Below are 57,671 nucleotides of genomic sequence, written 5' to 3' on the forward strand. Positions count from 1 at the left end.
GTTTACAACCCCAAGATTTATTTTCTGCTTTATATCTTTCATTTCCCCAATAACTACTGTACCTATTTGATTGTTCAGACAATGCTTGATTATATAATTGACAGCTTGATTCAAAAAGTTGTCAATTATATGCTGTCTTCTAAGACAAATCCGAGCAAGTTTTTTGCCGTATTTAATATTTTGCTTGCTATATATCGACTGGAGTCTTGCCTTTTGTTTGTTATACCATCGGTTGACTGATTTTATATACCTGCCTTCTATTAAAAAGGCAGTCCCGATGGTATCAACTACTGCTGCAAAATTGTCAAGACCTAAATCTATTGATAAGTACCTGCTTTTATCAAGATTATAATTCTGTTCTTCTTCTTCATACACATACTCAATCTCAAACCATTTGCCATGAAACCTTGGCACTATCCTGACTTCTTTTATCTTTTTGCCTCTAATGTTTTGTGGCAGGTCAAAATACAAATACCTTACTCCAAATTCCTTGTAGAAATTTCTGCCAAGACTGAGTCTCAGTTTATTCCCTTCTACCTTGAACTGGTCTTTAGGAAAAACAATCTGGTACATCCCTTCCTTTGGCAGGTATGTCGGTATTGAAATTTTTTTATCTATTCTCCCTTCTTTTTTAGCTTTCAAAAGACTTAAAAAAGATTTAAAAGCTTCGTCCACAGAAATAAGAGTTTGCTGGGCAACCTGAGAAGGCAAAAGTCTGTAATTTTCGTTTTCCTTCACAAGATGATATATGCTTTCATATGGCAGATATTCCTGAGTTTTAAAATAGTGTTGCCTTATATGATACAAAGCATAGTTGTACAAGTTTTTAGAAAAGTGACATAACATACGCAGAAGTTTGTATGTTTGTTTGTCACATCTTATATGATTTTTCTGTGTTTTGTACATCTGAAATCACCCAAAAATATTGTATCATACTTTTAGCAATTCATCTCCCACCTTAAAGAGGTGGGAGTCTTCTTGCTAAATTTTTGATAAAAATCGAATTCTTTATCCCTGTCACATACAATTTTGCCATCCACATATTCAAGCTTTGCAACCTGAAGAGATGTTCTCCAATATCTATTGTCTTTCCAAAACTCTTCTGTACCTTCCATTCCTTCAGGATGTGTAAAGTAGAATATATAAGAGGTCTGTCAGTTAAAGCTGGTCCTAAAATCTTCCAATCTTTTAGATTGGTACTCTCTGCTACATATATGTATGAATGGTCTGCTTCATCCTTGTACCACATCCTAAAAGTTCCATCCGGCATATGAAAAACGCATGCGTCAATAACCTTATTTGAGGACAGTTCAGGCTTGCAGATAAACTCCAAGTCCCACAGATTCTTGCTTTTGTAGTACAAAATGTATCTGTCTGCATTCCAATCCTGTGGAACACCAGGTACAAAACTTACATACATATGGTATTCCCCTTCATAGAATATCACCTCAGGTGCCCAAAAGGTATTTCTGCCCCTGCCATATTGAATGTCTATAGCACCTCTATAAAGCCATGTTCTACCACCATCCTTTGACTCAGCAATCCCTATATCTGTCCCATGCATGAATGCTTTGCCCGGAAGTTTCATGTTTGCTCTTCTGTTTGTATAAAAAATCTACCAATATTTTCCAAGGTGATTATATACGATGGCGGGGTCTGCTGCGCCGTCATAGATTGGGTCTCTAAAAAGAGGCGCTGGTGGACTTTGCACATTTATCATCTCCTTTTCTTCAAACTGCGGAATAAGTCCATTTTTTATTGGAATATATTTATAGGAATCTATACCAAAAAATTTATAAGCCTTTTCTTCATTATCTATCTCCGGAGGAAGACCTTGAGAATGCCAAGTCGGAAGTGTTTCGTCCCAGTAGCCAAACTCAAAATTAGGTATTCTGTCTACGTTCTGATAATGCATAACTCTTCTAAATCTTTCTCTGTTAGTCAATTTGCCTGATGTGAATTTATTCTTTATTGTTCTTTCCATCAGTTTTTCCCCCTTGTCTTTCAGACAAGCTTTTTTATTATTTTTTTTGATGCTTTTGCTTTTGACTTCATTATACCATATTCTTTATTTGAGTTTATTGGTATTTCATTTTGCAAATATGGACTTTTTTATGATGAAAACAAAAAGGGCAGCAGAATTTTTTCTGCTGCCCTTTCGCAACCTTTAAGTTACTTAATTTTCAATGCCCTTCACATACTTTATTGCATCTGAGCAATACCCTGCTTTATCTGTTTTACCATAGCATCTGCTGCTTGCTTTGGTGTTGCTTTACCTGTTGTTATAAGCGAGAGTGCATTGCCAGCCGGTGTCCAAACAGCAGACATTTCTGGAATGTTTGGCATTGGTATTCCTACCTTTGCCTGTTCTGCAAATGCACTCATTATTTTGTCTGCTTTAACCTCGCTGCTTGCAAGAACACTATTTAACACAGGAATTCTGTGCCCAACTTTGAACAAGGTCAAAGCTGAATTTTCTACAAGATATTTTGCAAGTTTAAATGCTGCATCTTTGTTTTTAGACTTTGCTGAAACGAATGCTGCCTGAACACCAACAAATGAAGGTGTTGGTTTACCATCATCTGTCTTTGGTAGCGGTGCTACTGCAAATGGTACTTTTGCCTTTATAAAGTCCTGAACATCCCATGGACCGCTGATGTAAAAAGCAATCTTCTGGTTCTGGAAATTACCTTTTGCAATATCACCTTTGATGTCCTTTTGCATGAACTTGTATGTCAAAACAAAGTCTCTTATCAATGAAAGTCCTTTTATTGCACCATTTGTTGCAAGTCCGATATCGTTTGGATCAAGCGAACCACCCTTGTTCTTGAACACATATCCACCATTTTGAGCGATGAACGCAAAGCTGAAATAGAAGTTATTAACATCGTACATAAACCCGTGTTTCTTTGCTAATGTGATGAGCTGACTCATTGTCTTTGGAGCCTCTTTTACTTTTGATGTATTGTAAAAAAGTGCATACGTCTCCATAGCAATTGGAAGAGCATAGAGTTTACCTTCAAACGTACATGCATCAAGTGCAGTTGATACAAAGTTTTTCTTGTCAATGAGATTTGCTGGAACAGGCTCCAAAAGCTTTGCTTTCCAGAAAGCACCAAGATTGTCATGTGGAATACCAAACATAATGTCTGGACCTTTTCCACTCATTGCAGCTGTCTGGAAGCTCTGGAATGAACCCTGGTCAGTGATTACTTTTACAGTGTATCCGTTTGCTTTTCCCCACTTGTCTGCAATTGGTTGCAAAGCCTTTACCTCATCTTGAGTAAGATGTGACCATACAACAAGTTGTTTTTTGGATGTTGCAAATACTCCACTCAGCGGTATTAAAGCTACCACCGCAAAAGCAATTATTAGCGCTACTGTCAAGATTCTCTTTAGATTTTTCATAATCAAAACAACCTCCCTTAAGTTTATTTAAATGTGCAAACGTTTGATAATAACATTATATATTTCTCTCTAAAAAAGTCAAGAGAGAGAAAAAATTTTTGACTTTATCAATAAATTTAATTTCATTGTAATGCAATCATTATAACAATGGAATTTTTACGCATGAGTTTCTTTCAACAATTTGATGTGGTACTATTATTCTTCTGTATGTCTTTGTTGACTCGCTAAGATCCATCATCAGCACTTCAGCAGCAAGTCTGCCAAGGTGAAGAATGTTAATGTCAACTGTTGTAAGAGGCGGCTGACATATCTCACTTACATTTGAGTTGTTAAAAGCAATAACCGAAAGGTCCTCACCAACCTTAAGATTTAAACTTTCGGCCACTTTGAAAACCTCAACAGCAATCAAATCATCCATGCACACAATGGCAGTAGGCCTGTCCTCTTGATTTAAAATCTCATATGAACTTTCTTTGTAACTTTTTCTGTAATAGTTTACAAATTTTATATATGTGTTTCTTGGCTGTATTCCATATTTTTCAAGAGCTTTCTTGTAGCCTGAAAACCTATCGGTCGTGACCACCAAATCATTTGGTCCACCCATGAATGCAATTTTTTTGTGTCCCAGTCTTATAAGATACTCGGTTGCTTCAAAGCCTGCTTTTTGATTATCATTGTCCACCCAGTTTACACTGTTTTCATAACCAACTGGTCTTCCAATCACTACAAACTTAAAGTCAATGCTTTTTAGATACTCAATTGCAGGGTCTTTCTCCCTTGATGAAAGAAGTATAAAGCCATCCACCTTTTTACTTTCAACAAGTCTTTTCAAAAGATCTCTTTCCTTTTCAGGGTTTGAGATAGCAAGCAGGATATCATATTCAAAACTATTTACAACAGTACATATACTTGTTATTACCTGATCAAAAAAGGAATTTAAAAAAGCATTCTCGGGTTCTCGCGGCACAAATACACCAACTGTAAAAGATCTTTTTACAACCAGCCCTTTTGCATTTGCGTTTGGAATATAACCAAGCTTTTTTATCGCCTCAAGAACACGCTTGGTGGTTTCAGGACTGATTTTGTTGCTGCCTGCAAGAACCCGCGAAACAGTGGATGGTGAAACATTGGCTTCTTTTGCTATTTCTTTTATTGTTGCCATCTCCTATCAATCCTTGTGGGGTTTTTGAATATACATCTTCTCGTAGTACTCTTTTACCATCCTCTCTGCCGAAAACTTTTCAAGTGTAGATTCAATACTATTTTGCATCATCTTTACCCATTTATCTCTGTTTTTGTAGTATGTTGGTATTACTTCATTTTGCATAACATTGACTAAACTCTTAAGATCGTGGCTATCTTGCTCTCTTTCATCTTTCGACTCAAATCCATCTCCAATCTGCCATCCGTTTATTCCATGCTGACACGCCTCAGGCCACCATCCATCCAAGGTTGAGACGTTCAAAACACCGTTCATTGCAGCTTTCATTCCAGAAGTTCCGCATGCCTCTAAAGGTCTTCGCGGGTTGTTGAGCCAAATATCGCATCCGCGCGTGAGCATTTTGCCAATCTCCATGTCATAATCTTCCAAGAACACAACCTTGCCAGGATACTTTTTAGACATTGCAATAATGTTGTTGACAATCTCTTTACCGGTATCATCAAGCGGGTGACTTTTACCTGCAAAGATTATCTGAAGATCATTTTTAAACATCTTGTCAGCTGCTTCTTTGTCTCTGAAAATAAGGTCGCTTCGTTTATATGGAGCTGCTCTTCTTGCAAAGCCAATTGTTAAAATATCCTCTTTTAACTTAATACCTGTTCTTTTTTCAACAAAATCTAAAAGTTCACGTTTTATTTGAGTATGTGTTTGCCAAAGTTCTTCTGGATTGTTCCTGCTCTCTAATATTCTCCTATCTGCCCATGTTCCAACATGAACACCATTTGTAATACCAATTATTTCGCTTCTTCTGTCAACTTTTGCCCACATAGCATTTGCTGTTACTTTATGCAGGTCAGATACAGCATTTGAAATTCTTGCGAGTCTAAGTGCTGCAACTGTCATGTTAAAAGGTGCACCGCCAATATAAACAAGCTGTTCCTCAGTTAAGTTTAAATTAGCTCCCATGTACATAAGAAGCCTTAAAGGATGTGTCTCATTCCCTGCCTCAACTGGTGTATGTGTTGTAAATACAATCTTTTCTCTTGCTTTTGCCAAAGCCTGCTCAAATGAAAGTCCTTTTTCTTCCATATAATACCTTACAAGTTCAAGCCCAGCAAACACAGCATGCCCTTCATTGAAATGATACACATCAACCTTGATGCCAAGCTCTTTTAAAGCTCTCACACCGCCTATCCCTAAAACCATCTCTTGGGCAACTCTTTCTTCACCAAACCAGCCATAAAGCTGTCCTGTAATCCACCTGTCACCATTTTCCGGAAGGTCAGTGTCAAGAAGGTAAAGGTCTGCGTTGCCGAAATTATCTACCTTCCACACCTTGCAGTACACATCTCTATTTCTAATTCTCACCTTGACCTTAACACCTGTATCTTTTAAAAAGTCATATCTGTAGATTGGAAAAGCGTCAATCACTCCATACTCTTCTGTTACAATCTGCTTGTTGTACCCTTGCTTCCACAGTATTCCAACACCCACAACAGGGTATCCAAGGTCTTTTGCAGCTTTTAGGTAGTCACCTGCAAGTATTCCAAGTCCACCTGCATAGATTTTAAAATTAGAATCAAGACCAAATTCCATGCTAAAATACGCAACTGTTGGAAGTTTCTTCATTGTACTGACTCCTCCTCGCAAAGTAATTTTTTAATACAAAATCAGAATTAACCCTTGACAGCACCTGCTGCAAGACCGCTTTGAATCTGTTTTTGAAGCGCCATGTATATAATCACAATTGGCAGTGACGCCAATATTGACGCAGCTGAGAACATTGGCCAGTTAGCCGAAAATTGGTTGTTTATGAAGTTTCTTAGACCAATTGGCACAGTTGCATTCTCGGGTGATTGCAGAACTAAGCTTGAAAGCAAAAACTCGTTGAACACACCATTAAAGCTCCAAATGAACATCACAGCAAGCATCGGAGCGGTAAGAGGCAGGATAATCTTTCTGAAAATCAGAAAATGTCCTGCACCGTCAATTATTGCTGCCTCATCAATCTCATATGGTATCTGGTCCATGTTTCCTTTCAAAAGCCAGATGTTGAAAGCTGAACCACCTGCAAGTACCAAAATTAGCGCAACCAGGTTGTCAAGAAGATTAAATTTTGCCAGAAGACCGTATATTGCCGGCATTGCCATAAAAGTCGGGAACATCTGCAAAATCAAAAGGGCTTTTAGTCCATTTTTCCTACCAACAAAGTTTATTCGTGAAAATGCATATGCTGCTGGGGCTGTCATGAAAATCTGCAAAAACGCAACACCAAAACATACAATCAAGCTATTTTTGACCCACATCACAAAGTCAGGTAGTGTTTGTGATGGACTGCTCTTTCTTCTAAAAAGTTCTATATAGTTTTCAAATGTAATCTCTTTTGGGAAAAATGACGATTGGAAAAACGCCCCACCTTTTGATAGTGATGCAACTATGATAAACCATGTTGGAAGCAGTGAAAGTATTATTGCAATCCAAATAATCACTCTTGATATCCAAAGAGCAATAGCATCCTGCTTTGTCATATACTCTCTTCCAACCATTATCTTTCACCACCCTCAAACGCTCTTGTAATTTTCATATTGATAAGCGAAATTGTCCCCACAATAAAGAAGATTATGATCGACATTGCAGATGCTAAATCATACCTGTAAAACTGCATTGTAAGCTTATATGTTGTTGAGACAAGAAGGTCTGTGTGCCCAGCAAACTGAGTGTCAAGTCTTGCAGGTCCGCCGCCTGTAACAAGGTACACAACGTTAAAGTTGTTGAAAGCATATGCAAACGATGAAATCAAAATTGGAAGTGCTGTTGGTACAATCATTGGTATTGTAATTTTAAATAGTTTTGTGAACCAGCCAGCTCCGTCTATCTCAGCAACTTCATAAAGCTCTGGCGGAATTGACTGAAGAGCACCAAGTGCTGCATTCATCATAAATGGATACGAAAGCCACAGGTTGACAATAAAAATACTTATCTTTGCCCAGAACGGATCTGTCATCCATGGTATGGGGTTTATATGAAAAGTTTTCAAGAGCATGTTTATTGCCCCATACTCCTCGTTCAAAAGTCCCTGCCATGCCAGAGAAGCAATTGTCCCGGGAATAGCCCACGGTATTATTAAAATTGACCTGTAGATATTTGTCTCTTTCATAAACTTGTTGTTGAGAAGCACAGCAAGCAAAAGACCAACCGCAAAATTGATAAGAACTGTAATAAGTGCAAATGTAAATGTCCATGCAAATGTTGGCGCAAATACTTCCTTAAAAGGTCCTGTTATGATATCAACAAAGTTCTTAATCCCTACAAACTTGTAGTCTTCCAAATGGTTAAGATTAAAGTTTGTAAATGCATAATATACTGTCATGGCAATAGGGAAGAAAGACAGCACTGCCATGGATATCAAAGCCGGTGCAAGATAAACATATCCTATTGGCTCGCGCTTTTTCATAATCTTTTTCCTCCTTTAAAATAAAAGTGTGCAATCGTTTGCTCTTGAGAATATTATATAATTGTCTTTTGTGCATGTCAATACTTTTTTTAACCTTTTTCATAATAGTTTATTTAACAATCACAATCTCAAAACTCTCGGGGCTTAGCTCAACTTCAACATAGCATGAATGATTTTTAATTTTCTGTTGTGTTGTGAAAAATTCGATTTCCCTGTCAACAATAAACTCTGACCACAGTTTCACTCTTTGCAAAATTTTGCGTGGATTGAAAAGAACGTACACAATTTCGTTCTCACCTTTTCTTTCAAAGCAAAGCACATCATCAATTGAAATCTCCTTAACATTGTCGCTATTTAAGGCTGAAGATTTTCTTTTGAATTCTATCAATCTTTTGTACAGCTGAAAAATCTCCTTATCCTGCTTTTCTTGTTCCCATATCATCCCCCTTCTTGAGTCAGGATCATGACCACCTTCCATTCCAATCTCATCACCATAGTAAATCATAGGAATTCCCTGATAGGTGAGGTTGTACACTGCAGCAAGCATTGCAAGTTTTCTGTTGTGATTTAGCCTTGTCAAAACTCTTTCTGTATCGTGACTGCCAATAAGGTTTAGCTGGCATGAAAAAAGTATAGGATTAAATTTTAGCCTGTAATCTGCTAAAATCCTTGATGCATCCTCTGCATTATATTTACCCAACAAATACCTTGCAAAAACCTCCCATGAAAAGTAGTTCATCACCCCGTCAAACATATCTCCCATCAAAAAGTTTTCGCTTCTGTGCATAACCTCACCAATTAAAAGAATGTCTTTTTTTATGGCTTTTAGCTCTCTTCTTATCCTTCTTATAAAGTTTTTGTCAAGCTCGTTTGCAACGTCAAACCTGAAGCCGTCAACATCAAACTCCAAAAGCCAGTACTTTAAAACCTCCAAAAAGAAGTCCTGAACATCTTTGTTTGAAGTATTTATCCTCGGCATGCTGCTAACATTTACTGCAAAAGTCTCATAATTCCCTTTTTGAGCATCAACAGGTAAAGACCTTATGTTGTACCAGCTATAATACTTAGAATTTTTGCCTTTGTTTATGACATCCTGAAAAGCAAAAAATCCAACACCTGTGTGGTTAAAAACCATGTCAAGTATTATTCTGATACCATTTTTGTGAAGGCTTTTTACTAAATCTTTGAATTCTTCTTTTGTACCCAAAAGCGGGTCAACGTCAAAATAGTCATCCACGTTGTAGCGGTGGCTGGATACCGATTTGAAAATTGGTGTAAGATAAATGGCATTTATTCCAAGAGATTTAAAATAGTCTATCTTTTCTCTTATACCTGCAAAGTCACCACCAAGAAAAACTTCAGAACCCGCAACATCCCAACTGCAGTAATCCCAATCAAACAATTTTCGGCAAGGCACCTCTTTTTTGCCTCTTTTGAACCTGTCGGGAAATATCTCGTAGACAACCAAACCCTCTGCAAAAGAAGGTTTTTCAAAAATATCTGCCTCATTTGCATAAGGGAACTGAAAAGCATCAAAATATAGGTTTTCTTCGGTATCTGCAAGTCCAAACTGGTTAAATATCTTAAAACTTCCATCTAAAAGCTCAATCAAAAACTTGTATGCAAACCTTGGCGTTTTGTTTTGTACCTGTGCTGTATATATTTCAAAATTCCCAACTTTCATGTAAAAATTCATTTTAACCTTCTGGGCTTCCAAATCATACCTGTCCGAAAATATCAAAGTGACGCTCCTTGAAAAACCTCTTTGCACCCACAGTCTCACATAAAACCTATCCTTGCTTATAGCAAAAATGTCATGAACCTGATTGTGAATAACCTGCAAACCGTGCACTCTCCTTTTGAAATATTTTTTGAAATACAATATTGAAATTTATTTTATCACTTTTCTATCTGTAATGCAAATGTTTGCACAAGATTTTTATAAATAACATTTTCAAGCTTTTCAAAAGGTCAAATTTGGGTATTTTCAAATCAATCAAATAATTGTAAAATAAAATAGAACAAAAAATCAACACAACACAATATGGTGACAATACATTTTAAAGAAAGGTGGAGAAAATGCAAGATATACAGATTGTCAAATCACAAATATGCAGGATTGGAAGAATCATGTACGAGAGAGGTTATATAAGCGGACCTGATGGAAACATCTCTGTAAGAGTCGATAAGGATAAAATCATTACAACACCGTCAGGTGTGTCGAAAGGTTTTTTGAACGAAGATATGCTGGTTTTAATTGATATGGAAGGAAAAATTCTTGAAAAAACAAATTACAAGCCATCGTCTGAAATAAAGATGCACCTCAGAGTTTACAAAGAAAGAGAAGACATAGGCGCCTGTGTTCATGCTCATTCACCTTATGCAACAATATTTGCAGTTTTAAGAAAACCTCTTGACAAGCCAATTTTAGCAGAATCAGTTTTCATCTTTGGCGGGTATATCCCTGTTGCACCCTTTGCAACACCTTCAACAGTTGAGGTACCAGAATCTATAGCTCCTTTTGTAAAAGACTATGATGCTGTGCTTCTCTCAAATCATGGCGTTTTGACATACGATAAGGACTTGGAGATGGCATTTTACAAACTCGAGATTGTTGAGTTCTGGGCAAAGATTTTATTTCTATCAAGCCAGATAGGCACACCGCAAGTTTTGAGCCCTGAGGAAATTCAAAAGGTTTTGGATTTGAGAAAGGAGTCCAAAAATGATTGATTTAGAAAAACTTAAAAACCCGGATAGCTTTTACAGGTGCGCACCTTTCTGGAGCTGGAATGACAATTTAAAAGAGGAAGAGCTTTTGCGCCAGATAACTGAAATGCACAAAAAAGGTTATGGTGGCTTTTTCATGCACTCAAGGGTTGGGCTTGTGACAGAATATCTTTCGAAAGAGTGGTTTTATCTTGTCAAAAAATGTATAGAGCATGCAAAAAAGTTAAATATGCTTGCATGGATTTACGATGAGGACAAATGGCCGTCTGGTTTTGCAGGTGGTGCTGTTGCTCTTAAAAATCCTTCATACAGGCACAAGTTTTTAGTACTTTTGAAAGAGGACCAAGTAGAACAAGATGATGAAGTGCTTTCAAGCTTAGTCCACAGAAATACAAAGTACATTGTTGCAAAGCGCACAATGAGGCTTGGCGACAAGTGGTTCAACGGAAGCTGTTATGTTGATCTTCTTTCAAAAGAGGTTACAAAGGAGTTTATAAATCTCACACATGAAGAATACAAAAAAGTTTGCCAAGAATATTTTGGCAATGCAATGCCGGGAATATTCACCGATGAGCCAACATATTTAAGAGTCCACTACAAAGATATCCCTACTTTGCCATGGACAGAAAAGCTGCCAGATAGGTTTTTGCAGAAAAAAGGATATGACATAAAAGATCACTTTGAAGAGCTTTTCTTCAATGTTGGCAATTACCACAAGGTCAGGTTTGACTTTTTTGACATTGCACTTGAGATGTTCATAGAAAACTTTACCATTCCGTATGCAAAGTGGTGTGAAGAAAATGGTATTATGATGACAGGTCATTACATGGCGGAAGATACAATGCGCGGTCAGACTGAATGGATAGGCGCTGCAATGCCCCATTACGAGTATATGCAGCTTCCTGGAATTGACAAGCTTGCAAGACATTTAGAGCAGACAGTTACAATCAAACAGGTATCATCGGTCTGTGAGCAGCTTGACAAAAAAGGAGTGCTGTGCGAAACCTTTGGGACAACAGGTCAGCATGTGAGTTTTCTTCACAGAAAATGGATATCAGATTGGCAGGCAGTGCTTGGTGTAACATATATAAACCCACATCTTAGCCTGTATTCCATGAGAGGTGAGAGAAAAAGAGACTATCCACCAAACCTTTTTTACCAGCAGCCATGGTGGGAAGATGAAAAGTTCTTTGCAGACTATCTCGCAAGAATCTCTTATATAGCAGGGCTTGGCAAAAGAGATGTTGATGTACTTGTCATCCACCCAATATCCTCTGCGTGGGCAGAATATTCCAGGTTTGACGATAGCGTAGACAAGCTGGACAGTTTGCTTGACAAAACGGTAAAAGAACTCATAGCAAACAATATTGATTTTCACTTTGGCGATGAAATAATACTATCAAAGTATGCACAAATCGAAAATGGCAAAATCAGAGTTGGTAGTTATAACTACAAAGTGGTTGTCTTGCCTCCTCTTACAAACTTAAGAAAAACAACAATGCAGCTTTTGCAGAATTTTATAAATTCTGGCGGCAAGGTAGTTTCACTAAAAGATTTTATGTTCTCAAGATTTGAACTTTGCATGATAGATGGCAGCAAGTGCGATATCCCCTTAAAAGAAAATTTTATAAATGTTTCAAATATAGATGACCTTGTTAGCATCTTAAAAGAAGAAGTTTCAACTTATATCGAAGTGATTGATAAAAAGACAGGTCAAAACGCTAAAAAGATTATACTTCAGGGCAGAAAACTGGATGACGGAAGTAGAATAATCTTTTTGGCAAACACAGACCTCAAAAGAGAAGTAGAAATCACAATAAAAATCCCTACCGACAACAACGTTTTCGCAGCAGACCTTGTAGATTTTGGCATCTTCAATATACCAACATTGAAAAGGGAAAATGGCTTTGCTGTGCTTGATGCAACAATGCATCCTGCATCAAGCTTTTGTCTTTTGGTGTCCGACAAGCAGTTTTCGCATAATACAAAAAACGTCATCTCAGGCGTTGTATTTGATAATAGTTTTGAATACAGAACAGGTAGCTGTGAGTTTGACATAGAGCTTAAAGACTATAATACACTGATACTTGATAGAATAAAATATGAAGTTGATGGAAAGGTAGTATTTGAAGATTGTTATGTTTCCCAGGTTTGGCACAAACATTTTTATAATCTTCCAGAGGGAACACCTTTCAAAGCCACGTATTATTTTGAGGTGGAAAAAGTGCCATCACAGCTTTTTGTAGCAATAGAATGTGCAGAGAACCTTGATATGATTCTTGTAAACGGTCAACCTGTCAAATTTGAAAGAAAAACCGAAAGTTTTTCGCTTGCTCATAACTTTTTGGATGTGAACATCAGCAAGATTGATATTACACCTTTTATCAAACAAGGGAAAAACGAGATTGTGATAAGTGGCAGAAAGTCAAACAACATTACAGCACCTGGCTGCCATGAAAGAGTAAAAGACCCTAAAAATCACAGACCAACTGAGGTTGAAGCCATCTATCTTATCGGGAATTTTTCTCTTATTTGTGTGGATGAAACAAGATTTGTTATAACTGAGCCCAAAAAACCATGTCATTATGATATAACAAAAGATGGGTATCCTTTTTACGTTGGGACCATGAGCTTAAAAAGCTCTTTTGAAATTACAAAAGAAAACTCAAAAAGAGTCTATATAAAGCTCAACAACGTCAGCGCAGCAGTCGCTAAGGTGTTTGTAAATGGTAAGGAAGCATGCATACTATTTTCTCAGCCATTTTTAGCTGACATAACAGAGCATGTAACTGAGGGCAAAAATGACCTTGAGATAGTTTTAACAAACACACTCTTTAATCTCATAGAAGCAAACCACAAAGCAGATGTATTTGAGGAACTGTTCAGACGTCCACAGAGCTTTATTGATTTTGAAAACTTTACTTCACGATATATGCTCTTGCCATTTGGTCTTGGAAGTTATAGTATATTAACATCTGAGTTTTAAAGGGGGCTGGTTTAAAAATGGAAATTTTAAATGAAATTTCACAGCTTATTCAAAAAGGAAATGCAAAACTTGCACCTGAAAAGGTAAAAGAAGCTCTATCTTCTGGAATCTCTGCTGAGACAATCTTAAACGATGCACTTATCCAGGCAATGTCGGTTGTGGGTGAGAAGTTCAAAAACAATGAGATTTACGTACCAGAGGTATTGATTGCAGCACGCGCAATGAAAGCTGCGCTGGAGGTATTAAAACCAATCCTGACAGAGACAGGTGTAAAACCAATTGGCAAGGTTGTGATTGGCACTGTAAAAGGCGATCTACACGACATAGGTAAGAACCTGGTCGCTATGATGATGACAGGTGCAGGGCTTGAGGTAATCGACCTTGGAGTGGATGTTGCACCTGAAAAGTTCTGTGAAGCAGTGAAAAACTATAGTCCACAGGTTGTTGCAATGTCTGCACTGCTTACAACAACTATGCCAAACATGAAAACAACAATTGAAAAGCTACAAGAACAAGGCTTGCGCGATAAGGTAAAGGTGATAGTTGGTGGTGCACCTGTAACAGAAAGCTTTGCAAAGAGCATCGGAGCTGACGGATATGCACCTGATGCGGCATCTGCCGCAGAGATTGCAAAAAAGTTTGTCCAAGGTGTTGCATAAAAATTTGAAACACTTTCAAATTGCCGCAGGTATTCTTGCCTGTGGCTTTTAATTTTTATATGCTAATTTTTACAATCACAGCTGCAATTATTAAAACCAGAAAATCTACAGCTGCTGCTACTGGGATAAGATATCTTGTCTTTTTCACGTTTGTTGCTGCAAGATATGTTGCAATAACATAAAACAGAGTCTCTGTTGATGCGCATATTATAGAAGAATATATCCCTATCTCAGAGTCAACACCGTATTTTTCAAAGATATCTTTTAACACTGCAAAACTGCTACTGCCAGAAAATGGTTTTATAATAATAAGACCAAGCGCTTCTTTGTATATCCCAAAAAAGCTCAAGACAGGAGACAAGAGAGTTTGCAATACATTCAAAATTCCTGTCTTTGTAAAAAGCTCAACAGCTATAATCAGTGTAAAAATGTTTGGAAATATTTTTATTGAGATTTTTAATCCATCTTGCACACCTTCTACAAAGCTTTTGAACACATCTATCCTTTTTGAAACTGCAAACAGGATTACCAGAAGTAAAAAAGAGACTATCAAATAATCTGAGATATTTTTCATTACTTCCACACCTTTGCCAAAACCTTGCACAGGATTATTCCCACAAAAAGACTTGCCATTGAAACAAAAAGTGTAGGAAAGGTAATGGCTGCGGGAGCAGATGATGAAAATTTAGTTCTCAGAAGTATCGCAGTTGTTGGAATTAGCTGAATTGAACAGGTGTTTATCAATACAAACAAAATCATATCGTCAGAGGCTGTTGAATTTTTAGCTTCTTTTGAAAGTTCCTGCATGGCAAGTATACCTGCCGGTGTTGCAGCATTACCAAGCCCAAGTATATTAGCAACAACATTTAAAAGCATAAAATTTAACGCCTTTTCGTTTTTGGTTCTAAATAAAGCTTCAAGAACAGGTCTTAGAACTTTTTTAAAAATCTCAATAAAGTTACTATCTTGAACAACTCTCAAAAATCCCGACCAGAGCATTATTGAAAGCAAAATAGTAAAGAATATATCAGCTGCTTTTTGAGGTGCTGAAAATAAAATTTCTGTAAGTTTTTCTACATTACCAAAAAAAAGCTGATACAAAATAGCAGATATAATTGTAATAATCCAGAATATATTCATTTTTTAACCTCTTTAAAGTTTTTGTCACTATATAATTTATACTTGAGCTTTCTTGAGAATATAACAAAAAAGCACTCTGCCGAAGAATACAAAAAGCACTTTTAGCAGAGTGCAAAACAATTTATAAATACAAAACTTCTCTTAAAAGTTCCATATCAAGAAGAGGTATTTGAGGTGCTATGCTCTCAATATCAACAAACTTTCCTTCTTGGGTTGAAGTATAAATAGCCCACAGGCTCTCAAGCACATGATAAGAAAGCCTGCCTGATGCCCTAAGAGGTGTTGAGAACTTTATTGAAAGTGCCATGTCAAGTATCCCAAGCCCCCGCATGTTGTCGTAATTGAACGGATTGATGTTTGGCATCTTTGTAAATTCTTTGTCGTTGTGCCTTTTTAAATACACACTGCCATGGTCGAAAAAGTTCGGATCTGGAACAATTATCGTGCCTTCTGTGCCATAAATTTCTATCCCCCGCAGGTTTGTATCAGGCACATCATAAGACACAGTAACATTTCCTATGACACCCGTGTCAAAAAGAAGGTTTGCAGTCACATATGTTGGCATTTCAACCTCAATCTTTTCTCCTCTGTGGGGCTCAGAAGTTATAAGTCTTTCTTTGTATGTTATAATGCCCATACCAGATACTTTTTTGACAGAACCAAGTAAGAACACAAGGGCTGTCAAGCAATAAGGTCCAACATCAAAAAGAGGACCTAAGTATTTTTTGAAAATAAAATGTGGGTTTGGATGCCACTTTTCAGGTCCACCATAGAGTATAAAACAGTTTACAGCAAAGGGTCTTCCTATCCATCCATCTTCAATAAGTTTTTTTGCTGTCTGAATGTTCGCACCAAGAAATGTATCAGGTGCACATCCAACTTTAAGGTTTTTCCTTTCAGCCAACTCCAGAACTTCTTTGGCTTCCTTTAACGTTGAGCAAAGAGGCTTTTCACTGTAAAGATGCTTCCCACCTTCCAAAACCCTTTTGTTTATCTCATAGTGGTGCTGAGGCGGGGTAAGATTTAAAACTATATCCACATCAAGGTCATACACTTTGTCAGGTTCCAGCACCTTGGGCACAGAAAACTCTGTGGCTACAACCTTTGCTTTGTCCAAGTCTACATCTGCGCATGCAACAACGTCAAATATCCCAAACCTTTTGAGATTTTTAAGGTAAACTGGCGCAATGTTACCACAACCAAGCACTGCAATTTTTACTTTTTCCACCTTTTTCATCTCCTTCTGTCTTTAAAAATTTACTTGATTTGTTTTACATTTTAATCTTAAACACAAATTATTGAGCTGTTGATCGAATCAAAAATAACTATATTGATAAAATACAGTAATGAGTAAAAAATATCCCTTGTAATATAACTTTAAATTGGAAAAATTGCACCAAGTCACAAGGGGGCATAAAGAAATGTTCAAAAATATTAAAGCACAAAATAAAAAATTTTTAAACTGTTTGTTGTAAAATTAAATGCAACGATATTGAAGTATGAATTAGATACACAAAATTCTTGATGAGTTTCGATTTTTCACTATGACTTTTTGCTAAAAGTTAAATAGCCTACAATTCTTTATTACCGATGGATTGCAGGCTATTTTTATTTCAACCATCTGCAAAAGTCAGGTTTCTAATCTAGTTTAACAACACTTCTTTTTTAGCAAAATAAAAACCACCTCTCACATTTTCTGTGATCGGTGGTTATGATTTACCATTTTAAATTGTACTTTCATTTTTTAGTTTATGCCTTTAAACCCTTGCAATCTCAGCCTTTAAAACAAATGGCGCGCCCAGGAGGATTCGAACCCCCGACCTACGGATTAGAAGTCCGTTGCTCTATCCAGCTGAGCTATGGGCGCACATTTAAATGGTGCGCCATTAGGGACTCGAACCCCAGACCCGCTGATTAAGAGTCAGCTGCTCTACCAACTGAGCTAATGGCGCACCTATTATTCTTTTTTTATTAAATTAAATGGAGCTGGCGATGGGACTCGAACCCGCAACCTGCCGATTACAAGTCGGCTGCTCTACCGATTGAGCTACGCCAGCACCATTTATCTTCATAAATGGTGGAGGGGGTTGGATTCGAACCAACGAAGCCTGCGGCAACAGATTTACAGTCTGCCCCCTTTGACCACTTGGGTACCCCTCCATGTTTTGCTTTCAATTAAATTTAAAACCGACGCTTTTGTATTTTAGCACACTCTACTTTTCTTTGTCAATACCCATTTTCTTCTCATGGTCGGGGTGAGAGGACTTGAACCTCCGGCCCCATGGTCCCAAACCACGTGCTCTACCAAGCTGAGCTACACCCCGCCATCAGCATTTATATGATAACATCATTTTTGTTTTTAGTCAAGAGGTTGAGCACAGGAAATTTTTAACTTCTTTGCTTTCTGCTATGCATGGTATAATTAATAATACCTAACAATGTAAATCAAAATAATAGCATTTGGAGGAAGAAAGAAAATGCAGCATATCTTTAGCAAAGTCAGAAAAGCGGTAGAAGATTTTGAGATGATAGAAGATGGCGATAAAATAGCGGTTGGGGTATCTGCCGGAAAAGACAGCCTTACCATGCTCTACACTTTGAGCTTTATGAGAAGATTTTACCCCAAAAAGTTTGATGTTGTTGCCATCACAGTTGACATGGGATTTGAAAGCATGGATTTTTTGCCAATCAAAGAATTTTGTGATAAAATAAATGTTGAATTTCACCTTGTTCCATCACAGATAAAACAGATTGTGTTTGACATAAGAAAAGAAGAAAACCCCTGCTCGCTTTGTGCAAACCTTCGCCGTGGAATACTTAACTCAACAGCAAAAAGTCTTGGTTGCAACAAGGTGGCGCTTGGTCATCACTTAGATGATGTGGTTGAAACATTTTTCCTGAGCTTATTTTTCGAAGGAAGAATATACTGTTTTTCGCCAAAGACATACCTTGACAGAACTCAGATAACAGTAATTCGACCTATGATTTATGTAAAAGAACATGAGCTGAGATCTGCCGCAAAAAAGCTTGAGCTTCCTGTAATCACAAATCCATGCCCTGCAAACGGAAAAACTAACAGGCAAAGAATAAAAGAGTTTGTAAAAAGCTTGAAACAGTTTCACCCTGTAACTAAGGATTTAGTCTTTAATGCTATAAAGAGAAATATATGGGGGTTAAAAGACTAAACTTTTGAGAGCTTTTTCGACAAAAAAATGGAGGCAAGCTACATGATGAAAAGGTTTTTAGGTTTTGTGTCATTTGCAACAATTTTGTCGCTCGTTTTATCAGCATTTGCAAAGCCGTACACAGAAATCTTGAGATTTAAAACAACACAGCAGATTGCTCCTCGCACGTATTATGAAAAGTACGAACTTTTGACAGATGAGGGGTTTGTGGATATAAACTGCATAAAGCTTGACCTTATAGATGGTGGATTTGACTTTGACGTGCTAAAGTCAAACGTTGCAAACACCGGTGATTTTGTCTACAACATGGTGTACAATCAGATTGATAAAAATCCAGTTGCTGCAATAAATGCAAACTTCTTTTACACAAACACCAAGACAAACTACAACAAAATCTGGCCAATTGGAATTTCTGTATCAGGTGGCAAGATTCTATCTTCACCAAACATCAAGCAAAATACCTTTCCGGCTTTTGTGTACACAAACTCGAATGAAATTCTTTTTGACTATATAAATGGTCTTTCATACAAACTTGTAAATGTGGATTCTGGCTATGAGTTCAAGATTGCACACATAAACAAGTTCACAGGTGATTTGACATACCCTATTTTGTTCACAGGCGACTATGTCCAGAAAACTATCGGAAACAAGTACAAGGGAATTGTGGAGCTTATCATAAAAGATGGCATTATCACAGATATCAGAGAAGAAGCTCCAGCTGTGGCCTTGGATAAGGATGAATATCTTTTAGCTGCAACAGGAAACTATGCAAAAAACCTAAAAACAAACTTCAAAGTGGGCGACAAGGTGGAAATCAAGATAGACCTTTCAATTCCCCTTGAGAAAATAAAAGCTGCAGCATCTGGTAATACCTTTTTGTTAAAAGATGGCAATATACCAGCTTTTACACATGAGATTGTAGGAAGGCATCCACGCTCTGCGATTGGCATTGACAAAACTGGTCGATACCTCTATCTTGTAGCAGTTGACGGTCGAAATGGAAAGAGTATTGGACTTACTCAGAATGAGCTTGCTCTTTTCCTGCAGTCAATTGGTATATGGACAGCCATAAACCTTGATGGCGGGTATTCCACACAGCTTATTGCAAAGGACAATGATGGAAACTTCAAAGCCTTTTACAGTACAGGCGAGACCCGAAAAGTTTTTGATTCTATAGCAGCTTTTTATAAATACAGAGATGATAAAATTTCCACATTTTATATAGACTGTCCTAACAAGGTCTTTGCAGGCGAAGAGTATCCTATAAAGGTTTTTGCAAAGGACAGATTCTACAACACAATCACATATGACGCTGTATATTTGAAAGTATACCAGGATGCTTATGAGATAGACATAAAAGATGGCATCTTCACACCTTACAAAGATGGCGTGGTGACAGTATCCTGTGTGTATGAGGATGTATACCAGAAAGTTTTTGCCCAAAAAAAGATTTCTGTGTACAAACCAGAAATTTTGACATCAGACAAAAAACAACTCTGGCTTTTACCAGGGGAGTCTGAAACGTTAAGATTTTATATAAAAGATAAGCTTGGTCACTTTAAAGAGATAGATTCAAGAAAAGTTCAAGCAGAAGAAAATCCTGCTTTTGAGTTCAAAGACGGAGTTTTTAGAGCAAAATCTAACTTTCGAGGCTTTGTAACATTTATTTACAAAGATTTAAAATGCAGTATACCAGTTGGGATAGGTCAAATTACACAGCTTCTACGGTCGTTTGATTATCTTGCCTTGAGCTGGCCAAAAGGTATTTCGATGTTTCTTTCATCAAAGAACAAGACACAGGGAAAATATTCAAACAAGATATACTTCAGCGTCTCATCAACAAAAGGCAAAAGTTTCAAGCTTGATTTTAAAACCCCTGTTGACCTTACAAATATAAGTAAAATTTCATTTGACCTTTGCGCGAAAAACGTCAAAGTCTACCTTGGATTTAAAATGCCAAATGGCACGCAAAAAGAGGTTGAGATTGCGCAGCTTAAAAGCGACAATTTCAAAAGCTATTCCTTAAATGTAGAGAGTTACAAAACCTTAGACTATATTCTTCTCATTCCGCAAAAGACGCAGGGTTACATCTGGATTGACAATCTGAGGGGCAATATTGTAAATCTACCTCCTGTTGAAGCTATAAACCAGTATATTGCAAAGTTTGATGAGAAGCTTGCAAAATCGTCTGTTATTTTCCTGACAAAGAGTTTTGAAAGCCTACCAAGCGACATTAAGAAAAAGGTAGAATCAAACCTTGGCAGTTATTTGAAATGCTACAGTCTCGAAAAAGACAATCCACCATATGAAAAGAACGAAAAGTTCAATATAGTATTCTTAAGAACAAAAAGTGGTTCGATTTTGGATTTTTCATATTATCAATGGATGAGGATTAAAAATCTATCAGCTGAAAAAAAATCATTGATTGTTGTTTTAGACATACCATTTGAAAGTCTCAGGCAAGATGAAAAGGATATACTCATAAGACTTTTAAAATCAAGAAAAGCACCTTCAATGATCATCTGCACTACAAACGACTACACTTATGTTGAAAGATACGATACTCTTTATATCGGTTATGCATCAACAAATGACCTGCTTGCAAAATCAAGTGCAAAAAGTGTAAACCTTGCATGTGATGTTGAGAAAGGATACATTTATCTTGCAAGAGGGTATTAAAAAACAAAAGGTCCAGACAAAGCGTTTGGACCTTTTTGTTTTAAAGGATTATGAGAATAAATCCTCCACTTCCTTCGTTTATAATCCTCTGCAAAGTCTCTCTGAGCTTTTCTTGACTGTCTTCTGGTACCCTTAAAAGCTTATTTTGAAGTCCTTCTTTCACAAGCTCATGAAGCGATTTTCCAAATATGTTTGACTCCCAAATCTTTTTTGGGTCATCTTCAAACTCTTTCATCAAAAAGTTCACAAGCTCTTCGCTCTGTTTTTCTGTTCCAACAATTGGTGACACCTCTGTCTCGACTTCCACTCTTATAATGTGCAAAGATGGTGCAGAAGCCTTGAGTCTTACACCAAAACTGTTTCCTCTCTTGACTATTTCGGGTGTCTCAAGTTTGAGCTCATCTAAAGCAGGTGCAACAATGCCGTATCCCTTTTCTTTTGCTTCTTCAAGAGCATCTTTTAATTTATCATACTCTTTCTTTATCTGTGAAAGGTCACACAGAAGTCTTACAAGATGATGTTCACCTTTTATTTCAAACCCGGTTGCTTCTTCAATTATCTTGAACAAAAGCCCTTCTTTAAAATAAATTGAAAGTTCACTTTTTCCATCTCCCAAATTTATCCCTATAACCTCACACCTGTCAATCTGGGGATGTTGTTTCAAAATCTCAAGTTGGTCTGTTATATCTCTTATTTTGTCAAGCTTTTCTGCATAGTCCTTTATCTTTTCATAAACCTCTTTTTTGAGCCAGGACTCGTTTTCTAACTCTTCAAACCATCTTGGCAGGTTGATTTTAACCTCAACAACAGGAAACTCAAACAGTACTGTCTCTAAAATTCTCTTTACATCCTCAATCTGCATCTGAAGACAGTTGACAATTAAAACTGGCATTTTGTACTTCTCTTCAAGCTCTTTTTTGAGCTCCTGCGTGTCAGGTGAGTAAGGTTTTGCAGTGTTGAGAACAATCACAAATGGTTTGTTGATTTGTTTTAATTCCTCAACCACTCTCTCTTCTGCCTTTATGTAGTTTTCTCTTGGTATATCTGTAATAGTACCATCTGTTGTAACAACTATTCCAATTGTTGAATGGTCCTGGATAACCTTTTTAGTGCCAATCTCTGCTGCCTCTTCAAACGGGATTGGCTTTTCAAACCACGGTGTTGTAACCATGCGCGGATGATTTTCTTCCAGATGTCCCATTGCACCTTCTACAAGGTACCCAACGCAGTCAACAAGACGTACCTTTAACCTCGCACCGCTTGATAGCAAAATTTCAACAGCTTCATTAGGCACAAACTTGGGCTCTGTTGTCATTATAGTTTTGCCCTGGGCGCTTTGTGGAAGTTCATCCTTTGTTCTCTCTTTTTTATACTCATCTTCAATGTTTGGAATTACAAAAAGGTCCATGAATCTTTTTATGAAGGTTGACTTTCCTGTTCTGACAGGTCCAACAACACCAATGTAAATGTCACCATTTGTCCTTTTTGCTATCTCTCTATAGATATCAGTATCCATCAAAATATCTTTCCCCCTACGCAATTTTAAATGGACTTGTCAGTAAAAATATATTTTTGTTGCGGGGGAAATATTACAAGATTTAACCTTTACTTTGTTTTTTGCCTTGAAATCATATTTGACCTTATCATCAAGACTAAGAATACCAAAATATATACAAAGCTTAAAGCAATAGGAATAACCTCATTTTGAGTTTTTAACCCTTCTTTAAGAATTTCTTCAACCAAGTCTTTTAAAACCTCAGACGAAACAATCACCAAAATTAATGTTGTGGCAATGAAAAAGAGTCTTATATTTATTCTATTAGAAAGCTTAAACACAAAGTAGCCCAAAAGTACAGCTGCAAATATCCCCAAACCAATCCCGTAGAATAAAGTTAAGGATTTATCCTTGGAAAATGAAGCCAATGAAAATATTACCAGTTCTGCTCCTTCCCGTAAAACATTTACAAGAGATAGGAGAAAAATACCATATGAATATTTTTGGAAATTAATAACCTTTTCATAAGTCTGCTGTTTTAAATCCCTTTTCTGATATTTGATAGCTAAAGCTAAAAACCATGTAATTAGAATCACCAGTAAAGCTTTTAATGCTATCTCAACTCCCTCAAAGGACTCTTCCAAGCTCTCATAAAAGGCAAATACACTAATACCAAGCAGTGCACTCAAAACAATCCCTAATACCAGCCCAATATTCAAACTCTTTAGTAAATCCTTTTGGTTAAGCTTTTGAATAACCCCAATTATCACAGCAATTACGAGAATTATCTCAAAAACCTCTCTAAAAGCAATTACAAATCCTTGAACCATACCAAAAACTCCTTACTATGTTTTTGAAATTGATTTTCATTTTCAATTATAAAGCAATTTAATGTTAATGTCAAGTATTTCTATATGAATAGTAAAGTTTTCTTGCATAATAAAAAGGGCTTATTTCCAAGCCCTTAGCAACAATTATTCTACTAAAATTATCATTATATATATAACCTTCCCATCGATACTTTTTATATCTTTGCATCCTGTTAAAATCATGGCTTGTTTTAGCTCTTGAGCTATTTTTTCTAAAATGAGTTTCACTCCTTCTTTACCACCGCCAAAAGCTGCATGAATGATTGGTCTTCCTACTAACACTGCATCTGCCCCCAGAGCCAAATACTTCAAAACATCAACACCAGATCTTACCCCTCCATCAGCAAAGATTAAAATCTTACCCTTTACTTTTTCAGCAATTCGCGGTAGCACTTCTGCAACACCCGGTGTATGATCTAAAATCCTACCCCCATGGTTGGATACTACAATTGCGCTTGCTCCAACTTCCAAAGCAATTTCTGCTTCGTCCTCTGTCATGATCCCTTTTAATATGAGTGGAAGGCTTGATGAAGAAATAAGAGCTTTTAATTCTTCTTTTGTTTTTGGACCAACAGGCTGGCCCATTAGCGCCATTGTAATAAGCCCTGCGCCGTCAATGTCTATCCCAACAGCTAAAGCTCCTGCATCTTCTGCTTCTTTTATTCTTTTTATTATTTGGTCATTACTCCTTGGCTTTATGATAGCAATTCCATGCCCATTTTCGTTTCTTATAGCCTTTAGGCCTGACTCATAAAATACAGGATCACCGCCATCTCCACACATCCCTATGGTCCCTGCTTCTTTGCTTCCTGATATTACCATTTGAATAAAGTCTTCCTCAGAAATTCTTCCTCCCATATTATAGCTCGAACCTGTTATAGGTGCCGCTAAAATAGGCATATCTAATTTTTTCCCAAACATTTCTACGCAAATATCTGGTTCTTTTGCGTCATGAATAGTTCTTAAATTTAATCTTATTTTTGAAAGTGCCTCAACATTTGCAACAAATGAGCTTCCTGTACCTATACCACCCATTCCAGGTACTTCTCCACGGCATGCTTTTCCATCACAGATTGGACAAACTCTGCAATAACCTTTTAACATTTCTCTTGCTTTTTCCCTGATTTCTTTGATTGTCATATCAAGTTTAACCCCCTTGCAAAAAATTAGTTAAGTTTTGAATTTATGAAACAAAAGGCTGCCCTTCTGCAATTTACGGACAGCCTTAGAGATTTTCTAACAATATTCTGCTAAAAGTTCTGTTTATTTTCCAAAGCTAACTCTGCTTTTCGTGTCTTTGATAATATGCTTATCCACTTTATAACTGAACTTACCATGATAATGATTGCCAAAATCATAAGAGTAATTACTAATACAGCAGGTACCATTTGTTTTTGAGGCAGGTATACATTAAATACATTTGTAATTCCAGCATTCAATACAGTTATGAACAGGAAAGTCATTGGTAAGAAGGTGGTCAGTGCATATATCTTCTTCTTGCTTCTTTGCAAGATCATAGTAGTGCCAATTGCCAAAGCCAATGCACCAATGGTCTGATTAGCTACACCAAACACTGGCCATATTGTTTTAATATCACCACCGTAGATGAGATAGCCCCATGCAAAAGAAACAGCTGCGCTAAGTAATACAGTCAATCCAACTGACTTGTTTTCTTTAATTGGCGAATAAATCATTCCAAGTAAATCTTGTGCAATATATCTTGCAACACGTGTCCCTGCGTCGATTGTTGTTAGAATAAACAAAGCTTCAAACATGATTGCAAATTGGTACCAATAAGCCATCAAGTGCCTAAGTCCACCAATTCTTGAGAATATATCTGCCATTCCTACTGCTAAAGTAACAGCTCCACCTGGTCTTCCTGCAAGTTCTTCTCCTACAAGTTTTGAAAGCTGTGGAAGATGAACAATTTGCATATTAAGTTTCTGGAAAATTTCTGGCTTTGTATTGATAGCAAAATAATCGCCGGGCATCAAGGTTGTTGCAGCAATCAACGCCATTAATGCAACAAAAGCCTCTGTCAGCATTCCTCCAAATCCTACAAGTTTTATGTCTTTTTCATTAGCTATCAGCTTTGGAGTCGTACCAGAACTAATTAACGCATGAAAACCAGAAATTGCGCCGCACGCAATTGTAATGCATATAAACGGCCAAACCTTACCGTTTATAATAGGTCCTCCACCATTGATAAATTGTGTAACAGCTGGCATATGTATACGCGGATTTACAATTATAATACCAATAGCTAACAGTAAAATAGTTCCTATTTTCATATATGAGCTCAAATAATCTCTTGGCGCAAGAAGTAACCATACTGGTAAGGCTGCGGCTAAAAAGCCATATAAAGGCAATAAAATTTCTAATGTCTTGTCAGAGAGCATTAAATAAGAACCTAATGGAGAATTTTTGACGTAAGGTCCTACCACTACGGCTAATAATATCAATATAACACCAATCAAAGAAGCTTCTGCTATTCTGCCAGGGCGAAGTTTGTGCATATAAATGCCTATGAAAATAGCAATTGGAATTGTCATGCCGATAGTAAATACACCCCATGGATTTTTAAACAAAGCATTTACCACCACAAGACCCAGCCCAGCCATTGTTAAGATAATTAAAAAGAACATTGCTATTGCAGTTGCAACACTTGTAACAGGTCCAACCTCTTTTTTAGCTATCTCTGACAAGCTTTTCCCATCGTGTCTAATTGAAGCAAATAAAACAACCATATCATGGACTGCACCTGCAAGAACCGCACCAATCAAAATCCACAAAGTTCCCGGCAAATACCCAAACTGAGCAGCCAAAACTGGTCCAACCAAAGGACCTGCACCAGCTATTGCAGCAAAGTGATGCCCAAATACAATCCATTTGTTCATAGGGACGTAGTCTTTCCCATCATAGTGCCTTTTTGCTGGTGTCTCTCTTGAGCTATCCAAAACTAATACTTTGGCAGCTAAAAAGCTCCCATAGAAGCGATAAGCTAAAACTAAAATAAGGGCTGCTGCAATTATCAACTCAAGTGCACTCAAGCTTCCTCCACTCCTTGACTTTTATCTTTCATTCTGTTTAGTTACATTTTATAATGCAGCCCTTATTTAAAAAATAAATTTGTAATAAAATGCTGAATTTTTGTATTAAATAGCGTGAAATAGTGCATAAAATGAAATAAAAAATTAAATCCTTAATCCAAATTTTTCTTTAAATCCTTTTAAAAATGTTCTACCTACTGGTACCTCAGTTGCATTGTCGTCCGCCATTCTCAGGATTATAGAACCACCAAAAAGTGGAATTATCTCTTTTATATGCTCAACATTCACGATATAACTTTTGTGAACTTTCAAAAATTCTTCGGTTAAGATTTTTTCAAGGTCAGAAAGAGAATGACGTGATGCTATCCACTTGTTTTTTAATTTTATCCTTGCATAACGACCCTGAGCCTCAGCTATATAAATCTCTTCTTTATTCAACAATAAAATCTTATCCTCTGTGTGAATTAAAACTTTTTTGTTAGTAAATACTCTCAGGTTCTCTAATAACTTCTTAGTATATAGCCCTCTATTTTCTAATGCTCTTTTTATCCTCTCAATGCAAAGCTTTACCCTCTCAAGAGAAAAAGGCTTGAGCAGATAATCCAAGGCGTTGAGCTCAAAAGCCTTTACTGCGTATTGGTCGTATGCTGTGGCAAAAACAATAATTGGTGGTTGAGGCATTTTCAATAACTCAAAAGCCGCATCCAAACCACTCAAGCCATACATTTCAATATCTAAAAATACAACATCAGGCTTTGTCCTTTCAACAACTTCAAAAAGCTCTTCTGCCGAATCTAACTCAGCTATTACTTCAACCTCTTTAGTTTCTTTAAGCAAAAAATCCAACTCTTTTCTTGCTAACTCCTCGTCATCAACTATAATAGCCCTAATCATATAATTCTCCTTCCTTTAATGCGTAATAGGTATAATTAATCGTGCAATTGTTCCTCCTTTTTCATTAGGGGTTATAACAAGTTCTCCCTCTTCACCAAAAAGATTCTTCAGCCTCTCCTTTAAGTTTGTCAGTCCTACTCCATCCTTTGTATTTCCATTTATACCAATACCATTATCAGCAACCTCAATCACAACTTTATGGCCATTTTTTGAGGCTTTTATTTGTAAAGTACCTCCCTTTTTGGGCAGCAATCCATGTTTTATAGCGTTTTCAACTAATGTCTCCACAGAAAATGGAGGTACCTTTATAGTAGTCGTCTCATTGTTAATATCAAATTCGATGTGTAGCTTGTCTGAAAATCTTGCTTTTTCAAAAGTAAGATATAAATTTACATTTTCTAATTCTTCAGAAAGAGGAATCAAAGGGTCCCATTCTCTGAGATTGCGTCGAAAATACTCACTTAGCTTAATTATTAGTTCTCTTGCCTTGTCAGGGTCAATTCTGCAAAGTGCAACTATACAATTTAGGGAGTTAAGCAGAAAATGCGGGTTTATTTGAGCTTGCAAAGCTTTTAGTTCAGCTTTTGTTAAAAGTTTAGTTTGCTTCTCTAACGCAGCAATTTCCAATTGAGTAGAAATCAATTGCGATAAGCCTTTAACGAAAGTTGTTGTAAATTCGTTAAGCTGCATGAAACGATTATAAAAAAGTTGCAAGGTTCCTATCAAGTTGTTTTTAATAAATAATGGGCAAATAATTGCAGTAGTCAAATTGTTGTCTTTACCATCACCTTTATTATTTTCTTTTTTGGAAACTGTGCATATATCTCCTTTTTCCAATGTTCGCAACATTTCTTGGTCTTCTATCGCCTTTTTGATAATCTCTTTATGATTCCCACAACCTGTATATGAAAGCACTGAGTTTCTATCTGTAATAGCAACCGCGTCTGCATCAGTTTTATTCAAGATTATCTCAGCAACCTTCTTTGCTGTCTCAACAGTCAACCCTTCTCTTAAAATTGGCAAGGTTTCATTTGCAATATGCAAAGCTTTTGCTGCAAACACTGCCCCTATCTTCTTCTTTTCTTCAACAACACTTTCAAGGATTAGCAAGAATATACCAATACCTATGCCATTGATTACAATCATTGGAATTCCAATCACTTCAACTAAGTCAAGCGCATCCTTAAAAGGTTTTGCTAAATTTAAAATAATAATCATCTGGAGCATCTCTATACTCATTCCTGTTAAAATTCCAAAATACCATTTGAATTTCTTATCAGAAAATTTTTTAGCCACCAAACCTGCAATAAGTCCCTCAACAGTTGTCGAAATACCACAAGCAACAGCAGTAAAACCACCCAGCAAAGCGCGATGAAACCCTGCAATGAATCCAGCCAAAAGACCAATATAAGGTCCCCCAATGATACCAACAATAGCAGGTCCTATGACACGCGAATTTGCAATTGCACCTTTAATTGGTATTCCCCAATATGTCCCTAATATCCCAAATAATCCTCCCCCTATTATTAATCCTATTTTTTGAATAATATTTAATTGCTGGTTCAGTATATTGCCAAACAATTTAGTTTTTGATAGAAAAAAAGCCAACGTGACAATTACACCTAATCTTTCTGCCAGGTTAAAAAATACCTCATGCATGTACCTTTCACCCTCAAAACGTTTTATTATTTCCTCTAAACTTTCTTGTTGTTTCAAAAATGATTATACCATAAAAACAAATCTTTAAAGATATGTTGAGTAATCTCTTAATATATTCAAATGTATTTCATTCTAATAGATATTTATTCGTTTTTATAAGTATACCCTACCATAGTATATTGACATAATATTCAATGCTGCTTATAATAAATATTAAGATATTCGTTGTTATTAAGGGGGTATAAGGTATGCCATTCTATGATTTGAGGTGCAAAGATTGTGGTAAGGAGTTCAATATCAGAGCTTCCATTAAGGAGAGAGAAAACAAAGAGATTGAATGTCCAAGCTGTCACAGCCGTGAGCTTGAAGCAGTTTTCAAAAGTGTTAATATAATTTCATCTTCTCGTTCAGACAGCGGCGGATATTCATGCTCAAGCGGATGCTGCGGCGGATCTTGTGGGTTTTAACACAGGGGCAATCTTGAGTAAAACTTTTCAAGGTTGCCCTTTTGTTTTTTTCATTTTTTGTGTGGTATAATTTAAGATATAGAAAACTTTACTCTGTTTATTTTCAAAATGCATGAAAGAGAAGAGCTTGTTAATCTTTTAAAGGATGCCGAAAAGGTTGCAAAAGCCTTGCAAATAAGACCTTTTTCGTTGTACCTTTTAGGTGGCTGTGCATGTATTTTAGGTGAGTATTTAGACAGAGCTACCCGTGATTTTGATATTTTAGATTTGAACTATCCTTCTGAAATTGGAAAAGTCCTCAGGTTTCTTGGAGATTTTGACCTTCTCGAATATGAAAGCACTCCAATAGCACCATCGTTTAAAAAAAGAGCAATAAAGCTTGAGGGTTTTGAATACATAAGAGTTTATGTTCTTTCAAAAGAAGACATTGTGGTCAGTAAAATTATTAGGCTTGATGAAAAAGATATCGAAGATATAGATAAACTAATGCCCTCATGCAACAAAGAATTAATTAACAAAATAATTGAGGAAATCTTAAACAGAAAAGACTTTTTTGAAACAAAGAAGAAAAGTTTTTTAGAAAAACTTGAAATTTTTAGGGTGAAATACGATGTATAGGATATTCTGCGAAAGCTATTATAATTATATCAAGAATTTTGAAAACAAAGGCGCAAAGGATGAATATAGGTATAAAATTGCGAAGGTGTTTGAATTAATTGTAGACCCTCAAAAATTTTATAAAGAGAAAAGCAAAAACTCTGAAACTTACCAGAACCTCTGCGATCTTTTGTACTACATGAAAGAAAATATTCATAGATATCCAAAATTTAAGGCTTTTTTATGGACATTAGAATCTCGTCAAATTGAGCCTGTTTACTGCGGCAAAACTCCTCAAAATGTACTTGAAGAACAGGCAAAGCTTGCAAATATGTTTTTAAATCTTGTGTATTGGTAAAAGAAAAAAGGACTGACTCGGCTTTTTTGCCGAATCAATCCTTTTTATTTTGCTTTTCTTTTACCGCTTTGACATATGTTGAAGCTGAAAGACCTGCAATTAATCCTTCTCCCACAGCTTTTGCAACCTGATAAGGACGTCCTGTACAGTCTCCTGCTGCAAAAAGCCCTTCAATAGATGTTTGCATCTTGCTGTCAACTTTTATGTGTCCATCTTCTGTAAACTCAAGCCCATAAATTAACTGGTCTGCTGGCATAGTTTTTCTGATTACAAAAATCCCATCTACATTCAATATCCTGTCTTCAAGTTCCAATGCATTAACAAAATCTTCCCCATAAACTCCTTTTGGACGTGAGAAAATAACCTCAACGTTATCTTTAAAATGAAACTCATTCTTTTTATAAAGCGGCACATAGTACAACTTTTTTGCAAGCTCAGAAAGATACTCAGCCTCTTCTTCAGCTTCAATAGCCTCTCCAATAACGGCAATGGTTCTTCCCTTGTAAAGCATTCCATCGCAAACAGCACAGTAAGAAATTCCCCGACCTACAAATTCACTTTCATTTTCTAATAAAGTCTTCTTTGGTGTGCCAATTGCTAAAATGACAGAATAAGCTTCGTAAAATTCGTTGTTTGCGTTTATGGTGAAAATATCACCAGATTTGTAGAAGTTTATAACCTTCTTGTGTACAATCTCAATACCCATCTTTTTAGCATGGTCATAAAACGCCTGCAAAAGCTCTTTCCCGGACACACCATGAAACCCAAGATAGTTGTTCACTTCAGGCGCTCTGTAGATACTTGAGTCTTCCTCTTTTGTAACAAACACAACAACACTTCTGTTTGTCTGAGCAAGATTTATAGCAGCAGATAAGCCCGCTGGTCCTGCTCCAATCACAGCACAATCATAAATCATCTTCATAATCACCCCTATATTATTATACCCATACAGGGTATATTTTAAAAGTTATTGTTTTGAATTAAAACTATTTTTTGGTGTGATATCTGTTAAAAAGTTTTTAATATCCTCTATAATTTCTTTTATATTGTCTTCAATCTTTTGCACCCACAACTTCATGCTCTGTTCACCTGTGTAATAAGGAATTTTTAAACCTGCCGCAAAAAAGTATTTTTCAAAGGCAAGACGGCTTAAATGGTAGCTATATATATTACAATCAGTTTCATTTCTAGATTCCACAGGAAAAATAATCCCTCCTTTTGTGAGATCTAAAAATTGAATATATGCTATTATCTGATACAAATCATCTCTGATTTTATCTTTTGCATTGCCAGAATAAACAAAGTCAGCCCAAGCAGGTTTGTACTTAGCATCTAACACACAAATTATCTCTTCTTCTTTTTGGAGAATATAATCAGGAGCAATTTCCCATTTTTCCTTTTCAGAACCATCAATTGATAATACCTTTTCAGTTTTTTGATATTCTATTCTAATATTATCCTTACCATTATTATTTTCAAAAGCCTCTTTCAATATTTCATATACAAAAAATTCCCACAGTTCAGATACATCAATAAATATTGCCTGAAAAGAATCATTAATAGATGAATCAAAGATAGAAATCCCGCAATTTTCCAAAATCTGTAAACAAGTTATTCTTATTTTTTCATATGCGCGATAATATGGATGTACAATCTTTTTTGAACAGTTTTTTAATACTTCTGTCAACTTTGAATTTGCAAATGTGGGTGTTAATTCTTCCATTTGTCTTATCGCTTTATATGCCAATGTCTGTGAATTAATTATATTATCCACAATTTCTCTATATCTATTTCTTACCCTATAATAGGTATGCAAAACAAGGTGTAGAAGGTAATTATCATATGTTCGTTCTCTAACGTTATATGCAATTTTGCCTAAAAAAGGAATATTATATTTTATAAACCTTGCTTCGTCAAGTTTACCTCTGAAATTAAAATTATTGTTTTCGAAATTTCTATAAGTTCTATAAAGCCCCTGTCTGTATGCTTCTTCGATCTCTATCTTAAATTTGAGAACCATAAGTAAGTTCCATAAATCAACATCACTGACACCTATTTTAATTTTATTCTCATAAAAATTCTTAAGATTTTTAAAGCATTTTGAAAGCAAATAAATTAAAAAATATTGTTTTTTAATTTTATCAAATCTTGAACATATTTCAAATAAAACATATATTTCTCTAACATTGCCTTTCGTTTTATCAGTATTTTTAGCCTCATTTTTGTTACTTCTCTGGTTTTGTATCAAATCTTGTTCTACTTCTTTAAATGCTATCTTTAATCTTATTGCACCAATGTATCCGTAAGTTTGGAGTTGTCCATTTTCAAATTTAAATAATACATTTTTGCTCTCCTGTTCAAATCTATTCAACTGCTGGTTTTTTTGTTCATTATTTTCTTTATTTTTTACTTTCAATATACAATTGCTTATACTATTTTGGGCAATAGCCTCATTTAATTTCTGTAATATTAACCCAATATTAATCTTTTCAACATCTTCTTTTGAAAGATAATTGTCTTTATTTTCGCTGTTATCTTCGTTGTTTTTTAGTCTTTCATCATAAATTTCATACGTATTTTCTTTGTTAAAAATCTTTAATTTTATATCTTCATTGTTATTCAAATTATAAACTGTATAATCACACAGACGAAAAATATATCTATCTGCAAACATATTTTCGACTCACCTTGAGTAAACATTTCTCAATTATTGTTCTGTAAATTATTTTTTAAACTTTCAGAATCTTGGATGTTTTCTTCTTCTGGGTTATTATTGCTTTTTTGATTATTATCTATTTTACTCTCAATTATTTTTTCTATCTCGCTTATAAAATTCTCCCCATTTTCATATCCTCTTACATACTCATTTAAAAGTGGCTTTAATCTATATTCCCACAACTCATCAAAAGCAGATTTAAAACTCTTTTCATCTATAGCTTTTTCAATATCAATTTCTCCAAAATATGCTGGTCCAATGTGGTAATGTTCATTCAAACCAAATTCTTTCCCTTCGGACGATATCCTTTTATTTATTTCTTCAGCTATTTCAGAAAGTTTTTTGACCAGTTCCTCTATCTTTTCATCTGTTATTTCCCACCGCAATTTGCTATCTTTCTTCTTATTTTCAAATATACCCTTTAGTACATCTTTCATAACATAATTTGTCTTAATTTCAATCCAAACAAACCTTCTACGCATAGCAAAGTCTATCGTTTCTACATTTCTATCAATATCGTTCATAGTTCCAATTATGTAAACATTCTCGGGAATATAAAAGCCGTCTTTGAATGGATCTTCATCACTTTTGTCAATATTTTCATAAATGTAACTATACTGTGTCTTTATTTTATGCTTTTCCCCCCTATAGCTATTTTCAATAAGTACCATTACTTCCCCAAAAACTTTTGAAAGATCTGCCCGGTTTATCTCGTCTATTATAAAAAAGTACTTGTAGTTTTTATTTTTTGCCGCTTTTCTGCAGAATTTTTTGAACACACCATCTTTCAGTTCAAAAGCAATATTTGCTGTGTTGCCGTTCTTCTGGATAACCGGTTTAAAACCTTCTATAAAGTCTGTATAATCGTAAGAGGGATGAAATTGGATTTTCTCAATATAATCTTCAGAATTTATTTGCTTGCCATCTTCCTCTATTACTTCTTTGGCAATTTCTTTTGCAAGATAAGTCTTCCCTGTACCAGGTGGACCTGTTAAGATGATAGCTTTATTATGCATTAAATACTTTATTATTATTTTCTTAATTTTGTAAACATTGGATTCTTTACTAAATATCTCTATATTTTTAGTATTGCTTGATTTTATGTAATAACCTTTCATCATCTGTTCTATTTTCACCTTCATTTTGTTTAATTCATTGTTAAACTCACCGTTTTTTATTTTAACTATTATATCACTCCAATCAACGTTTTTTCCAACTCCAATTGATTCTAAAAATATTTCATATAAATTTAAAATAAATTCAATTTCTTCTTTAAATTTATCAAGAGGTAACGCCAAGAACTCATCTTTGTTGTATAATTTGCCAAAAATATGATTTTCTTTTTTATATGCTAAATTACTATGTATTTCTTCTTCAATTCTTTCAACAGAAAACACTTCTTTTACAGGTTCAAAATACTTTCTTAGTATTTCCGACAATCCTTCAATCAATTCTTTTTCTCCTGCAAAACCAAAAGATAAATAAACTCTTTTTGGAGGTTCAAAAGGCTCTTTCGACCTATTAGAAAATAAATAAACAAAATAAAAACCTTTTTCTACTTCAAAATTTTTCCTTTTTATTACTACATAAGGATTGTATTGAATTTCATCATTTATTTTTTTTCGTGTATCTATAAGTATAAACTCATAATCTTTATTTTTATAACTTGTTACTATCTCTTCTCTTGATTTTCCGGTAGGGTCCTCAAACGTTTTTCTTATTATATTACTATACAAATATTTTACCGCTTCTTCGAAATTCATATTTAAGGACATTTCTTTCAAAAACCCCCGTAATTTTTGCAATTTTTTAAACTTTCAAGAAATTTTCAATATCCAAGACAAAAATCACCGCTCCACCCTGTTCAATCTTTTGCTTGCTCATAAAAAACAGAGTCTGAAGAGCAGGGGGCAAAGTAGATTTTGAAACCTCTCTCCTTTCTGACACATTCTTTTTTATAAGATCAATTACCTCATCAACTCTCTCATCCTCAACACCTATCATGAATGAAACTGTCCCTCTGTTTAAAAGACCACCTGTTGAATAAATAATTGTAGCAGAAATCCCGTTTTCAATAAGTGCAAGGTTCAGTTTATTCTTATCCACTTCTGATACAATTGCCAAAACTAATTTCATTTTTTAAATTCACCCTTTTCAAAAATCAATTATGATATTATTTTACCACAATTTTCTTAAGTTGATTTAAATTTTATGCCAAATCTTTGTTGTTAGCAAATGCAATTTTGGTGGTATAATAAATAAGTTAGAAACTTTTAAATCCATTTTGACAAGGAGATGTCGCAAAGATGCTTGAAATTATTGACCTTCACGTTGAGGTTGGCTCAAAAGAGATTTTAAAAGGTGTATCGCTCACAATCCCTGATGGAGAGACTCATATTCTGTTTGGCCCAAATGGAAGCGGAAAAACAACACTCATGATGAGCATAATGGGTCTTCCAAAATACAAAATAACGTCAGGCAAGATAATCTTCAATGGCGTTGACATCACATATATGCCAACGCATGAGAGAGCAAAGCTTGGGATTGGAATGATGTTTCAAAAACCACCGGCAATAAGAGGTGTTGAGCTTCAAAAACTTTCTGATATAATAAAATCTATAAGAAACACAGATGCTGATGTCCAAGAGTATGCAAGAATTTTAAATTTAGAAGATCATCTTTTAAGAGAAGTAAACTACGGTTTTTCTGGCGGTGAAATAAAAAGGTCTGAACTTTTGCAACTTTTGTGTCAAAAACCAAGCCTTGTGCTTTTAGATGAACCAGAATCAGGTGTTGACCTTGATAATATAACCCTTTTGGGAAATGTGATTAAAAAGCTTTTAAAAGGCGAAAAGATAAAGAAGCGACACACCTCCGGACTGATTGTCACACACACAGGGTATATTTTAGAGTATGTCAATGCAGACAAAGGTCACATTCTGATGGATGGAAAGCTTGTATGCTCAGGTTCTGCAGAAGACCTCTTTGAAGAGATAAGGCAAAACGGGTTTGGGAGGTGTGAAAATTGTCTTCAAGACACTATATAGATGAAAAGATTTTGGAGCTTGCAAAATCAGCTCTGGATAAAAAGGCAGCTTATGGGCAGGACATTGATCTTTCCGCCTTTGAAGAGGCAGAGGAAAAAGACCAGATTTCAGAACTTTCCAAACTTCCAGAAGAGATTCAAAAAACAATCCTTAATGCTGGAATAGAGGTATCTGAAGAAGGCCGGTCGGGAAGTTTCTTGCAGCTTGACCACTCTGTTGTATACAGGCGGCTTCAGCAAAGGTACCATGGCCAGCTTGAAATTCTGGATATAAATGAAGCTTTGGAAAAGTATCCTGAGGTGCGCGAAAAATATTTCTGGAAAGCGGTAAAGCCTGACAGAGATAAATACACTGCATTTTCTGCAACCCACCCTGCCCATGGGTATTTTATAAGAGTGTTCAAAGGGCAGAAGGTTGAAAAGCCAATACAGGCATGTCTTCTTCTGCAGGAAAATGCAAGGATACAAAACGTGCACAATATTGTCATCTTGGAAGAAGGTGCAGAGGTTCAGATTATAAACGGATGCGCAACCGCACCAAAGGTAAAGGAAGGGCTGCACATTGGAATTTCTGAGTTTTACCTTGAAAAGGGAAGCAAGCTCACCTTTACAATGGTTCATAACTGGGCAGAAGATTTCTATGTCAGACCCCGCGGCGTAACTATCGTTGAAGATGATGCTGTATATATTTCAAACTATGTTCTTCTAAAGCCTGTAAAGTCAGTACAGTCGTTCCCAATTGCAATACTGAAGGGTAAAAACTCGGTTGCATCCTTTAACTCACTCTTGTATGGGCTAAAAGACTCCGAGATTGATATGGGCTCACATATAATACTGGAAGGTGAAAATTCAAGCGGGCAGGCAATATCAAGGGCAATCGTAAAAGACAGCGCAAAGATATACTCGCGCGGAATTTTGGAGGCTCGGCAGAACCTCTCAAAAGCGCACCTTGATTGCCGCGGAATACTTTTATCAAGCAGCGGAATGATGTATGCTGTGCCGGAACTTTTATCTGACGGCGCACCGCAAAGCCATCTTTCACATGAGGCTGCAATCGGTCCTATTGCCGAAGAAGAGATAGAATACCTGATGGCAAGAGGACTTTCAAAAGATGAGGCAATATCTCTTATAACCCAGGGGTTTATGGATGTAAAAATACTTGGGCTTCCAAAACAGCTTGAAAATTATATCCAGGAACTTATTTTGCAGACGCAGGAGGAGAATATGTAAAATTGAGATTTTTAACAAAATCCTAAGATATAAAAATTAAAGTTTTTACGCCTGACAAAATTAACAAAACCAATAGAGTCGGCAAAATATTTTTGCTGACTCTATTTTTTTATCATTAATTTTTCATCTCTACCCTGCTTTTACTTCTATGCCATTTTTAATTTGAATATTTTTAATAAAATTCCTTATAAATATTCATACAAATTCTATACTGTCTCTTTTTTTTATGATAAGATATAATCAATTCAAAATTTACAAAAACAAGGAGTGAGGGGTATGGGGCTAAAATTAATACAAATTATCATTTGGCTAAAAACAACTACAATCATTCTGATTCTTCCAGTCACAACAGCAAAGTTTCTACTCAATCTTTATCAAGCAGCTTGCTTGTAACTAACAATCCAGCTTCCTACTTAACACAGCCTTACAAAGTTACATTTTCAAACATTTCCTTTGCTTCTTCTCAAAAATCTTTTGCAAACAGCAAGACTCATAACTCAAGTATAAGCAGTAATGAACTTTTTGGGGTTATTTCAAACATTAAAAAAGATATTTTACAAACTGCCAGAAAAGTTCAGAATAACGTTAATAACTTTGTATCTTCTGAGTTTAAAACTCTCAGTGCTGCAATTAAAAACGTAGAACAAAAAGTTTCCTCAGCTGCAAAAACGTTTACTCAAAGTGTTAATAATCTTAAAAAAGATTTAAAACAAACTGCCGAAAATGTAAAGCAAAAAGTTCAGCAGTTTATAAATACTGAAAAGAGCAACAATAACACAAATCCTCAACACCAAAGTACGTCAGCTCAAAAAGTTGATGGACAGAAAAATAAAAGTGGAACATATGTAATAACAAAAAATACTAGTTCAAAAAGCACCAATATTTATGAAAATGGTAAAAATTCTCAAACTTTGAGTATTGACTTGAGTCCTTATAATCCTGTTAAATCACCTGGAAATGCATGGGGCAATGCATCTGCCACAAAAGATGTTGTAAAATACATAAAAGCATATAAAGAAAGATGGTTTCACAGTAAAAGTTACAACTGACAGAAAATATGCTATAATAAAAGGTGCACGAACAGAATCTGCTTTAGAGGAAGGAATAAAAGGAACGAGGTATGCGTTTAAAAATGCAGAGAAATATCCAGAGGTGTTCAGGTTTGTTAAACCGAAAGTTGCAGCAAAAGAAGCATTTAATGTAAAGAATGTGGGGACGAAGGTTGCAATGGCAGGAATTGCTATTGATACAGGAATTGATATTTATAACGATATAAAGAGCAAAGCAGAGCCAACTAAGATAGCAGCTGATGCAGTTGTTGATGTTACATTTGGAGCTGGTAATGTGGCAGCAAGTGCTGCGGTAGGAGCATGGGCGGGAGCAGCTGCTAGCGCAGCAGCTGGTGCAGCAGGTGGTTCAGTAATTCCTGGTGCAGGAACAGTAGTAGGTGCCATTGTTGGTCTTGGTACAGGGTTTGCCTATACATTTGCAACTGAATCATTTAAAATTAATGGCAAATCATTGAAAGATGCCGCTAAGCAGCTTACAAAGAAAGTTTTTGACCATATAGCCAATTGAAAGGGAAAGATTTTACCTGATTTTAAAGTTGATAAGGGAGTTGCTGACAAATGACAACAGAAGAATTTTATATAAGAAAATTTATACGGGAGACTGGTGGTTTTGCAGAGACTCCAGAGTATTTTAAGGATAGTATGTTTGTTTATTTAATAATTTTTCCTGGTTTAACATTAGGCGCAGTTTTGCCTCCTATGTTAGCTTGCAATAACACATTGACCAGATTAATATTCTGGAGCTATGCAGTAGGAACAATTTTTTTGATTTTGTGGACGATTTATATTTATATAAATCCATACAAAAGACAAAGGCTGATTGTGCTTCACGTGGGGATATCATCCTTATATTTTTCCCTGTTTTTGCTGATAGGTGCGGTTGAATATACAGGTGTGCTTGCACACCTGTATGTTTTATCATTTTTGTTTGTTGCAATTTACATTGTTATTTTGTGTTACATATTCAAAGTTTATATTCCAAAGCTGCTGAGAGGATACAGATGGGAGAAGTCAAAGTTTTGGAAGAACAAGCTGGGTAAGAGGATACTTGGGTTTGCGGCTTCGTTTTTTTCAGTGGCAGGAGTTACAGGAATGGCAGTTGCAAAAATTTTGGGAAATTATCTTAGTCAACGTGGAGTATATATTGCAATGGCGTTTACCTTTGTTATTTTATCATATATATTTGTATTCTTTAGCTTCATGATTTACAAATATTACCTGATAATTAAATATCCTCAATTTGCTAATTACTATGAACCCCCAAAAGAGAAGCAGAAGAGAGTTTCTAACAAGAGAAAGATTAACAGTGAAAAATCAAAAAATGCCATTCAAGTTTCAAAGAAAACTAAAAACAAGAAGAATAGCAGGAAAGTGAATAAAATTATTGAGGAATTACCAAATGAGTAGCAAAGAGGGATTATGAGATATGAAGTATAGATTTGAATGCACATTTTTAGATGCTCAAAAAGTCGTTTTAGAAATTACTTCTGAGAAAACAGGGAAAAGATATATTCACGCGGAATTTTAGAGGCTCGGCAGAACCTCTCAAAAGCACACCTTGATTGCCGCGGAATACTTTTATCAAGCAGCGGAATGATGTATGCTGTGCCGGAACTTTTATCTGACGGCGCACCGCAAAGCCATCTTTCACATGAGGCTGCAATCGGTCCTATTGCCGAAGAAGAGATAGAATACCTGATGGCAAGAGGACTTTCAAAAGATGAGGCAATATCTCTTATAACCCAGGGGTTTATGGATGTAAAAATACTTGGGCTTCCAAAACAGCTTGAAAATTATATCCAGGAACTTATTTTGCAGACGCAGGAGGAGAATATGTAAATGTTTTGAGTTATAGACAATCTATAAAATTTTAAAAAGAGGCAAGGTAGTCAAACCCAAACCTATTCCCTCTATTCGGGCAGGTAAGACTTCTTATACAGAAGTCTTAGGGTTTGTTACCTTGCCTATATTGTATACCCTGTTTTTAGGCTTTTATATATCTTTTATTCATACCTTAACGCTTCAATAGGATTTAAGCGGGCTGCCTTCTCTGCCGGAAGCATTCCAAAGATAATCCCAATTAAAACCGAAATCCCAAAAGCTACAATAGCCCATTTTAATGAATATACAGGTACAACACCCGGAATTCGCGAAATCCCTACTGCAATCACAATAAAACCAAGTACTATCCCAATTATTCCTCCAACTCCTGTTATAACCATCGATTCTATAAGAAACTGGACCCTTATATCACTTCTTTTTGCCCCAATTGCTTTTCTGATTCCAATCTCTCTTGTTCTCTCTGTTACAGATACAAGCATGATGTTCATTATTCCAATACCACCGACTATTAAAGATATTGTGGCAATTCCACCGAGTATTATCATCAAAAAATATGTTATCCTGCTCAGCATTGACATGAGCTCTGACATATCATAGATAGAATAGTTGTCTTCCTTTTTTACAAACTTGCTTACAAACTTCTTTATCCTGTTTTTAGCTTCTTTATTCTTATCTGGCGAAACTGTTCGTACAAGAAAATTTTTTGAAAGTGCTTGTTCATTTGATGAAAAGCTGTCTATTGCAAACACAGGCACTATAATACTGTCGTCAATTGTATTGTCTCTGCTACCCTGTTTTTCTTCCAACACACCAACTACTTTGAAAACCTGACCATTTACATTTATCTCCTGCCCTATGGGATTTTGTTTGTCAAAAAGCCTGTCATATATTCTTGAACCTATAACTGCTACTTTTTGTCTGAAATCAGCATCAATAGGAGATATAAACCTCCCTTTAGACAAAGAAAGACCTTGAACCATCATATATTCTGATGTTGCCCCAATAATCTGGCATTCTTCTTTTTCCTTTTTGAAAAGCGCCACAGCTGGATACTGAACAAACGGACTTACACCAAGTATAACATCGCTATTTTTGCTTGCAAAATCTAAAAATTCATCAATTGATATATCTTCACTTTTTGAAGCCGGTCTTATAAAAACATACACAATATTTGTTCCAAGATTTTCTATCTCTTTTGTTATGCTCGCAGTAGTACCTTCCGCAAGCCCTACTGCCGCAACAACTGCTCCAACTCCTATTACAACACCAAGGAGTGTCAGAAACGATCTTAACCTGTTAAGAAAAATGCTCTGGATTGCCATCTTGCAAGAAAGCACAAATTTCTCCATCTTATAGTGTCTACTCCTTTATTCAAAAAGAGATTTTGTTTTATTTTCAGAAGTGAACTTTGGAAGTACTACCTCTTCGCCTTCCTTTAACCCACTTGTAATTTCAACATACTTGTCGGTTACAACTCCAACTTTGACAAATCTCTTTTCACTATTTTTATAGTAAGAATCACCAATTCCATATTCATCAGTTTTCTTTGTCTTTTCGCTCTTGCCGGTTGGCTTTTCTTTATAAACATAAACATAATACTTTCCATTTTCTTTATGAACAGCCTCAACTGGTACTGTCAGAGCACCCTTTTTCAGCTTCAATATTATCTCCGCATCGGCATGCATACCAAACTTTACACTGCCCGGATTTTTAAATTTTATTTTAACAATAAATTTTGAAATGCTGTCTTCACTCTGAGCTTTTTCGGAAATTTCGTCAACATATCCTTCTACAGGTTTTACTTTTGTGCTCGGCACAGCATCAAGTTTTATCTCAGCCTTCTGCCCAGGCCTTATCTTCAAGATATCAAGTTCCTCAACATAAGCTGTAATAACCAAATTTTCAGGATCAAATACAGAACATATAACCTGTCCAGCTGTTACAATATCACCGTCTTGCAAATTCAAATCAACTACTTTACCATCAATTGGGGATAAAACCTCAAAATTTTTAAGTTCCTTTTCTGCTTCCTCTATCTGAGCCTCTATATCCTCAATTTTTAAATCAAGCTGTTTTACCTGTCTTTCGATATCCTCCGAAGAAAACCTCAGAAGCACTTGACCACTTTTTACTTTTTGCCCATTCTCAACAAAGACCTGCTCTATTTTACCAGTAACTGGGCTTAGAACTGTCTTTTTTGAAAATGCCTCTAAAACTCCTTCACCAAGCGCTATTGCCTTTTCGCCGCCTGAAAGATTCAAAACTACACTTGCCTTAGTACCTTCTAAAAGCATACCGTTTCTGTTGGGAAGCAATACTTTTACATCAAATCCCAAAATATTATCCTGATTTTTATACAATCTGTTCCCAATACCTTCTATAGTTCCTTCTATAGTACTGGTAATCTCAGATATTGCTACATCTACCTTTTGCCCCTTTTTTACCTTTCCGTAACACCACGCAGGAAGCTGAACAATCATTTTCATCTTTGAATCATCTACAATTGTCATAATCTGCATTCCCTGTGTGACAAGCAACCCTTCTTGAGCTGAAAGATTTTGTACAAATCCGTCTTGCGGAGATTCTAAAATAAAGTTCTGAAGCTGACTTTGAAAACTTTCTCTTTGAAGTTCAAGGTCTGAAAGCTGTCTTTTCAAAGACTCTATCTTAGCAATCGCCTGAGTATCATCTATCTGAGCAATTAAATTTCCTTTTTTGACATACTGACCGTTTTTGACAAAAACCTTTTTTAAAGTACCACTTGTTTTTGATATGACACTCCTTGTTTTGCTGCTCTGCACAGTGCCGGATGCTAAAAGGGTTTGTTTTAGCGAAATTTTCTGAACCTTTGCAGTCTTTGGCTTAGATGAAGTATTATTTTTTTTTCCAGATGGCATTGTTAAAACAAGTGTTAAAATAAATCCCACTAATATAAGTAACACTATAATTATAGCCTTTTGCCAGTTTTTTAGCCCTTTTGCACTGCTTTGCATAAATAAATACTCCCCTTTTTCTATTTGCCTCCAAAATCTCCTATTTTTTTATAAATAGCATAGCCACTGGCACTATAAGAGTAATTATAGCATATATAGTTGTAACTATTGTACTCTTAACTTTGTTAAGTTCACAAACAGCAAACACTCCAATTCCAATCAAGACATACCGCCAGATAGAAAATATATTCAGGTATGTTGCTATAAAATACTTAAAATCTTTACTAACATCTAATATATTTAAATTCACAGCTCTGGCATATATAGCATAGAAAACATAATAAGGAATCATAACAATATTTGCAACAGCCACAATTGTAAGCGCCTTTTTGTAGTCAATCTCACCACCGGCAAGTCTTACAATCATGAGCAAAATAAATGCAGTAATAAAAAATGAAATAATATAGTGCAAAAATTCTGATCCTGCTAAAAATGCAGGCGATGTTGTCATTTTTAAAGTTTTTAGATTTATCTTTTGCAATTCAGGATCTTCAACTGTTCTTTTCACATACTCCAATAAAGCTTCTTCAGGTATTCTGGGTATAAAAAGCATAGAAAGTGCCGATATCAATGGGATTAAAAATATTAAAACCAAGAAATCCTGTTTTTCTTTTACTTTCTGAAATACCTTTGTTGGTGATACAATAAGATTTAAAAGATTTGAAGGTTTTAAATATTCCATCTTTCATAACACCTCACAAAGAAAAGATTTTATAAAACTTGTACACATAGACACCATTTTTTCAATTACTTATAAATTTACTATAAATATTATACTTTAAGTTTTTGTTTGTTGCAAGAAATGTTTGTAATATGGCTAAAAAAATAAAATAGCTGCCTTTATTTTTGTTTTTATCGGCAGCTATTTTAAGTTCTTGTAAGAATTCTTAATAAAATTTTTGCCTCAATGTCATGAGCTTTTACACTACTGCAAACTGGCTCATGTAAAGATTATAATAAAACCCTTTCTTTGCTATAAGTTCATCATGTGTACCCTGTTCAATGATTCTTCCATTGTATATGACAAGAATAAGGTCTGCATTTCTGATGGTTGAAAGTCTGTGGGCTATAACAAAACTTGTTCTTCCCTTCATGAGATTTAACATTGCGCTTTGAACAAGCTTTTCTGTCCTTGTATCGATATTGCTTGTAGCCTCATCCAATATAAGAATTGCCGGGTCGGATAGTATTGCTCTTGCAATTGCCAAAAGCTGTCTTTGACCCTGGCTTAAATCCATTCCGTTGTCTGTAAGCACCGTATCATAACCATGCGGAAGATGTTTTATAAACTCATGTGCATTTGCCATCTTTGAAGCTAATATTACTTCATCGTCTGTAGCAGAAAGTTTTCCATACCTTATATTTTCCTTAACAGTTTCTGAAAACAAAAATGTGTCTTGAAGAACAATTCCAAGCTTTTTTCTGAGACTATGCCTGTTTATCCTTCTTATATCAATACCGTCAATCAAAATCTGCCCGCTGTCTATATCATAAAATCTGCTAAGCAAATTCACAATTGTTGTCTTTCCACTTCCAGTAGGTCCAACAAGGGCTACCATTTGCCCAGGTTTTACTTTAAAACTCACGTTTTTGATAACAGGTTGTCCTTCTGTGTAAGAAAACCACACGTCTTTGAATTCAACCTCGCCTTTAATATCTTGTAGCTCAATTTCATCTTCAAAAGAGGTTTCTTCTACCTCATCCATTATCTCAAAAACTCTTTCAGCTGAAGCAAATGCAGATTGTATTTGATTAAACTGGTTTGCAAGCTCATTTAATGGTCTTGTGAACTGTCTTGCGTATTGAATAAAACTTGCAATTGTTCCCACAGTTATAAAACCTTTGAGCGCTAAAAAACCACCTGACGCTGCAACAATTATAAATGCAAGGTTGTTCAAAAGGTTCATAAGAGGAGGGATAATACCTGAAAATATCTGGGCTTTTATACCTGTCTTTGCAAGCTCTCTGTTTACCTTTTCAAATTTTTGCATCTCTTTTGCTTCTCTCGTAAAAACCTTGATTACCTTTTGACCAGTTATATCTTCTTCAATTATACTGTTCAAACTACCTAAAAGCTTTTGGTTTTGGGAAAAAAGTTTCCTTGTTCTTGTTGCAATAAGGTTTGTGAACCAGAACATAAGCGGCACAACTGTCAGTGTTAAAATTGTAAGCAAAGGACTTAAAATTAGCATAACAATTATTGAGCCTGTTATGGTTATAATACTTGAAAATATTGAAGTTAAACTTGCATTGAGAGTATTTGTCACAACATCAATGTCGTTTGTCAGTCTTGACATCAAATCTCCATGTGCTCTTGTATCAAAAACTTTAATCGGAAGCCTTTGGAGTTTTGCAAAAAGCTCATTTCGCATCTTGAAAACTACTTTCTGAGAAATTGTCATCATCCCATAGCCCTGAAGATAAGCAAACAAGGAGTTAAGAAGATAAATTCCTATCATAGCCAGCACTATTTTATAAAGTCCATCAAGTTTTTTGGGAACTATATATCCATCTATGGCTTTTTGTATTAAAAGAGGAGAAATGATCTGCAAAATTGCACCTATCACGACAGTAGCAAATATACCAAAAAGCAAAATTTTAAACTCTTTAAAATATATCCACAACCTCTTCAAAGTAGACTTTAAATCCTTGGGTTTTGCACCTTTGGACAAAAATCTGTGTCCCGGTCCTCTTCCCGGTACAGGACCCGGTCCAAATACAGGTGGTTGAAATGAAGTCTGTTGTTTTTTATCAGGCAATTTTGTTTCCCTCCTCTCCACTCTGAGTCAAGTAAATCTCTCTGTAGATTGGACAGTCTTTTACAAGCTGGTCATGCGTACCAATTGCCACAATTTTGCCTGCGTCCATGACAATTATCTTATCTGCATGTCTTATGGACGATATCCTCTGGGCTATTATAAAGGTTGTTGTACCTACCATGTATTCTTTCAAAGCTGCTTGAATCTTTTTTTCAGTTGCCATATCAACAGCTGATGTACAGTCATCCAGTATTAATATTTTTGGTTTTTTCAAGATAGCCCTGGCAATTGAGATTCTTTGTTTTTGCCCACCTGAAAGATTTACTCCACGCTCAGACACCTCTGTCTCATATCCTTTTTCAAAACTCATAATAAAATTGTGAGCCTGTGCTGCCTTTGCAGCTTGTATTATTTCTTCCATAGTAGCATTTTCATTGCCCCATGCAATATTTTCTTTAATTGTTCCTGTAAAGAGAATTGTGTCTTGCAAAACTATACTGATACTCTTTCGTAAAACTTCAACGTCATAATCTTCTACATTTATATCATCAACTAAAACCTCGCCTTCTTGAACATCATAAAGTCTTGGGATTAAACTTACAAGAGTAGATTTTCCAGCACCTGTTGTGCCAATAATACCAATTATTTCACCGGGTTGTGCAACAAATGATATGTTTTCAAGTGCCGGATTTTCCTCGTCTTGATTATAATAAAATGTTACATTCCTAAACTCCACTTTTCCAAATTCAATTGGTTTTTTGATTGCGTTTTCTTTATTTTTTATATCAATATCACATTCCAGAACCTCATTGATTCTCTCTGCAGAGGCACTTGCTCTTGTGATGAATAAAAAGATGTTACCTATCATCATGAGAGAAAACAGTATCTGCATTGTATAGTTTATAAATGCCATAAGCTGCCCTACTTGCAAACTACCATATTTCACTTCAAACCCGCCAAACCATACAACACCTACCATTGCAATGTTCATGACAAGTCCAAACAGTGGCATTGTAACTACAACAATACCAAAAGCTTTCATGGAAGTTTCTAAAAGCTCTCTATTTGCATTATAAAACCTCTTGAGTTCATGTTCATGTCTGACAAAAGCTTTTACTACTCTGCTTCCTAAAAGATTTTCACGCATTACAGCGTTCACTCTGTCTATTCTCTTCTGGAGCTGAGAAAATAAGGGAAAGCTGTATTTTATCATAATATAAAAGATTAATATTACAAATGGTATTGAAATAAACAAAATGAGCGAAAGTTTTGGGTCTATTGTAAGAGTCATTATAATTCCACCAATGAAAAGAAATGGCGCTCGCACAACTATTCTTAGCATCATCATTACAATGTTTTGCATCTGCACAACATCATTGGTAAGCCTGGTTATAAGAGTTTCCGGACGAAACCTGTCAACATTTTTGAACGAGAATGACATTATCTTTTTGAACAAATCGCATCTCAAGTCGTAAGCAAAGTTCTGGCTTGCAATGCTTGAAAACACAACACATCCTCCACCGCCAATCATACCAATCAGAGCTGCTAAAATCATTATCAGTCCTGTCCTAAAAATGTATTCCATATCGCCTCTTTTCAGCCCAATATCAATTATTTTTTCCATAAACCTTGGCTGCATTATATCCATTGCAACCTCTAAAATCATAAACAAGGGAGCTAAAATCACAGCCCACATATATGGTTTTAAGTATCTGAAAAGTTTTAGCATTTTTTATTGACCTCCTTTATGTTCACAGCATCCTATCATTTTTAAAACAAGTTTTTTGAGCCTTTTTAGCAGATACCATAGCTCTTCAATCTCGTCCTCAGAAAGTCTTGAAAGATTAATCTCAAGGTTCTGGTTTACCCACTGGGCATGAACATTTAAAAACTCTTTTCCTTTTTCTGTTGTTTGTACTATTGAAACTCTTCTGTCAGCATCATCTTTGAGCCTTTCCACATATCCTTCTGAGATAAGCTTATCCACAATAGGCGTTAAATTAGGAGCTGAAATGTTTAGTCGTTTTGCAAGCTCAGACATGTTTATCGGACCAAACACATCTATAATATGCAACACATGTATAAACCTCGGCAAAAGTCCATATCTTTCAGAAAACACATCTTTTTTAAGAATCTTATTGGTTATTAGCGGAAAAAGAGACAACATGTTTTCAGCAATCTGGCTTATCATCTCTTTTGAAATATTCATATCAGAACACTCCTTTTTAAGTTGAAAATTTTTGAGTAGAGTAATATAATATCTTGGAATAAATACCCTTAAAAACTTTTAAAGCCTCTCAATTTGTTATATGAACATAACTAATAAATTAATTCGGTAATATCAAAAGTTTTGATTTTTTTGAGACAGAAAATAGTTATGATTTTATAATTATTATATTACTATAACTATTTCTAAGTCAATAAACTTACTTTAAGGAGAGTTGTCAATGACGGGGCTTGGAACGATAGTAAATGCTGTTTTGGTGGTTGTAGGTTCTATTTTGGGACTTACTCTAAAATCCGGAATACCAGAAAGATTTAAAACAACAATCATGCAGGCAATATCTCTTTCTGTTATATTCATTGGAATCTCCGGAGTACTGCAGGGTATGTTCAAGGTACTTTCAAACGGAAAAATAGACAGGCAGTTTATAATGCTCATGATTTTCTCTCTTGTGATCGGTGGAGTTTTTGGTGAGATATTAAAAATAGAGGATTTTTTAGAGTCATTTGGCGAAAGAATTAAAATGTCCATATCAAGATTTATAAAGTCAGAAAATTCTAAATTTACAGAAGGTTTTGTTACAGCAAGCCTTGTTTTTTGTGTTGGTGCTATGGCTATTGTAGGAAGCCTTGAAGATGGACTTGAGCATAATTATAGCATTCTTTTTGCAAAATCCATTTTAGATGGTATAACTTCAATAATATTTTCTGCAACACTTGGGATTGGCGTTATGTTTTCAAGCATAGCAATCCTTTTATATCAGGGAAGCATAACTCTTCTGGCAGGTTTTGTTAAACCATTTTTGACAGATACAGTTGTTCTTCAAATGTCAATGGTAGGTTCTGTTTTGATATTTGCAATTGGTCTTAACATGCTTGGAGTATCTAAAATCAAGGTTGGCAACCTTCTCCCTGCTATATTCGGACCTGTTGTGTGGTATATAATAAATTGTTTGATATAGAATTAAAAAACAAACTTATCAACAAAGAAAGGGGCGGTTGCAAAGGACAAATGCCTTTGCTCATTTGCCGCCCCTTCCAAAATCTATTCTAAAAGGAGGAGTCTTTTTTTCATCTCTTCTACTTAATATTAAATCCAAAAATTTTTAAAAAAGTATAAAGAAATATTTAAAAATTTGTAAACAATCTTTTAACAAAAACATGACAAATGTCACTACAAAAATTTTCTTTAATAGTTTATTCTAATATCAGCAGTAAAATTTAATTTTTGTAAAGAAGGTGTTAAAAAGTCATGCATGCACTTGAAGTCAGAAATCTTGTGAAAAGATATTCAAATGTTCTTGCTCTTGATAACCTTTCACTTTCGATAAAAGAAGGAGAGGTTTTTGGACTTTTAGGTCCAAACGGTGCAGGAAAAACAACTTTTATAAACTGCATATTAGGGCTTACATCATTTGACAGAGGCGAAATATATATCTTCGAAAAACCTTTAAATAAAGCTTTGAAAGAACTAAAATGGCAAATTGGAATTGTTCCTCAAGAAATAGCACTTTACAGCAACCTTACCGTCTATGAAAATCTCAGTTTTTTTGGCTCTCTTTACAACTTATCAGGTAGAGTTTTAAAAGAAAGAATAGAATTTGCACTTGAGTTTGTTCAGATGCAGGACAGTATGAAAAAACAGGTAAAAAATTTATCCGGCGGTATGAAAAGAAGGGTAAACATTGCCGCAGCTCTTTTGAATAATCCAAAACTCCTGATAATGGATGAACCAACTGTCGGAATTGATATATTCTCAAGAAAACTGATTTTAGAATCTGTTGAAAAGCTTTCTGGAAGTGGTATTACAATTATTTATACAACTCACTACATAGAAGAAGTTGACAGAATATGCACATCTGTTGCCTTTATAAACAAAGGAACTATAATAGAATACGGTCCAAAAGAGTTTCTTATCAGAAAACTATCAAACAACAATATAATAAGAATCAAACTTGGCAGATTCAAAGATGAGGCTATTTCAAAAATTAAGAAAATAAATGGAATAGAAAAAACATCTTTTTCTGAAAACGAACTTATAATCACTGCAAACAAGTCCAGCAATTTAATAAAAGATATCATCGAAGTTCTCTCTCAAGAACAATGTGAAATAATTTCAATATCATATGAAAAGCCAACTATGGAAAAATTGTATTTTGCAGTAATGGGTTATACCATAGACGAAAAAGGAGAGGTTGTTCATGAAATCAGCAGTTAAAGCATTTTTCTTTACTTTAAAAGAAAATATTATGAGTATTCCGCTTCTTTCAATAATGCTTATCTTCCCAATTATTATCATTTTTATACTTGGAAATGCTCTGTCTGGATACTTCAAACAAACTGACATTCCAAAGACTAATATTATTCTTGTTTTTGAAGATAATCTTAAACCATATATTTATGATATTCTCTTGAAAAACGACAAAACCTTTTCAAAGCTGTTTTATGCAGAAGTTGTTTCTTCAAAGTCAGATGCTATAAAAAGGTTTTCAAATTCAAACAAATATGCAGCTGTTGTTTTGTTCAAAGAATGCCAAGAAAACAATCCAAAAAGCTACAGCCCTTTTGGTTTTGATATACAAATCACAGCAAAAGAAGGCTTTCCTGAAGCCGGTTTTGTAAAAGTTTATTTTTCTATATTTTCAAACTACTATAAATTTGCAAAAAGCATTTACACCCCTCAAGATATCCCAGAAAATGTAGAATTCGAATCTGCGTTTTCCGGACGCTTCCCAAGAGCTATTGACTACTATGCCGTTACAATGGTTGTTATGATGGCTCTTTACGGCGCTTTTGCTGGAGTTGCTGTAATAGAAGAAGAAAGAAGACAGAACACCTTAATAAGACTTTTTGCATCACCTGAAAGACCACAGATAATATTTGTATCAAAAGCATTAGCGCAGACGGTGTTTTTGTATGCACAGCTTTGCATAATCATAATCTTTTCAAAGCTGGTATACCACGCTAACTGGGGCAAAAATCTTTCTTTTGTATTCCTTTTAATTCTAATCTATAGTGTATTTTGCATTCTTCTTGGAATTTTGATTGCACTTGTTGCCAGAAGTTATGTTGTTTCAAATGTTTTGATAAGTTCATTTTCTGTTATAGCTACATTTCTGGTTGGTGGATATACACGAGTTGATATAACAAACAGATTTCTTGTTTTTATAAGAGACATTCTGCCAAACAACGTTGTGCAATCAACATTGTTTAGCATAATATATAATTCATCTGAAATAACCGTTTTGAAAAACGCATTTGTGTACTTCGGGGTGCTTTGCGCAGCAGCTGCAATAATATGTATATTTCTGATGAGGATGGTGAAACCATGGCAGTTTTCAAAATAAACATAAAGCGGCTTTTGAAAGATAAACTTAACCTGTTTTTTATGATAATACTTCCTGCAATTGCAATCTCATTTTCTACATTTTTTTCAACAAGTGTTGAAGCACCGTACACCATTGGAATTATCACAGATACCGAAAAAAGTCCTGAGGTAAAACTTATTGAAAAAGAGCTCAAAAAATGTTTTAACATAAAACCTTTTGACAGATCAAAATCTATTGTGAACCAGATGGTGCAAAGTGGAATTGATTGTGTGATTGATTTGACAAATAAAAATGTTGAAGATATATTAAACCAGAAGAGAAAAAGTATAAAGATGTATACATTTGGAAAATCTGAAACTCATATGATTGTAAAAGAATATTTAAACAGTACAATACGAATAATCATCTCACAAAAAAGACTTGTTCACGATTACTTAAAAGTGTCAGAAAATATATTGTCATACGCACCAGCTGTGAAAACCAATATTATCCATCAGAATTCAAAACAGCTGCCGATTACTTTTGCCTCTGGATTCTTTGTAATGTCTCTTTTCTGGCTTGCTCTGAATGCTTCAAACATAATTCTCAAAGATTATCATGAAAGAGTTATACTTCGAATTCTTTGCGCTCCAATATCAAAACAAAGTTACATCCTCCAGTCAATTTTGAGTATATTCTCTGTAACGTTAATTCAGATAATTTTCTTTGTTGTAATGTGTACCTTTGGGTTAAAACTTTCTTTTGGTCAAAATATAGCAGCTGTTATTCTGGTTCTATCTGCCTGTAGCTTTATGTTTGTAGCATTTGGTGTTATGTTAATAAGCATAGTAAATGATATGCGAAAACTTTCTACTATAAACTCAATGGTTGTAACAATAATGTGCATGCTTGGCGGCTGTTACTGGCCTTTGAATATAATGCCAAACTTTTTGCAAAAGATTGCTCTCATTTTCCCCACAACATATGCAGCAGTTCTGACTAAAAATGTGCTTCTTTCAAAACCACTTGGAAGTATGTTTTTAGATATAATCATAGTAATATCATTCTGCATACTTTTTATTCTGGTGGGAATAAAACAGCTTTCTAAAAATCTAATTGCAAAGGTGTAAACTACAAACTTTAAGTATGGTAAAATAAACTAACAAAACACTCTTTAACAGAGGTTCAGTATGCTATCGCTAATTATAGCTTCATACATACTCCTTAGTTTATATTCAGCTTCCAGATTATCAAAGATTTCTATATTTTTTCTGATAACATTTTTATCATTTGATTTTTTAAAAACTGAATATCTTAAATCCAGAACTTTAATCTTAACCGCATCTTTTCTTCAGCTTTTGATAATTGCAACTTCAGTTAACATGTGCGGATGGGAATTTTCTTTTCTTATACCATGCTCTGTAGCCATTTTTTTAAGCAACAAAGAAAAACCTTTGTTTGTTGCAACATTTGCAGTTTTGCTTGTGCCAGCATTTTTTATACCTCCAGTTATTATAAAAGACTACTTATTGATATCCGCGCTTGTTGTGTACACAGAACATCTACACACAACTTTTGAAATTAGCAGACAAAAATATCTGGAGAATATTGACAAGCTAAGGCTTTTAAATACACAGCTAAATAGATTGAAATCAGAACTTCTTGAATCCCAGCAGTATATAAAACAGCTTGCTGAAAAAACTCAGCAGATGAAGATGGCATCATCTTTACACGACTCTGTAGGTCACAGCTTAGCTGCGCTCAATATTCAGCTGAACGCTTTGAAAACTCTTTTAGACAAAAAAGGAGTACTTGAAGATGACAAGATAAATCAGATTCTGTCATCCTGTTTGATGCATACTCAACTTTCGTATCAAAATCTTCGAAATTTTGTATATTCAAATAAAGCTTCTTTTTTATCAAAAGCAAATTATCTGAACAATATAATAGAAAATTTTAACTTTTGCAATGTAAAACTTGTAACTGAGGGCAATATAGAAGATATACCTTCTCATGTATTCGAAAACCTTATGGCAATATTGAAAGAAACTCTTGTAAACGTTTCAAAACACTCAGATGCAACCTCAGTTAAGGTTTGGCTCATTTCAAACCCTGAGTATGTTAGACTCCAAATACATGACAATGGTACCAAAAGAGGCGAAATCAGAGAAGGTATCGGACTTTTGAGCATAAAATCAAGGTCAAAATCAATGGGAGCAACAGTAAACATAGACAATCATTCTGGTTTTTCTATAGTTGTTTTCGTTCCATTAAAATATCAAGGGGGAAAGACTTGAGTGGAAAAAACAAGAATACTTATTGTTGATGACAATAAAGATGTTTTATATGGGCTAAAAATCATACTTGAACTTGAAAACTTTGAGATTACAGGGCTTTGTACAAATGCAAAAGAGGCAATAGAGTTTCTTGAAAAAAGAAATGCAGATGTTGTTCTTATGGACATCAGAATGCCTGTGATGGATGGAATTGAAGGCACCTTTAATATAAAAGTTAGATTTCCAAATGTCAGGGTTATTATACTTACAACCTTTTGCGAAGAAGATTATATAAAAAAGAGCCTGAGCTTTGGAGCAGATGGTTATATTCTCAAAAGCTCAGATGCTCAGCATATTATAGACACAATATATGCTGTTTTAGACGGCAAAGTTGTAATAGATAAGGAAATAGCTTTATTTGTTGCAAACATTTTTAAAAAAGACTTGCAAAATGTTAATACAACTGAAAATAAGTTAAAAAATCTTTCTGAAAGAGAACTTGAAATTGCAAGGTTAATTGCACAGGGATATTCAAATAAAGATATTTCAAAAATGCTTTTCATCTCAGAAGGAACTGTTCGCAATTATATCTCTACTATTCTTGAAAAGTTAGAACTTAAAAACAGAACTCAAATTGCTATATACTATCTGAGTAATTCCTTGCCCTTTTAATAATTTTGTTTTTCTTTTCTTATTTACCAAAGCCAAAAATTTTGTTTGTTTTTGCCTATTATTGTTAAAAGACTTAGAAAATATCAATATGAGTAATTAAAAATGAATAAAAACTATCATACTTTTAAATATATTTAGCTTGCTATAAATTGAAATGTGGCAACAAGTGCTATAATAAGAGCTTCCATTGCAAACTGTGCTGCCAGCTTCCCCTTTTTGAGTCCTAATGACCGCAATATACCTATCTCAAGCTTTCTTTCTCTTATCACAATACTCATAAGAAGCATTATGATAATAGCACCTGCTATCAATATTCCAATAATTGTAACCCTTGAAAAAGAGGAAATTCTTTCAATTGGTGCAGCTATTCTGTTGAACAGATTGTCATTTGCATTCAGCATATACTTTGTTGTGTCAATTCCAAGCTTTTGAGCATCCTTCTTGAAATTAGTTGATACCTTCTCATAAGCTCTCTGAAATTGACGCTTAGCCTCACATCATTGCTCAGCGATCTTCTAATATTCATAATGCTTGTCTTTGTTCCGCTCTCTATTGCAAATCCCATCATTGTGAGAAAAGATACAACAAATATTAAAAGTCCTAATAGTATACTTCTTGCAGGAATTCTTAAAATATTTCTCACCGAACGTTTTAACAGAACATTCCGCAAGAAGTCTCCATCGTGTATAAGATGGAGATGAATTGCGGTTGATAAATATTCAGTTTCGGTATATAATAAAACTGGTGATGATTATGAAATTTGACTCAAATAAACATTCAGTATTTCTTCTCTACTACCATTTGATTTTAGTGACAAAATACAGAAGAGATGTGATAGATGAGAAAATTTCAAAAAGACTAAAAGAAATTTTTGAGTACATTCAACCCAATTACAACATAACCCTGATTGAGTGGAATCATGATAAAGACCACATTCATGTTTTGTTCAAGGCGACTCCTACAACACCACTTTCCAAGTTTATAAATGCTTATAAAAGTGCCTCTTCAAGACTCGTAAAAAAAGAATTTCCTGAAATTAAGCAAAAACTATGGAAGGAATATTTTTGGTCAAGAAGTTATTGTTTACTGACAAGTGGTGGTGCCCCAGTTGAAGTAATTAGAAGATATATCGAAAGTCAGGGTGAGGAAAGAAAATGCTGAAAGCATATAAGTATCGAATATATCCTAATAAAGTTCGGAAAGAATTTTTTGAAAAAACTTTTGGTTGTTGTAGATTTGTATGGAACAAGATGTTAGAAGAAAAGCTTGAAACCTTAAGACAGGGTAGAAAGATTCCAAGGATAACTCCAGCAAGATATAAAAAGGAATACCCTTTCCTGAGAGAAGCAGACAGTCTTGCACTTGCGAATGTTCAACTTGAGCAGGAAAAGGCGTTCAGAAACCATTTCAAAAACCCGAAACATTTTAGAATGCCAAAGTTCAAGAAAAAGAAAGATAAGCAGTCATACACAACAAACAACCAGCGACTCAAAAATGGCAATGAAACAATTAGAGTAGATTTTGAAAAAGGTTTTATTTACCTGCCAAAGATAAAAAGTGGAATAAAAACAGTATTTCACAGAAAGTTTGAAGGGGAAATAAAATCTGCAACAGTTGTAAAAACGAAAGCAGACAAATACTATGTAAGTGTACTTGTAGATGAACAAGATCCAAGAAATGAGGTAAAAGAGCCAAAGAATTTTATTGGCGGGATAGATTTAGGTTTGAAAAGTTTTGCAACAATTGCAAATGACACAGGAACTTTGAAGGTTGAATATCCGAAATATCTTATCAAAGCTGAAAAAAGACTAAAAAGACTACAAAGGCAACTGTCAAGGAAGGAGGAAGGCTCTAAAAACTGGGAGAAAGCAAGAAAAAGGCTTGCAAAAGAGCATGAGTATGTAAAAAATGCAAGGGAAGATTTTTTGCACAAACTTTCCAAGACCATCATAGACGAGAACCAAGTCGTGGTGGTCGAAAGTTTGAACGTAAAAGGACTATCAAAAACAAGATTATCCAAACACATTCTTGATAGTTCATGGTCAAAGTTTTTAGAATATCTTAGATACAAGGCAGATTGGTATGGCAGGAGAGTAATAGAGGTAGATAAGACATTCCCATCTTCGAGAATGTGTAGTATATGTGGATATATCAACAAGGAGTTAAAACTGAAGGATAGGGTATGGGAATGTCCTGAATGTAGAACGATTCATGATAGGGACGAAAATGCAGCGAGAAACTTGAGAAACTATGGAATTGTTTATATAAGCGGTTAGTAGGGTGGGGACCACCCGAATTTACGCCTGTGGAAGACCTGGACCTCTACTACTGGGGATTCCTTCCCCGGTAGCAAGTCTGGTCGATGAAGCAGGAAGCCGCCACCTCTTCAGGTGGATGGTAGTTCACCAGCCCTTGCATTTTCTGCTCCCTTCCTTATGCTTTTTAGTTAAATTATAATATATCAACCTTTGCAAAAGTTTAAAGGGATAGTTAACAATTTGTAAACAAATTGTTAATTAGGTGGTTTTCTTATGTTCAATAAACATTTAAAGAGGACTTTTCGAAATTCCTCTTGCAAAACTGTTTTAATTAGTTTATTATATAATTAAATGCTTATTAGCTTATAAAGCAGGTGAAAAAATGTTCAAGGAAGAGAGCATTGCTAAGATATTCAAAGCTCTTGGACATCCTTTGCGCATAAAGATTGTGAAATATCTTTTAGATGGCGAAAAGTGCGTATGTGAGCT

The 57,671-nt window shown here is 35.2% G+C and carries 50 protein-coding genes, 5 tRNA genes and 2 pseudogenes (2 of these 57 running past the window's edge); 23 read left to right on the forward strand and 34 right to left on the reverse strand.

Annotated features, from left to right (window positions below; genetic code table 11):
• The 8 genes and pseudogenes from COB47_RS10995 to COB47_RS11030 all read right to left on the reverse strand — a co-directional run.
• A protein-coding gene (locus COB47_RS10995; RefSeq protein WP_013291426.1) for an RNA-guided endonuclease InsQ/TnpB family protein crosses the window boundary here: on the reverse strand, window positions 1-906 show its 5' portion. It extends 312 nt beyond the left edge of the window; the window shows 906 of its 1,218 coding nt (coding positions 1-906); the start codon lies at window positions 904-906; its stop codon lies beyond the left edge, outside the window.
• Window positions 907-938: 32 nt separating this feature from the next.
• A pseudogene (locus tag COB47_RS11000) lies at window positions 939-1,720 on the reverse strand (glycosyl hydrolase).
• A 482-nt stretch (window positions 1,721-2,202) separates the two neighbouring features.
• Entirely contained in the window at window positions 2,203-3,408 is a 1,206-nt protein-coding gene (locus COB47_RS11005; protein ID WP_013291427.1) for a sugar ABC transporter substrate-binding protein, read from the reverse strand.
• Window positions 3,409-3,547: 139 nt separating this feature from the next.
• The gene (locus tag COB47_RS11010; RefSeq protein ID WP_013291428.1) at window positions 3,548-4,570 is read right to left on the reverse strand and encodes a LacI family DNA-binding transcriptional regulator; all 1,023 of its coding nucleotides are present in this window, start codon (window positions 4,568-4,570) and stop codon (window positions 3,548-3,550) included.
• A gap of 6 nt (window positions 4,571-4,576) precedes the next feature.
• Window positions 4,577-6,199, reverse strand: coding sequence for an alpha-glucan family phosphorylase (gene glgP / locus COB47_RS11015; RefSeq protein ID WP_013291429.1), 1,623 nt, complete (start codon window positions 6,197-6,199; stop codon window positions 4,577-4,579).
• A gap of 47 nt (window positions 6,200-6,246) precedes the next feature.
• Complete coding sequence (locus COB47_RS11020) at window positions 6,247-7,116, reverse strand: sugar ABC transporter permease (RefSeq protein WP_013291430.1); 870 nt, start codon at window positions 7,114-7,116, stop codon at window positions 6,247-6,249.
• Window positions 7,116-8,024 carry a carbohydrate ABC transporter permease gene (locus tag COB47_RS11025; protein WP_013291431.1) on the reverse strand — a complete coding sequence of 303 codons (909 nt, stop codon included), beginning with the start codon at window positions 8,022-8,024 and terminating at the stop codon, window positions 7,116-7,118. Before COB47_RS11025 ends, COB47_RS11020 begins: the two co-directional genes overlap by 1 nt.
• A gap of 109 nt (window positions 8,025-8,133) precedes the next feature.
• Window positions 8,134-9,867: a glycoside hydrolase family 13 protein gene (locus tag COB47_RS11030; protein WP_013291432.1), complete on the reverse strand. Its 1,734-nt coding sequence runs from the start codon at window positions 9,865-9,867 to the stop codon at window positions 8,134-8,136.
• Window positions 9,868-10,103: 236 nt separating this feature from the next.
• Between COB47_RS11030 and COB47_RS11035 the strand changes: the two genes are divergently transcribed.
• From COB47_RS11035 to COB47_RS11045, 3 genes are read left to right on the forward strand one after another with little or no spacing between them, the layout of a single operon-like run.
• A complete protein-coding gene (locus COB47_RS11035) occupies window positions 10,104-10,754 on the forward strand; it encodes a class II aldolase/adducin family protein (RefSeq protein WP_013291433.1) in 651 nt (216 codons plus the stop codon).
• The gene (locus COB47_RS11040) at window positions 10,747-13,737 is read left to right on the forward strand and encodes an alpha-L-rhamnosidase (protein ID WP_013291434.1); all 2,991 of its coding nucleotides are present in this window, start codon (window positions 10,747-10,749) and stop codon (window positions 13,735-13,737) included. Before COB47_RS11035 ends, COB47_RS11040 begins: the two co-directional genes overlap by 8 nt.
• A gap of 17 nt (window positions 13,738-13,754) precedes the next feature.
• Window positions 13,755-14,396, forward strand: coding sequence for a cobalamin B12-binding domain-containing protein (locus tag COB47_RS11045; protein WP_013291435.1), 642 nt, complete (start codon window positions 13,755-13,757; stop codon window positions 14,394-14,396).
• Window positions 14,397-14,451: 55 nt separating this feature from the next.
• On the opposite strand, the gene COB47_RS11050 is transcribed toward COB47_RS11045, so the two are convergent.
• The 8 genes from COB47_RS11050 to COB47_RS11085 form a co-directional block, all read right to left on the reverse strand.
• On the reverse strand, window positions 14,452-14,970 hold the full coding sequence (locus tag COB47_RS11050; protein WP_013291436.1) for a nucleoside recognition domain-containing protein: 519 nt from the start codon (window positions 14,968-14,970) through the stop codon (window positions 14,452-14,454).
• Window positions 14,970-15,536 (reverse strand): nucleoside recognition domain-containing protein, encoded by a 567-nt coding sequence (locus COB47_RS11055; RefSeq protein ID WP_013291437.1) that lies wholly within the window; start codon window positions 15,534-15,536, stop codon window positions 14,970-14,972. Before COB47_RS11055 ends, COB47_RS11050 begins: the two co-directional genes overlap by 1 nt.
• A 121-nt stretch (window positions 15,537-15,657) precedes the next feature.
• Window positions 15,658-16,764 (reverse strand): Gfo/Idh/MocA family protein, encoded by a 1,107-nt coding sequence (locus COB47_RS11060; protein WP_013291438.1) that lies wholly within the window; start codon window positions 16,762-16,764, stop codon window positions 15,658-15,660.
• A 562-nt stretch (window positions 16,765-17,326) separates the two neighbouring features.
• A tRNA-Arg gene (locus COB47_RS11065) sits at window positions 17,327-17,403 on the reverse strand.
• Window positions 17,404-17,412: 9 nt separating this feature from the next.
• A tRNA-Lys gene (locus tag COB47_RS11070) sits at window positions 17,413-17,488 on the reverse strand.
• 29 nt (window positions 17,489-17,517) lie between these two features.
• Window positions 17,518-17,593: transfer RNA gene (locus tag COB47_RS11075), tRNA-Thr, on the reverse strand.
• A gap of 18 nt (window positions 17,594-17,611) precedes the next feature.
• Window positions 17,612-17,696: transfer RNA gene (locus COB47_RS11080), tRNA-Tyr, on the reverse strand.
• 87 nt (window positions 17,697-17,783) lie between these two features.
• Window positions 17,784-17,860, reverse strand: a tRNA-Pro gene (locus COB47_RS11085).
• A 153-nt stretch (window positions 17,861-18,013) separates the two neighbouring features.
• Between COB47_RS11085 and COB47_RS11090 the strand changes: the two genes are divergently transcribed.
• The gene (locus COB47_RS11090) at window positions 18,014-18,721 is read left to right on the forward strand and encodes a tRNA 2-thiocytidine(32) synthetase TtcA (RefSeq protein ID WP_013291439.1); all 708 of its coding nucleotides are present in this window, start codon (window positions 18,014-18,016) and stop codon (window positions 18,719-18,721) included.
• Window positions 18,722-18,766: 45 nt separating this feature from the next.
• Entirely contained in the window at window positions 18,767-21,400 is a 2,634-nt protein-coding gene (locus COB47_RS11095) for a phosphodiester glycosidase family protein (RefSeq protein WP_041742837.1), read from the forward strand.
• Between the two features lie 40 nt (window positions 21,401-21,440).
• Here COB47_RS11095 and spoIVA read toward each other — a convergent pair whose 3' ends face one another.
• From spoIVA to COB47_RS11125, 6 genes are all read right to left on the reverse strand, one after another.
• A complete protein-coding gene (gene spoIVA, locus COB47_RS11100) occupies window positions 21,441-22,916 on the reverse strand; it encodes a stage IV sporulation protein A (RefSeq protein WP_013291441.1) in 1,476 nt (491 codons plus the stop codon).
• An 89-nt stretch (window positions 22,917-23,005) separates the two neighbouring features.
• Entirely contained in the window at window positions 23,006-23,725 is a 720-nt protein-coding gene (locus COB47_RS11105; RefSeq protein WP_013291442.1) for an FTR1 family protein, read from the reverse strand.
• A 144-nt stretch (window positions 23,726-23,869) separates the two neighbouring features.
• Window positions 23,870-24,904: an alpha-hydroxy-acid oxidizing protein gene (locus tag COB47_RS11110; RefSeq protein WP_013291443.1), complete on the reverse strand. Its 1,035-nt coding sequence runs from the start codon at window positions 24,902-24,904 to the stop codon at window positions 23,870-23,872.
• Between the two features lie 110 nt (window positions 24,905-25,014).
• Entirely contained in the window at window positions 25,015-26,814 is a 1,800-nt protein-coding gene (locus COB47_RS11115) for a carbon starvation CstA family protein (protein ID WP_013291444.1), read from the reverse strand.
• A gap of 144 nt (window positions 26,815-26,958) precedes the next feature.
• The gene (locus tag COB47_RS11120) at window positions 26,959-27,708 is read right to left on the reverse strand and encodes a LytR/AlgR family response regulator transcription factor (protein ID WP_013291445.1); all 750 of its coding nucleotides are present in this window, start codon (window positions 27,706-27,708) and stop codon (window positions 26,959-26,961) included.
• Between the two features lie 15 nt (window positions 27,709-27,723).
• A complete protein-coding gene (locus COB47_RS11125; protein WP_013291446.1) occupies window positions 27,724-29,367 on the reverse strand; it encodes a LytS/YhcK type 5TM receptor domain-containing protein in 1,644 nt (547 codons plus the stop codon).
• 248 nt (window positions 29,368-29,615) lie between these two features.
• Between COB47_RS11125 and COB47_RS11130 the strand changes: the two genes are divergently transcribed.
• The 3 genes from COB47_RS11130 (at window position 29,616) to COB47_RS11140 (ending at window position 30,789) form a co-directional block, all read left to right on the forward strand.
• Window positions 29,616-29,834 carry an FmdB family zinc ribbon protein gene (locus COB47_RS11130; protein ID WP_013291447.1) on the forward strand — a complete coding sequence of 73 codons (219 nt, stop codon included), beginning with the start codon at window positions 29,616-29,618 and terminating at the stop codon, window positions 29,832-29,834.
• Window positions 29,835-29,942: 108 nt separating this feature from the next.
• Complete coding sequence (locus COB47_RS11135; RefSeq protein WP_013291448.1) at window positions 29,943-30,452, forward strand: DUF6036 family nucleotidyltransferase; 510 nt, start codon at window positions 29,943-29,945, stop codon at window positions 30,450-30,452.
• Window positions 30,445-30,789 (forward strand): hypothetical protein, encoded by a 345-nt coding sequence (locus tag COB47_RS11140; protein WP_013291449.1) that lies wholly within the window; start codon window positions 30,445-30,447, stop codon window positions 30,787-30,789. Before COB47_RS11135 ends, COB47_RS11140 begins: the two co-directional genes overlap by 8 nt.
• 34 nt (window positions 30,790-30,823) lie before the next feature.
• Here the strand turns inward: COB47_RS11140 and COB47_RS11145 are convergent, their stop codons facing one another.
• The 4 genes from COB47_RS11145 to COB47_RS11160 form a co-directional block, all read right to left on the reverse strand.
• The gene (locus COB47_RS11145; RefSeq protein WP_013291450.1) at window positions 30,824-31,711 is read right to left on the reverse strand and encodes an NAD(P)/FAD-dependent oxidoreductase; all 888 of its coding nucleotides are present in this window, start codon (window positions 31,709-31,711) and stop codon (window positions 30,824-30,826) included.
• 45 nt (window positions 31,712-31,756) lie between these two features.
• Complete coding sequence (locus COB47_RS11150) at window positions 31,757-33,205, reverse strand: 5-methylcytosine restriction system specificity protein McrC (protein WP_161596038.1); 1,449 nt, start codon at window positions 33,203-33,205, stop codon at window positions 31,757-31,759.
• A 287-nt stretch (window positions 33,206-33,492) separates the two neighbouring features.
• Entirely contained in the window at window positions 33,493-35,280 is a 1,788-nt protein-coding gene (locus COB47_RS11825; RefSeq protein ID WP_013291452.1) for an McrB family protein, read from the reverse strand.
• A gap of 34 nt (window positions 35,281-35,314) precedes the next feature.
• Window positions 35,315-35,641 (reverse strand): cyclic-di-AMP receptor, encoded by a 327-nt coding sequence (locus tag COB47_RS11160; protein ID WP_013291453.1) that lies wholly within the window; start codon window positions 35,639-35,641, stop codon window positions 35,315-35,317.
• A 170-nt stretch (window positions 35,642-35,811) separates the two neighbouring features.
• Between COB47_RS11160 and COB47_RS11165 the strand changes: the two genes are divergently transcribed.
• The 6 genes and pseudogenes from COB47_RS11165 to COB47_RS11190 all read left to right on the forward strand — a co-directional run.
• On the forward strand, window positions 35,812-36,552 hold the full coding sequence (locus tag COB47_RS11165; protein WP_013291454.1) for an ABC transporter ATP-binding protein: 741 nt from the start codon (window positions 35,812-35,814) through the stop codon (window positions 36,550-36,552).
• Window positions 36,531-37,781 (forward strand): SufB/SufD family protein, encoded by a 1,251-nt coding sequence (locus COB47_RS11170; RefSeq protein ID WP_013291455.1) that lies wholly within the window; start codon window positions 36,531-36,533, stop codon window positions 37,779-37,781. The genes COB47_RS11165 and COB47_RS11170 overlap by 22 nt, the downstream gene beginning before the upstream one ends.
• Window positions 37,782-38,086: 305 nt before the next feature.
• Complete coding sequence (locus COB47_RS11830) at window positions 38,087-38,830, forward strand: hypothetical protein (protein WP_013291456.1); 744 nt, start codon at window positions 38,087-38,089, stop codon at window positions 38,828-38,830.
• Between the two features lie 103 nt (window positions 38,831-38,933).
• The gene (locus tag COB47_RS11180; protein ID WP_049770056.1) at window positions 38,934-39,359 is read left to right on the forward strand and encodes a hypothetical protein; all 426 of its coding nucleotides are present in this window, start codon (window positions 38,934-38,936) and stop codon (window positions 39,357-39,359) included.
• 50 nt (window positions 39,360-39,409) lie between these two features.
• Window positions 39,410-40,258, forward strand: coding sequence for a hypothetical protein (locus COB47_RS11185; protein ID WP_013291458.1), 849 nt, complete (start codon window positions 39,410-39,412; stop codon window positions 40,256-40,258).
• Window positions 40,259-40,342: 84 nt separating this feature from the next.
• Window positions 40,343-40,690 (forward strand): annotated as a pseudogene (locus COB47_RS11190) (SufD family Fe-S cluster assembly protein); the annotation flags it as partial.
• 164 nt (window positions 40,691-40,854) lie between these two features.
• Here COB47_RS11190 and COB47_RS11195 read toward each other — a convergent pair.
• From COB47_RS11195 to COB47_RS11220, 6 genes are all read right to left on the reverse strand, one after another.
• On the reverse strand, window positions 40,855-42,042 hold the full coding sequence (locus COB47_RS11195) for an ABC transporter permease (protein ID WP_013291459.1): 1,188 nt from the start codon (window positions 42,040-42,042) through the stop codon (window positions 40,855-40,857).
• 18 nt (window positions 42,043-42,060) lie between these two features.
• The gene (locus tag COB47_RS11200; protein ID WP_013291460.1) at window positions 42,061-43,686 is read right to left on the reverse strand and encodes an efflux RND transporter periplasmic adaptor subunit; all 1,626 of its coding nucleotides are present in this window, start codon (window positions 43,684-43,686) and stop codon (window positions 42,061-42,063) included.
• A 40-nt stretch (window positions 43,687-43,726) separates the two neighbouring features.
• Complete coding sequence (locus COB47_RS11205; RefSeq protein ID WP_013291461.1) at window positions 43,727-44,368, reverse strand: Yip1 family protein; 642 nt, start codon at window positions 44,366-44,368, stop codon at window positions 43,727-43,729.
• A gap of 238 nt (window positions 44,369-44,606) precedes the next feature.
• A complete protein-coding gene (locus tag COB47_RS11210) occupies window positions 44,607-46,358 on the reverse strand; it encodes an ABC transporter ATP-binding protein (protein WP_049770067.1) in 1,752 nt (583 codons plus the stop codon).
• A 79-nt stretch (window positions 46,359-46,437) separates the two neighbouring features.
• Window positions 46,438-48,174: an ABC transporter ATP-binding protein gene (locus tag COB47_RS11215; RefSeq protein ID WP_013291463.1), complete on the reverse strand. Its 1,737-nt coding sequence runs from the start codon at window positions 48,172-48,174 to the stop codon at window positions 46,438-46,440.
• Between the two features lie 3 nt (window positions 48,175-48,177).
• Entirely contained in the window at window positions 48,178-48,654 is a 477-nt protein-coding gene (locus tag COB47_RS11220) for a MarR family transcriptional regulator (protein ID WP_013291464.1), read from the reverse strand.
• A gap of 238 nt (window positions 48,655-48,892) precedes the next feature.
• On the opposite strand from COB47_RS11220, the gene COB47_RS11225 reads away from it, so the two are divergent.
• From COB47_RS11225 to COB47_RS11250, 6 genes are all read left to right on the forward strand, one after another.
• Window positions 48,893-49,630, forward strand: coding sequence for a DUF554 domain-containing protein (locus tag COB47_RS11225; RefSeq protein WP_013291465.1), 738 nt, complete (start codon window positions 48,893-48,895; stop codon window positions 49,628-49,630).
• Between the two features lie 290 nt (window positions 49,631-49,920).
• Window positions 49,921-50,886, forward strand: a complete 966-nt coding sequence (locus tag COB47_RS11230) for an ABC transporter ATP-binding protein (RefSeq protein ID WP_013291466.1) — start codon at window positions 49,921-49,923, stop codon at window positions 50,884-50,886.
• On the forward strand, window positions 50,870-52,015 hold the full coding sequence (locus COB47_RS11235) for an ABC transporter permease (protein WP_013291467.1): 1,146 nt from the start codon (window positions 50,870-50,872) through the stop codon (window positions 52,013-52,015). The genes COB47_RS11230 and COB47_RS11235 overlap by 17 nt, the downstream gene beginning before the upstream one ends.
• Entirely contained in the window at window positions 51,997-53,106 is a 1,110-nt protein-coding gene (locus tag COB47_RS11240) for an ABC transporter permease (RefSeq protein ID WP_013291468.1), read from the forward strand. Before COB47_RS11235 ends, COB47_RS11240 begins: the two co-directional genes overlap by 19 nt.
• Window positions 53,107-53,166: 60 nt before the next feature.
• A complete protein-coding gene (locus tag COB47_RS11245) occupies window positions 53,167-54,273 on the forward strand; it encodes a sensor histidine kinase (protein ID WP_013291469.1) in 1,107 nt (368 codons plus the stop codon).
• Complete coding sequence (locus COB47_RS11250) at window positions 54,274-54,924, forward strand: response regulator transcription factor (protein ID WP_013291470.1); 651 nt, start codon at window positions 54,274-54,276, stop codon at window positions 54,922-54,924. It begins immediately after the preceding gene.
• A gap of 134 nt (window positions 54,925-55,058) precedes the next feature.
• Here COB47_RS11250 and COB47_RS11255 read toward each other — a convergent pair whose 3' ends face one another.
• Entirely contained in the window at window positions 55,059-55,325 is a 267-nt protein-coding gene (locus COB47_RS11255) for an FtsX-like permease family protein (protein ID WP_041742577.1), read from the reverse strand.
• The gene (locus COB47_RS11260; protein ID WP_148217804.1) at window positions 55,319-55,594 is read right to left on the reverse strand and encodes a hypothetical protein; all 276 of its coding nucleotides are present in this window, start codon (window positions 55,592-55,594) and stop codon (window positions 55,319-55,321) included. The genes COB47_RS11255 and COB47_RS11260 overlap by 7 nt, the downstream gene beginning before the upstream one ends.
• A gap of 83 nt (window positions 55,595-55,677) precedes the next feature.
• On the opposite strand from COB47_RS11260, the gene tnpA reads away from it, so the two are divergent.
• From tnpA to COB47_RS11275, 3 genes are all read left to right on the forward strand, one after another.
• Window positions 55,678-56,085, forward strand: a complete 408-nt coding sequence (gene tnpA, locus COB47_RS11265; protein WP_013291471.1) for an IS200/IS605 family transposase — start codon at window positions 55,678-55,680, stop codon at window positions 56,083-56,085.
• Window positions 56,079-57,200 carry an RNA-guided endonuclease TnpB family protein gene (locus COB47_RS11270; protein WP_013291472.1) on the forward strand — a complete coding sequence of 374 codons (1,122 nt, stop codon included), beginning with the start codon at window positions 56,079-56,081 and terminating at the stop codon, window positions 57,198-57,200. Before tnpA ends, COB47_RS11270 begins: the two co-directional genes overlap by 7 nt.
• 364 nt (window positions 57,201-57,564) lie before the next feature.
• Window positions 57,565-57,671, forward strand: partial view of an ArsR/SmtB family transcription factor gene (locus tag COB47_RS11275; RefSeq protein WP_013291473.1) — the start only. Its footprint extends 193 nt past the window's final position; the window shows 107 of its 300 coding nt (coding positions 1-107); it begins with the start codon at window positions 57,565-57,567; its stop codon lies off the right edge, out of view.

The sequence above is a fragment of the Caldicellulosiruptor obsidiansis OB47 genome (assembly GCF_000145215.1).
Taxonomy (GTDB): Bacteria; Bacillota; Thermoanaerobacteria; order Caldicellulosiruptorales; family Caldicellulosiruptoraceae; genus Caldicellulosiruptor; species Caldicellulosiruptor obsidiansis.

Coding starts and splice junctions, on each gene's coding strand:
- COB47_RS11005 (WP_013291427.1), bottom strand. CDS start 3,408: ATGAAAAATCTAAAGAGAATCTTGACAGTAGCGCTAATAATTGCTTTT.
- COB47_RS11010 (WP_013291428.1), bottom strand. CDS start 4,570: ATGGCAACAATAAAAGAAATAGCAAAAGAAGCCAATGTTTCACCATCC.
- glgP (WP_013291429.1), bottom strand. CDS start 6,199: ATGAAGAAACTTCCAACAGTTGCGTATTTTAGCATGGAATTTGGTCTT.
- COB47_RS11020 (WP_013291430.1), bottom strand. CDS start 7,116: ATGGTTGGAAGAGAGTATATGACAAAGCAGGATGCTATTGCTCTTTGG.
- COB47_RS11025 (WP_013291431.1), bottom strand. CDS start 8,024: ATGAAAAAGCGCGAGCCAATAGGATATGTTTATCTTGCACCGGCTTTG.
- COB47_RS11035 (WP_013291433.1), top strand. CDS start 10,104: ATGCAAGATATACAGATTGTCAAATCACAAATATGCAGGATTGGAAGA.
- COB47_RS11040 (WP_013291434.1), top strand. CDS start 10,747: ATGATTGATTTAGAAAAACTTAAAAACCCGGATAGCTTTTACAGGTGC.
- COB47_RS11045 (WP_013291435.1), top strand. CDS start 13,755: ATGGAAATTTTAAATGAAATTTCACAGCTTATTCAAAAAGGAAATGCA.
- COB47_RS11050 (WP_013291436.1), bottom strand. CDS start 14,970: ATGAAAAATATCTCAGATTATTTGATAGTCTCTTTTTTACTTCTGGTA.
- COB47_RS11055 (WP_013291437.1), bottom strand. CDS start 15,536: ATGAATATATTCTGGATTATTACAATTATATCTGCTATTTTGTATCAG.
- COB47_RS11090 (WP_013291439.1), top strand. CDS start 18,014: ATGCAGCATATCTTTAGCAAAGTCAGAAAAGCGGTAGAAGATTTTGAG.
- COB47_RS11095 (WP_041742837.1), top strand. CDS start 18,767: ATGAAAAGGTTTTTAGGTTTTGTGTCATTTGCAACAATTTTGTCGCTC.
- spoIVA (WP_013291441.1), bottom strand. CDS start 22,916: ATGGATACTGATATCTATAGAGAGATAGCAAAAAGGACAAATGGTGAC.
- COB47_RS11105 (WP_013291442.1), bottom strand. CDS start 23,725: ATGGTTCAAGGATTTGTAATTGCTTTTAGAGAGGTTTTTGAGATAATT.
- COB47_RS11110 (WP_013291443.1), bottom strand. CDS start 24,904: ATGACAATCAAAGAAATCAGGGAAAAAGCAAGAGAAATGTTAAAAGGT.
- COB47_RS11120 (WP_013291445.1), bottom strand. CDS start 27,708: ATGATTAGGGCTATTATAGTTGATGACGAGGAGTTAGCAAGAAAAGAG.
- COB47_RS11125 (WP_013291446.1), bottom strand. CDS start 29,367: ATGCATGAGGTATTTTTTAACCTGGCAGAAAGATTAGGTGTAATTGTC.
- COB47_RS11130 (WP_013291447.1), top strand. CDS start 29,616: ATGCCATTCTATGATTTGAGGTGCAAAGATTGTGGTAAGGAGTTCAAT.
- COB47_RS11135 (WP_013291448.1), top strand. CDS start 29,943: ATGCATGAAAGAGAAGAGCTTGTTAATCTTTTAAAGGATGCCGAAAAG.
- COB47_RS11140 (WP_013291449.1), top strand. CDS start 30,445: ATGTATAGGATATTCTGCGAAAGCTATTATAATTATATCAAGAATTTT.
- COB47_RS11145 (WP_013291450.1), bottom strand. CDS start 31,711: ATGAAGATGATTTATGATTGTGCTGTGATTGGAGCAGGACCAGCGGGC.
- COB47_RS11825 (WP_013291452.1), bottom strand. CDS start 35,280: ATGTCCTTAAATATGAATTTCGAAGAAGCGGTAAAATATTTGTATAGT.
- COB47_RS11160 (WP_013291453.1), bottom strand. CDS start 35,641: ATGAAATTAGTTTTGGCAATTGTATCAGAAGTGGATAAGAATAAACTG.
- COB47_RS11165 (WP_013291454.1), top strand. CDS start 35,812: ATGCTTGAAATTATTGACCTTCACGTTGAGGTTGGCTCAAAAGAGATT.
- COB47_RS11185 (WP_013291458.1), top strand. CDS start 39,410: ATGACAACAGAAGAATTTTATATAAGAAAATTTATACGGGAGACTGGT.
- COB47_RS11195 (WP_013291459.1), bottom strand. CDS start 42,042: ATGGAGAAATTTGTGCTTTCTTGCAAGATGGCAATCCAGAGCATTTTT.
- COB47_RS11200 (WP_013291460.1), bottom strand. CDS start 43,686: ATGCAAAGCAGTGCAAAAGGGCTAAAAAACTGGCAAAAGGCTATAATT.
- COB47_RS11205 (WP_013291461.1), bottom strand. CDS start 44,368: ATGGAATATTTAAAACCTTCAAATCTTTTAAATCTTATTGTATCACCA.
- COB47_RS11215 (WP_013291463.1), bottom strand. CDS start 48,174: ATGCTAAAACTTTTCAGATACTTAAAACCATATATGTGGGCTGTGATT.
- COB47_RS11220 (WP_013291464.1), bottom strand. CDS start 48,654: ATGAATATTTCAAAAGAGATGATAAGCCAGATTGCTGAAAACATGTTG.
- COB47_RS11225 (WP_013291465.1), top strand. CDS start 48,893: ATGACGGGGCTTGGAACGATAGTAAATGCTGTTTTGGTGGTTGTAGGT.
- COB47_RS11230 (WP_013291466.1), top strand. CDS start 49,921: ATGCATGCACTTGAAGTCAGAAATCTTGTGAAAAGATATTCAAATGTT.
- COB47_RS11235 (WP_013291467.1), top strand. CDS start 50,870: ATGAAATCAGCAGTTAAAGCATTTTTCTTTACTTTAAAAGAAAATATT.
- COB47_RS11240 (WP_013291468.1), top strand. CDS start 51,997: ATGGCAGTTTTCAAAATAAACATAAAGCGGCTTTTGAAAGATAAACTT.
- COB47_RS11245 (WP_013291469.1), top strand. CDS start 53,167: ATGCTATCGCTAATTATAGCTTCATACATACTCCTTAGTTTATATTCA.
- COB47_RS11255 (WP_041742577.1), bottom strand. CDS start 55,325: ATGCTGAATGCAAATGACAATCTGTTCAACAGAATAGCTGCACCAATT.
- tnpA (WP_013291471.1), top strand. CDS start 55,678: ATGAAATTTGACTCAAATAAACATTCAGTATTTCTTCTCTACTACCAT.
- COB47_RS11270 (WP_013291472.1), top strand. CDS start 56,079: ATGCTGAAAGCATATAAGTATCGAATATATCCTAATAAAGTTCGGAAA.